We start from the raw sequence: 57,671 nt of genomic DNA, 5'->3' as shown, positions 1-57,671 counted from the left end.
TGTGATAAATTCCAACTGGTCCATTGAGCATGTCGAAAGAGAATTGACCCGTAAAAATACTCGCAATCATACTTAAAATCGCAGTAAATATCAATTTTCCTGCTTCTAACGAACGCTCTACGCCCGACACAATCGGTTTAAATAACGTGTGTTCAGTTGTTGCAGTATAACCTAATAAATATTTGGTTTCTGAATGTGTTTTGGTAAGTTTTTGTTCTACCTTTTTAGGTTTCACTTGTAATGTTTCTGTTTTACCATCACGTTCTACTTTTATTTGCGTATTGTTGTTTTTTATCTGTGATACTGCATTATCAATATCAGATTTACTATCGATAGAATGATGATCGATTTTTACAATCTTGTCTCCCGATTGCAAACCTGCTTGAGCTGCTGGCGTATCTTTGGCTACTTCGTCAACTGTATTCGTTGGCGTTCCTTGGTAATAAGCCAAGCCAATAAATAATACTAATGTAAGCAAGAAATTAAACAACGGACCCGCAAATAACGTCAAGAATTTTTGATAAGGTTTTTTGTGTGTAAATTGACGATTTCTTGGCGCAATTTGAATTAAGCTACCATTTTCTACAAAATAAGCTTTATTCGCTATATGGTAACGATGTCTTTCTTGATCATATGCCGTTACACCTTCAATAAATAAATCTTCTTTAAAATCACATTGTTTTACTTCAATTGCTTCGATTTGTTGAAATTTATGTTGGTCGTCTAGAATGATATGTGTAATCTCATCTTTATCATTTAGCTTTATTTTAACATGCATGCCCGGTTGAACGGGAGGTTCTTCCAATCCATCTCCTGCCATTCGTACGTAACCCCCAACAGGCAGCAAACGGATGGTATATAGCGTTTCATTTTTCCTGAAACTAAAAATTTTAGGCCCCATCCCAATTGCAAATTCTGGGCACATGATGCCAGCTCTTTTAGCAAAAAACATATGACCGTATTCATGAACTGTTACAAGAATACCGAAGACGATTATAAAAGAAATGATTGTCACTAGAAAACTCAAATTGATACACCTCATATTTTCCGAAAAATTGTTCCATTATTTGTAATTTATTATAATCTATAGAGCGATATATTACTTTTGATTATAAAATTATAACATAACAGTACTAACTGATACACATAACTTGAAACAGTATTAAGAAAATAATACTGCTTTTGTGACATAAATACTTTATATTATCTTTGTTTGTGAAAAGGAGTTAAAAAATCAAATCACTGATAATATAATCAGTATTTAATTTATTAACTCCTTGATTTTACGATTATACAATTTTAAAAGCACATCTTTTCTTGTAAAATCACTTAAATTAAGAAAATGTTTAAAAGTGGTAACACAAACATAAAACTATCGAAACGATCTAATATACCACCATGACCGGGTAAAATTCGGCCAGAATCTTTCACGCCAAAATGACGTTTAAAACCTGATTCTACTAAATCGCCTAACTGGCCAAACATGCTCAATACAACAGTACATAATAATAATAACCAAACCGTAATACCAAAATCCACAAAAATCATCATAATAAGTGGAACAATTAAACTACAAATAATGCCTCCTATAAAACCTTCAATGGTTTTATTAGGACTGATTACAGGCCATAATTTATGTTTGCCCATTAATCTACCGAAAATATAAGCACCAGTATCTGTAGACCAAACGATTAAGAAAGCTAATAGTATGTAATGTAATCCTTCAGATCTCGTTTCATAAAGATACATAAAGCCTATACCTACATAAGCGATAGACATAAGACAAAATGCGGCATCCATAAAGCTAAATCTATTCTTAGAAAGCACTGTATAACTTAATAAAATAAAACTCATTGCTATTAAAGATTTTAATTGAAAATCATTTACCCATGCTCCAGCTTCGTGTGGCAACATAATAATTAAAATACCTAATGCACTTATAATTCCTGGAATGGACAAAAACTTAATCATATTCATATTCAGCAATTCTTTAAGGCCAATAAACGCTAACAAATATGAAAACAACATTAAAATAAGGCCACCCTTTAACAATACAGGAAGAAAAACAATAAGTGCTATGATTGCTGTTAAAGTTCTAACTTTCATACTATTCTCCTAACCATTTATAATCCGCCAAAGCGTCTTTGCCGAGATTGATAAATTTTAATACAGTTTATTAATTCTTCTTTATCAAAATCTGGCCAAAATTTTTCATTGAAAATAAATTCACTGTAAGATACTTGCCAGATAAGAAAGTTACTAATTCGTTGTTCTCCTGAAGTTCTTATTAAAAGGTCTGGATCAGGATAACTATGTGTCATCAAATACTCGTTAATCATCTGTTCGGTTATTTGATCACTGGATGACCCCTCTGAAGATAATTTCTCATAAATTGATTTTACACTGTGAACAATTTCAGCACGTCCACCGTAATTAATTGCAAAAATTAATTTTAAACCAGTATTGGTTTTAGTCTTTTCTTTCGCTTTATCTATGGCCTCAAGCGTTGCTTTTGGCAATTCTTTTAAAAAACCAATTGTTTCAACTTTGACATTGTTTTCGATTAATTCTGGTAAAAACGTTTTTAAAAAGTTAACCGGTAAGTTCATGATATAATTGACTTCATTCTTAGGTCTCGTCCAATTTTCTGTTGAAAACGCGTAAAGTGTTAAGTACTTAATACCTAAATCACTAGCTTCTTTAGTTATTTTTTTAATTGTTTGCATACCTTGGTAATGGCCTTTGATTCTAGGCAATTTCCTTTGTTTAGCCCATCGACCATTACCATCCATAATGATAGCAACATGGTTAGGTACATTATGTAAATCTATTTCACTATTAGATTCTATAGGCTGGTTTTTTTTCTTCTTGTTTAACTTTTTAAACATGGTATTTCCTCCGAGCGTTATCATCTCTGCTTATTATTAATAGGTTTTAAATGCAATTATCTACCATTTTATCATACTAGATAAGCGCAATGAATAAACAAATAAAAAAACTGTACCAAAGTCTGATTTGATACAGTTCAGATAAATTTATAATATGCTTCTTTTCAAATCTCAAGTATTAAAAAGTTTATGCCTACTGTTGATTTGAAGTCATATCATCATTACCATGTTTATACTGACATAATATCTTGTTCTTTTTCTTCTAATAATTTATCAATGTCTTTTATAGAATCGTCAGTTATTTTTTGAACTTCATTAGTTTGAGTTCTTAAGTCATCTTCAGTGATGTCACCGTTTTTTTCTTGCTTTTTAAGCTCATCATTTGAATCACGGCGCACATTCCTAACTGCAACTTTAGAATCTTCACCAATTTTTTTAACTTCTTTTACAAGTTCTTTACGGCGTTCTTCTGTTAAGGCAGGTATACTTATACGAATAATTTCGCCATCGTTGGATGGGTTGACGCCTAAGTTTGCTGCATTAATTGCTTTTTCAATATTACCAACAGATGATTTGTCATATGGAGAAATGACTAAAAGACGTGCTTCTGGCACACTGATACTAGCAAGTTGTTGAACTGGCGTAGGTGCACCATAATAATCTACTGTAACGCCATTTAGCAAGTTTGAATTTGCTCTACCCGCACTGATATTTGCTAGTTCTCTAGATAAACTGTCAATCGATTTTTTCATTTTTGTTTTCGTGTCATTAATTATGTCACTCATTTTCATACACCTCTAAATTATTTTGTAATTAATGTTCCTATTTTTTCACCCATAACAGCACGTTTAATATTACCTTCTTCTGTTATAGAAAATACATTTAATGGAATATTGTTATCCATACAGAACGAAGATGCTGTCGAGTCCATGACTTGTAAACCTTCTTGAAGCATTTGAATATGCGTTAAGTGTTCATATTTTACTGCGTTTTCGTCTACTTTAGGGTCTGCAGAATAAACGCCATCAACATTATTTTTACCCATTAAGATAACATCTGCTTCCACTTCAGCAGCACGTAAAGCAGCAGTAGTGTCAGTAGAGAAATATGGATTCCCTATTCCAGCTGCAAAAATGACAACCCGTTTTTTCTCTAGGTGTCTGATTGCGCGTCGACGAATGTATGGTTCTGCAACTTGTTTCATTTCGATGGATGTTAAAACACGTGTATCACAATCTAATTGCTCTAGGCTATCTTGTAGCGCTAAAGCATTCATAACAGTAGCCAACATGCCCATATAATCTGCAGTACCACGGTCCATACCGAGGTCACTACCCGTTTTACCTCTCCAAATATTACCTCCACCAACAATAACTGCAATCTCACAATCCATTTTTGCAACTTCAGCTACTTGTTGAGCAACACTTTTAATAATAATCGGGTTAATTCCAAATCCATCATCGCCTGCGAGCGCTTCACCACTTAATTTTAAAACGACACGTTTATATTTAGAAGTTTGAGCCATTGTCTTATCCTCTCTATTGTAAAAATATGTATTTGATACAAGTAAAGAAGACACAGTAGGCCTTCCAATATAAAAGTAAATCTTTCATACGGCGCACAAAAGGTGTCTTCTTTCTTGTTCAAACTATGAAAAATTATTTCATTTGTCCTTTTACTTCGTCAGCAAAGTTTTCTTCACGTTTTTCCATACCTTCGCCTACTTCATAACGTACGAAGTCAACTAGTTTTCCACCTTTTGATTTCAAGAAAGCTTCAACTGTTTGGTCAGGATCTTTAACAAAGTTTTGGTCAACTGCACAAATTTCTTGTAAATATTTACGTAAACGGCCTTCAACCATTTTTTCAACAATTTTTTCTGGTTTACCTTCGTTTAATGCTTGTTGTTTTAAAACTTCTTTTTCATGAGCGATTTCATCTTCGTTAACTTGTTCTGATGAAACGTATTTAGGATTGATTGCAGCAATATGCATTGCAACATCTTTAGCAGCATCGCCATCCGTTGTACCTTCAACAACTGTTAACACACCGATACGGCCACCCATGTGTAAATAAGAACCAAATGCATCATTGTCAGATTTTGTTCTCACAGCAAAACGACGGATACTTAATTTTTCACCGATTGTAGAGATTGCTTCTTTCATACGTTGGTCAACACTTTTACCGTCAGCTAATTCTGTTTCCAATAAAGCATCTACAGTTTCAACTTTAGTATCTAAAATTTGAATAGCAATTTCTTTGACTAACTCTTGGAAACCTTCGTTACGTGCTACGAAGTCAGTTTCAGAATTAATTTCTACAATTGCTGCTTCATTACCTCTTTCTTCAACGTGTACTAAACCTTCTGCCGCAATACGGTCAGCTTTTTTAGCTGCTTTTGCAATACCTTTTTCACGTAGGAAATCAATTGCTTTATCGATGTCACCGTCAGTTTCTGTTAACGCTTTTTTACAGTCCATCATGCCAGCGCCAGTTTTTTCACGTAATTCTTTTACAAGTTTAGCTGAAATTGCCATTTCGTATTCCTCCATTATTTAATAAATTTTATTATATTTATTTTAAAAAAAGGTGATAAGCTTAAATATCTTATCACCCATTTTACATTATTCTTAGTTTGATTCAACAGAAGTGTTTTCTTCAGTTGTTTCTGCTTCAGTAGCTTCTTCTTTTGATTCATTCAAATCAATATTTTGTTCTGCAGCTACTTCTTCATTTGATACACCTTGTTGACCTTCTAAGATTGCATCTGCCATTTTACCAGTTAATAATTTAACGGCACGGATAGCATCATCGTTTGCAGGGATAACATAATCGATTTCATCTGGATCACAGTTAGTATCCACAATACCAACGATTGGGATGTGTAATTTACGTGCTTCAGCAATTGCGTTGCGCTCTTTACGAGGGTCAACTACAAATAATGCTTGAGGCATAGATTTCATATCACGAATTCCGCCTAAGAATTTAATTAAACGGTCATATTCTTTTCTAAGTTCTACAACTTCTTTTTTAGGTAATACTTCGAATAAGCCATCTTCTTCCATTTTTTCAATTTCAGAAATACGATTAATACGTTTTGAAATTGTTTTATAGTTAGTTAAAATTCCACCTAACCATCTTTGGTTAACGTAGAATTGACCTGCACGTTCTGCTTCAGCTTTAACTGATTCTTGTGCTTGTTTTTTCGTACCAACGAATAAAACTTTTCCGCCATCTTCTGAAATTTGTTTCATGAAGTTGTACGCTTCTTCAACTTTTTTCACTGTTTTTTGTAAGTCGATAATATAGATACCATTTCTTTCAGTGAAAATGTATCTTTTCATTTTTGGGTTCCAACGGCGTGTTTGGTGACCGAAGTGAACGCCTGCTTCTAGTAATTGTTTCATTGAAATTACTGCCATAATTAAAATCCTCCTACTGGTTTTTTACCTCCACAAAAAGCTCATATAAACACGATAATTTAATATCGCACCCTTTATACTTCTGCTTTTCGTGTGCGTATTGGCTTTATAGCCGTGAATAAATATATCATACCTATACGTATAAAGCAATAGTTCAGTTTACAATTTCTCATTAATAAGTGGCTGAGCGGTTAGTTTATGTCTCAGCCACTTATTATGTTATGAATGAATGTCAAATAGGCCTGATATGATGCTTACTCAACTCTTTGGGGGTAATTTTTAAAGACATCCTTTCTCGAAAAACTGACCCAAAAATGTCTCTTATACATAAACTTGGTTCATATCGCTTTTCAAGGAGCAAATTCAACATAAGCTTTGTCCCGAGCGCTCGCTTTGTGATGAATTATTTAATTCTTTCTAATTCATCTAAGAATTTTTCTTTTTTAACTTTAATGAATGTTCCTTTCATGCCTAATGAACGGGATTCAATAACGCCTGCACTTTCTAATTTACGCAAAGCATTTACAATAACAGAACGTGTAATCCCTACTCTGTCTGCTACTTTTGAAGCAATCAATAAACCTTCTTTACCGCCTAATTCTTCAAAAATGTGTTCAATTGCTTCGCTTTCTGAATAGGATAGTGAATTAATCGCCATATTTATTGCTGCTTTATCTCGCGCTTCTTGCTCAACTTCATTGTGTTTTTCACGTAATATTTCCATACCGATAACTGTAGCAGCGTATTCACCTAACACTAAGTCATTTTCAGAAAAATCATCTTGTACACGCCCAAGCACTAATGTCCCCAATCTTTCTCCACCACCTAATATTGGAAAGATTGTTGATTTACTATCTTTAAACACGTCTTTATTTTCAGGTGGGAATACTGATAAATCACTTTCTATGCCAATGTTAGATTGCGTTTCTTTTACATCCATCAATTTATCTGTATATTCAACAGGTATATGTCGGTTTTCTAACATTTGAATAATACGTTCATTTTTTAGAAGTTCATTTAAACTTGATCCTAAAATTTTCCCTTTTCTTGATACGATAAAAACATTCGTTACCGTTACGCTACTTATCGTTTGTGCTACGTCTTTAAAATCTACAGCAATACCTTTATGTTTTTGCAAAAGTGTATTTAATTCTCTAGTTTTCGATAATAAGCTCATATTCCTACTCCTTTTTATTTATATTATAAAATAAACGCACTTAAATCTTTGTTCGTTGAAATTGATTTCAACTTATCATCAACGTATTGAGGCGTGATATCAACTACTGCATGTGGCATACTTGGTGCTTCAAATGATAAATCTTCTAACATTTTTTCAAGTATTGTATGCAACCTACGTGCACCAATATTATCAGTATCTTGGTTAACTTGGAATGCAATTTCTGCTAAACGTTTAATTGCATCTTCTGTGAAATTAACCGTAACCTGTTCAGTTTGGAGCAATGCTTCATACTGTTTAACCAGTGATAGTTTAGGCTCTGTAAGGATTCTTACAAAGTCTTCTACAGAAAGACTTTCTAATTCAACACGAATTGGGAAACGGCCCTGTAATTCTGGAATTAAATCACTTGGTTTTGAGACATGGAAAGCCCCTGCACCAATGAATAGCATATGTTCAGTATTAACAGTACCATATTTAGTTTGGACCATGCTACCTTCAAGTATAGGTAAAATGTCTCTCTGTACACCTTGACGCGAAACATCTTGGCCTGAACTTTGATTATTAGTTGCGACTTTATCTATTTCGTCAATAAAGATAATTCCCATTTGTTCAGCTAATTCGATTGCTTCTTGGTTAGCAGTTTCTTGGTCGATAAGTTCATCCGCATATTCATCTGTCAATATATTACGTGCTGTTTTAACTGGAACTTCTCTTTCAACTTTTTTCTTAGGCATTAATTGGTTCATCATATCTTGCATTTGTTGATTTTGATTTGTTCCTAGCATACCTAAAGCGCCAGGGTCTTGTTCAACTTTTAATCTAACTTTCTCTTCTTCAAGCTCGCCATTTAATAATTGTTGTTTAATCTCAGAACGTTTTGTCTTGATTTCTTCAGTTGGAGTTTCTTCTTCTTCTTCATTATTTTGACCGAAATTGGGTATTGCTCCGCCAAAAAGAGATTCTAATGGATTACTACCATTGCTATTATTAGCCTTTTTCTTCATACTGGGAACTAAAAGTTTTACTAATTTTTCATTTGCTTTGGTTCTTGCTTCGTCTTTAACTAAAGCTTTTTTCTGATCTTTAACTAATCTGATAGCGATGTCAACTAAATCTCGAACCATGCTTTCCACATCACGGCCGACGTATCCTACTTCTGTAAACTTCGTGGCTTCAACTTTAATAAAAGGTGCGCCAACAACTTTAGCCATTCGTCTCGCAATCTCTGTTTTACCTACACCCGTTGGACCAATCATCAATATATTTTTAGGTGCAATTTCTTGTTTTGCTTCGTCTGACAATAAGCTTCGTCTATATCGATTTCTTAATGCTACTGCCACTTTGCGTTTTGCATCATCTTGACCGACAATGTATTCGTTAAGTTTTGAAACGATATCTTTTGGCGTTAATTTAATACCATTCGACTCCATAAGAAAAAAATACCTCCGTAACTATGAATTTCTCATTTTAAATTCCGTTATTTATTATACAATAATATTGTTGTTTACGCTCTTTTCTGCTTTATCACTTTTTACTTCAAAAATATTTTATTTAAAGTTCTTCCACGACAATTTGGTCATTAGTAAATACACATATGTCTGACGCAACTTTTAAACTTTCATAAGCCATTTCGCGTGCACTTAAATCAGTCGCGTGACGTTTTAATGCTCTACCAGCACTCAATGCGTAGTTACCGCCTGAACCAATTGCAATTAAATCATCATCTGGCGCAATAACTTCTCCAGTTCCACTAACAACAAGTATGGATTCTTTATCCATAACAATAAGCATCGCTTCTAGTTGTCTTAATTGCTTGTCGCCTCTCCATTCTTGTGCTAATTCAACTGCAGCTCTTTCTAAATTGCCGCTAAATTGTTGTAATTTTGTTTCGAATTTTTCAAATAATGTAAACGCGTCTGCAACACTACCTGCAAAGCCGGCTAATACTTTATCATTATATAAACGTCGCACTTTTCTAGCAGTTTGTTTCATAATTACTTGTTCTCCAAGTGTAACTTGACCATCACCAGCCATTGCTGAATGACCGTTATGTTGGACTGCAAAGATGGTCGTAGCATGAATAGATGTACTCATATACTAATTCTCCTTTTTTGCACGAGGATGTGCATTTAAATATACTTTTTTCAACTGTTCATTAGTAACATGTGTATAACGACCTGTAGTCGATAAATTAACATGACCTAATAATGATTGCACGGTACGTAAATCCGCGCCTTGATTGAGCATATGTGTTGCAAATGTGTGTCTTAATTTATGTGGATGTATATCAGTCACGCCTGCTGTCCGTTTCACTACATCGTTCAACACATAACGAACGCCACGCTCAGTAATTGGCGCACCGTTCATATTGACTAGCAAATAATCGTGCTCATTCCCTTTTTTCGGGCTAAATGATTCTAAATAATGTTCAATACTTTGCTTACAAAACTCTCCAAATGGGATAAAACGTTCTTTGCCACCTTTACCTAAAACCTTAACACCTGGCAAGTTCATATCCAAATCTTGTTCTTTTATATTAACTAACTCTGAAACTCTAATGCCAGTTGCATATAAAAGTTCCAAAATCACACGATCTCTCAAACCTTTTTTTAGGTCTTTTTCTACTGTATGAAATAATGCTTCCATTTCTTCTTCATAGAAAAAATGTGGTAAATATTGTTCTTTCTTAGGATGTACTAATTGTATAAATGGATTTATGACGTTTTCGTCTTGAACCATCCAGTATTCGTAAAAACTTCTCAGCGTAGAAATTTTACGAGAAACTGATGTTCTTTTCAAGTTTTTTGAATATAAATAACTCAAGTAGTTTCTGGCATCTTTATATTCAAATGTTTTTAAGCTTAAATATTCTTGGTTTAAAAAGTCATTAAATTGCTCTAAATCATCATAGTATGATTTCAAAGTATGCTCTGAAAATTGACGTTCTACTTTAAGCATGTATAGATATGCTTGCTGGATTTCTTCCAATAAAAACCCCTCCATCAACATAAATTGTAGCATATCGATAGAGGGAACTGCGAAACATAACTATTAAATTGAGGAAAACTTTCTTAATTTTCTGAAACAACATAGATTAGTTATAAATTCTACAATGTTTGTTTATAATTATCTAAATATGTTAATGCTCTGTGAGCAAGTTGTTCATAACGGGCTTTTTTATCTTTAATTTTTTCGTCTAAAGATGGTAATAAACCAAAATTAGCATTCATTGGCTGGAAGTTTTTTTCGTTTTTCGCATGTGAAATATAATAAGCCATGCTGCCTAGCATCGTTTCTCTAGGAAAAATAACTTTCCCTTTATTTTCGATTTTATGAGCGACATTGATACCAGCGATTAAACCACTTGCAGCACTTTCTACGTAGCCTTCTACGCCAGTCATTTGACCAGCGAAATGAAGTTTTTCTCTTCCTTTTAATTCATAAGTTTCAGTTAAAACGTCTGGAGAATTGATAAAAGTATTTCTATGCATGACACCATATCTAACAATTTCAACATTTTCTAAGCCTGGGATTAGTTTGAGCACTTCTTTTTGAGCACCCCACTTCAAATGCGTTTGGAAACCTACTAAGTTATACAATGTTCCTGCTGCATCATCTTGCCGTAACTGCACAATTGCATACGGAAGTTCTCCAGTTCTAGGATTTTCCAACCCTACTGGTTTCATAGGTCCGAATAACAATGTTTTGCGCCCACGTGCTACCATAACTTCAAAAGGCACACACCCTTCAAAATATTTTTCTTTTTCGAACTCATTTACTGGCGCTACTTCAGCTTCTAGCAATGCATCGTAGAATCGATTAAATTCATCTTCAGTCATTGGACAATTCAAATAAGCAGCTTCACCTTTATCATAACGAGATTTTAAATAAACTTTATCCATATCAATACTATCTTTTTCAACTATAGGCGCTGCTGCATCATAAAAGTATAATTGGTCTTTACCAGTAACTTCTACAATTTCAGTCGCTAGTTGGTTAGTTGTTAATGGTCCAGTTGCAATAATAGTATAACCCTCTGGTATACTGTTTATTTCTTCATTGATTACAGTTATGTTAGGATGCTTTTTTAATGTGTCAGTAATGTAACCAGCAAAATCGTGTCGATCAACAGCTAACGCACCACCGGCTGGAACACGTGCTTTATCAGCTGCAGTAATGATGAGTGAACCCATGCGCCTCATTTCTTCTTTCAATACACCAACAGCATTAGTCAATGCGTTACCACGTAATGAATTAGAGCAGACTAGTTCGGCAAATTTATCTGTATGATGTGCTGGCGTTTGCTTCACCGGTCTCATTTCAATTAAATTCACCTTTATACCTCTTTGAGCTAATTGGTATGCCGCTTCTGAACCAGCTAGACCAGCCCCTATAACATTGACAATTTGAGACATTTATTTTCCCCCTATACACAAAAATAGCAACTACGATTTTTTATTATAATATTAATAACATACATCTACGTTATAAAATATGAATCGTAAGTTGCTAATAACTATTAAAAAATGAAATTGTTACACTTTTCTAATAATCAATTTATATATAATTGTTATTTTTGCTCTTCTTCTTTGTAATCACAATTTGAGCAAATAACCTGACTTTTACGCCCTTGTTTTTTTTCAACTAAGTAATGCTTACATTTTGGACAGTCACGGCCGATTGGTTTATCCCAAGTTACAAAGTCACATTCTGGATATTTAGAGCATCCGTAAAAAATACGATTCTTTTTAGATTTTCGTTCAACAACGTCGCCTTCTTTACATTTTGGGCATGTTACTCCGATTGTTTTAACGATAGCTTTTGTATTTCTACAATCAGGGAAATTGGAACATGCCATAAATTTTCCATATCGACCCATTTTTATAACCATAGGTGCACCACAAACTTCACAATCTTCACCGGCAGGTTCATCTTTAATTTCAATTTTTTCCATTTCTTCTTCTGCACGCTCTACATCTTGCTTAAAGCTGCTATAAAAATCAGAAATAACTTTCTTCCAAGCAATTTCTCCTTCGGCCACTTTATCTAATAGCGTTTCCATATTAACTGTAAAGTCTACATCGATAATTTCAGGGAAATATTCTTTAACTTGCTCATGTACAATTTCACCTAACTCAGTTGGTACAAAGCGTTTGCTTTCATTCTTAACATAATTTCTTTTTTGAATTGTATCAATAGTTGGTGCATAAGTAGATGGGCGACCGATTTTCATTTCTTCTAACGTTTTTACGAGTCTTGCTTCCGTATAACGTGGTGGGGGTTGAGTAAAATGTTGTGAAGGTTCAATTTGAGTTGCAGTTACCATTTCACCTTCATCGATATTAGGTAATTTATTTTCTTTACCTTCATCACTGTCATCTTTTGTCTCAACGTATAAAGTCATAAATCCTTTGAATTTAATTGTTTGGCCATTTGCACGGAATTTTAAATCGTTCTGTGTTAAATCTAATGCTACTGTGTCTAAAATAGCTGGAGCCATTTGACTTGCAACGAATCGCTCCCAAATAAGTTTATATAGTCTATGTTGATCTCTAGTCAAGTAACTTTTCATTTCATTAGGTGTACGTAAAGTACTTGATGGTCTAATAGCTTCGTGAGCATCTTGATCTCCTTGACCTTTGGCCTTGCGATTCGAAGTATAATTATCACCATAAGTTTCTTTAATATAATCCTTTGCTTCATTCTTAGCTTGATCAGAAATTCTTGTAGAATCCGTACGCATATATGTGATTAAACCAACCGTACCTTGTTTCTTCAAGTCAATACCTTCATACAGTTGTTGTGCAAGCATCATTGTTTTACGCGCTTTAAAGTTTAATTTTCTCGCCGCTTCTTGTTGCAGCGTCGAGGTCGTAAAAGGATTAGCAGGATAACGCGTCTTTTCTTTTTTAGTTACTTTCGTTACTTCAAATTGATCTCCATCTAACTGGGACGTTATTGTTTCAACATCGTTTTTGTTTGTTAATTTGTATGGTTTATTTTTGTAATGAAGGAATTTAGCATTGAATTTTGATTTTTTGTATCTAAATTCGCCCTCAATTTTCCAATATTCTTCTGGTTTGAAATTTCTAATTTCATTTTCTCTATCTATCACTAATCTCAAAGCGACTGATTGTACGCGACCAGCAGAAAGACCTTTTTTTACTTTTTTCCATAAAACAGGAGAAATATTATATCCAACTAAACGGTCTAATATTCTTCTTGCTTGTTGAGCATCAACAAGTTCCATCTCAATGCCTCTTGGATGTTTAAAACTTTCTTTCACAGCATCCTTTGTTATTTCATTAAATACTACTCTATTTTCAGTTGAATCTTCTAAGTCTAATATGTTTGCCAAATGCCAAGCAATTGCCTCACCTTCACGGTCAGGGTCACTTGCTAAGAATATTTTTTTAGCTTTCTTAGCATGTTTTTTTAATTCTTTAACAACAGGACCTTTGCCGCGTATAGTAATATATTTGGGTTCATAGTCATTTTCTACATCTACGCCCATTTGGCTTCTCGGCAAATCTCTTACATGCCCCATAGATGCGATAACTTTATATTTTTTACCTAAATATTTTTCAATGGTTTTAGCTTTTGCAGGCGATTCAACTATGACTAAATTTTCTGCCAAAGTAGTTACCCCCTTGCATTTCTAATTACAAAGATAAATGATAAACGGTCTATTTTGTTTTTGTCAATGTTTTTAATTTTAAATTTATTTAATCACAGGAATAATTAGGTTTAAAATTAAGAAAAGTCATCGTTTATTCACATGTTATCACTGGCTGTAAATTTGAGCTTTAACGCATGCAAATAACCACAGAGAATTAATGATAATCTTCTATGATATCTTTTGCAGATATTACGATTTTGGCGCCTTCTTGCGCACTAATTAAATTACCCATTGTCATTTTATTAAATATTGACCCTGGTAAAACATACACTTCTCTATTTTGATCTAATGCACAATTTGTTGTTATAGATGTTCCACTATTGATTGTCGATTCTGTAATTAAAACACCTTTTGATAGACCACTAATAATTCTATTTCTTTCTGGAAAGTGATGTTTGAGTGGTTTTTGATATGGTAAGTATTCGCTAACGACTAATCCTTTTTGCTCCAGTTGCTTTCTGATAACGTATGTTGTCTTAGGATAATGGTTTAAGTGTCCAAATCCTAAAACTGCTATTGCAGGCATATGGTGCGCTAAAGCGTGTTGATGTGCTAATTTATCTGCGCCTTCTGCCAAGCCAGAAACAATTGTTAAATTTCTCTTTTTAAATGAAGGAAAAAGAATCCTTAAGGCCTCGTTTGTATAACTTGTAGCTTGCCTAGAACCAACAACCGCAAGACTTTGTGCATTTTGTGCCAATGATAGGTTTCCTTTATAAAAAAGTATAAGGGGAGGCTCAAATATTTCACGGAGTAAATTTGGATACGCAGTGTTTTTGATTCCGATGAATTTTACTTCCCACCTATCTAATTGTAATAAAATAGATTCGATATCATGCTTAATAAAATTATCATATATACTCATTTTTTTCGTTGATTTAATTTTAGTTAAATACGATTTCAACTTATACTGCTGTTCTCTCTTATTATAAGAGCCAAAATCACATTCATAATTAAATAATTGATGTATTTGTCTCGTTGTCATTCCTGCAAAGCGTAACTTTAAGTATAGATGATTAATGTCCATTTATCGCTCTCCTTTATAACCTTATTATAAAGTAAAACGGCATAAAAACGGGTTACAAATTAGATTCATTTAAACAAGAAATGTAATCTATTTTTAAGAAGTAATTTTATAATTAATCAAAACCATAACCCAAATGCCCAAATCAATCAATAAAATAGACCTATCCAAAATTAATTTCAGCTACAACGCATGCTGAATTATTTTTGGATAGGCCTATGTATTTTTCACACGTAAAAATAGGGTGAACAACCCCACTTGAAATAGCACAAACTCCAACATATGTTGGAATTTGTGCTGGTTTTAATTTGGTGCATTCATTATTACTGTTTGACAGTAAGTAACTGTTCATATATGCCTACTTCTTTAGCAGCTTCGATTAATGTTGTGCCAATTTCAGATGGTGTATCTGCAGTTTTCACGCCACAACTATTAAGCGTTTTGATTTTTTCTTCTGCAGTTCCTTTACCGCCTGAGACAATAGCACCTGCGTGGCCCATACGTTTTCCTGGAGGTGCAGTTTGACCACCTACGAAACCTACAACTGGTTTGTCCATATTATCTTTAATCCATTCAGCAGCTTCTTCTTCTGCTGTGCCACCAATTTCACCAATCATTACAACTGCTTTTGTTTCATCGTCTTCATTAAATTGCTTTAATACATCAATAAAATTCGTACCATTGACCGGGTCTCCGCCAATACCCACTGCTGTTGTTTGACCAATGCCTTCTTCTGTCAATTGGTGTACTGCTTCATAAGTCAATGTACCTGAGCGTGAAACTACGCCCACATGACCTTTTTTATGAATATAACCTGGCATGATACCAATTTTACATTCATCAGCAGTAATAACACCTGGACAGTTCGGCCCAATAACACGTGTTTTCTTACCTTCTGAATAACGTTTTACCTTAACCATATCAATTACTGGAATATGTTCAGTAATACAAATCGCTAAGTCTAATTCAGCTTCTATACATTCTAAAATAGCATCTGCTGCAAATGGCGCAGGTACATAGATTACCGAAACCGTTGCACCAGTTTCTTGTTTAGCTTCTTCAACTGTATTAAAAACAGGCACGCCTTCTACTACCTGTCCGCCTTTACCTGGAGTTACCCCTGCAACAATTTGTGTACCATATTCAAGCATTTGTTTTGTATGGAAAAGTGCAGTAGATCCTGTGATACCTTGTACAATTACTTTTGTATTTTTATCTATCATTACGCTCATCTTAGCGTTCCCATCCTTTCCTTACGCTTCTTTTACAAGTTTTACGATTTTTTGTGCGCCTTCTGCCATTGTTGCAGCTGGTTCAATTGCTAATCCAGATTCTTTAAGGATTTCTTTACCTCTTTCAACATTTGTACCTTCTAAACGTACAACAAGTGGTAGTGTAAGTTCTACTTCTTTAACTGCAGCAACAATGCCTTCTGCGATAATGTCACATTTCATTATGCCGCCGAAGATATTTACAAAGATACCTTTTACATTTTTATCTCCTAAGATGATTTTAAATGCTTCAGTAACTTTTTCTTTAGTTGCGCCGCCCCCTACGTCAAGGAAGTTCGCTGGGTTTCCACCAAAGTGGTTGATTGTATCCATCGTTGCCATTGCTAAACCAGCACCATTTACCATACAACCAATGTCACCATCTAAAGCAATGTATGATAAATCATACTTAGAAGCTTCAATTTCTTTTGGATCTTCTTCTTCTAAATCGCGTAATTCTTGGATATCTTTATGTTTGAATAATGCATTATCATCAAAATTAAGTTTTGCGTCTAACGCAAGTACTTGACCATCACCAGTTGTCACTAGTGGGTTAATTTCTACAATAGAACAATCTTTTTCTATAAATACATTATAAAGTGATACTAAAAATTTAGCTGCTTTATTGATGGATTCTTTAGGAATATTAATGTTGAAAGCAATTCTTCTTGCTTGATAAGGCGCTAAACCAACAACTGGATCAATCGTTTCTTTAAAGATTTTTTCAGGTGTCTCAGCAGCAACTTTTTCAATTTCAGTACCGCCTTCTTCTGAAGCCATCAATGTTACTCTGTCAGTTGCACGGTCAATTACAAATCCAACATAATATTCTTTTTGAATATCGCAGCCTTCTTCTATGTAAAGGCGTTTAATTTCTTTACCTTCTGGACCCGTTTGATGTGTCACTAAGGTTTTACCTAACAATTCCTTTGCATATGTTTCCACTTCAGAAAGTGATTTTGCAATTTTAACACCGCCTGCATTACCTCTACCCCCAGCGTGTATTTGTGCTTTTACAACATATACATTTGAATCTAATTCTTTTGCTTTTTCCACTGCTTCATCTGCAGTGAATGCTACGCGTCCTTCTGGGACAGCAACGCCCATTGAACGAAATATTGCTTTACCTTGATACTCGTGGATATTCATTCTCCATCCTCCTGTTTCTTAGGTTAAGTTCACCTTTAATTATAGGAAATGAAAGCGCTATTGTAAACTCATTTAAACTACTTATTTCAATTCTTTTAATTTTATGATTATTTATAAAGTGATTTAATTGGTTCAAAAGTTTTTCGGTGTTCATTTAAAATCCCATACTGCTTAATTCCATCTAAATGTTGTTGTGTTCCATATCCAACGTTTTTTTCAAAACCATATCCGGGGCTTTTTTGAGCAAGTTTAATCATGTAACGATCTCTATTCTCTTTAGCTAAAACACTTGCTGCAGCTATCGATACACTTTTAGCATCTCCTTTAATTAATGATGTCTGCGGTATATCAGTCTCTAATGTCATTGCATCAATAAGAAGATGCGTCGGTTTTACTGGTAGCCCGTCAATCGCCCGATTCATTGCTAATTTTGTAGCTTCATAAATATTAATTTGATCAATTTCTTCAACAGATGCATAACCAAAAGCATACGCGTACAAATCTTCTAGTAATTGACTTTCCAACATTTTACGTTTTTTTGATGAAAGTTGTTTTGAATCATTAAGACCGGTAAACTGATGACCGCTATTTAAAATAACGGCACATGCTACAACTGGCCCAGCAAGTGGTCCTCTACCAACTTCATCAATACCGCAAACAAAAGCATTGTTATCTTTTTCTAATATTTGTGTTTCATAATAAGACATTGCTTCATATTGCTTTACCAATTGTTGGGCTTTGTCTAATTGTTTAAGTCGAGTCGCTATCGCTTTTTGAACTCCTATACGTTTGTCCATAAAATATGCTTGTTGTTGAATTGCTTTAATAGACTGAAGTTGAGTTAAATGTGCTTTAATTTCTTTTATTGTCTGTTTCATATTCTAAGGTTACACATCCATTTCTTTAATTACATCAAATGTGTAAGTGCCAATTTTAGCGTTTCTAACTTCATGAATAATTAAATCAATTACCGCTTCGTAATCCACTTCGTTCCCACTACGTAATAATCCCCTACGACGTCCGATAGCATCGAACCATTCAATGTTTTCCGCTTCTATAGCAACATCAACTTTATAGTGGTTTTTAAGCCCTTCATAGTCGTGTTCCTTTAAGAATTCTAAACCATAGATGGCAACTTCATCTAAATGAACAATACTATCTTTAATTGCACCCGTAATACTTAATTTTTTTCCTACTAATTGGTCTTCAAATTTAGGCCATAAAATCCCCGGCGTATCTAACAACTGAAGTGAATTACCGATTTTAATCCATTGTTGTTGCTTTGTTACTCCAGGTGTATTACCTGTTTTAGCAATAGATTTATGCGCTAATTTATTAATTAATGTAGACTTGCCTACATTTGGGATGCCGACAATCATAGCTCTAATTGCACGTGGTTTTAAACCCTTTTTCTTTTCACGTTCAAATTTTTCTTGTGTCGCTTTAATAGCAGCTTGCTCTACTAATTTCAAACCTTTACCATGCTTAGCGTCGATTGCAACTGGGTAATACCCTTTACACTTGAAATATGATTCCCATTTTTCTAATTCTTTTAAATTTGCCATATCTTTTTTATTTAAGATCACAACTCTTGGTTTTTGCTGTATGACTTCATCAATCATTGGATTACGTGAACTATAAGGAATACGAGCATCTACAAGTTCAAATACAACATCTACTTTTTTTAATTGTTCAGCAACTTCGCGTTTTGCTTTTGCCATGTGGCCTGGATACCATTGGATTACCATTTGCTTCACCTTTCTTATACTGTATTTTCAATATTTTAAAATTTATTCCTCTATTATTTGACCTTAAAATGATAACATGTTGCTCGATTAAAGATAAATAAAAATTTTGCTTTACTTTACGATGATAATCACTATTTTACAGTATTTTTTTGTTGTAAGCTCTAATTAATTAAATCATTGTATCATTAGTACTGAATTTACATCTTCAACGCGTTGTAATGATTTAAATATATTTTTAAAATCACTATTATTTAATATAGATAAAATAATAGTAATTTTTATCAATCATTCAAAAAAATGGTTACAATAGAATTAAATTGACTTAAATTACAGGAGATTATTCATGAAAAGGATACTTATTTACATAATACTAAGCTTTATATTAGCAATCATTGGTCATGGATATGTTATTTACAGATTTATTAGTGATGGTATTTTATTTACTGGTCCTAATGATGGTATGGAGCAAATGGTACCTATTCAAATGTATTTATATGATAAATGGAGTCAAGGACAATGGTTTTACGCAACTGATTTCGGTTTAGGTGGAGATTTTTTCACTGACTTAAGTTATTATTTTTCAACAAATATCTTGTTTATATTAAACGTTTTATTTATCTTTGCGGTGGATTTATGCTTTCATTTAAATACACAAGATGTGATGTTTTGGATGACAAACGCAATTGTTATCTCAATCATTAAATCTAGTTTAGCTATGTTAGCAACATTTGGTTTTGTACGAAGAATAACTAATAATACAATTATTTCCTTACTGACTTCATACATTTTTGTCATATCACCTATTTATTTTAGGTTTACTGTATATTGGCCCTTTTTTAGTGATATTTTTATATTATTGCCTCTATTATTATGGTCTATTGAATTATATTTACAAAAAGGAAAAAAGGGTATATTTATTTTGATAGTAACCTTATCATTAATTAATAATTTTTATTTTGCTTATTATCAATTAGTAGTAGGTTTAATTTACTTTATAGCTAGATTGATTTTTAAACATAGACACGACATAATCCCTAGGTTCAAAGCCATATATACATTATCTACGGCTGCGCTATTGTCTCTTGGATGTAGCCTTTTCTTTTTTTATCATGGGATACAAGCTTATTTAAATAATAGACGTATACCTTTTGATGGAAACGTAGACGCCTTTGAACCATTTAATCAAAATACCAACTTGTTTTACGATAATTATTTAATTGTCATTTTATATATAGTGATACAAGCTTTGTTATCATTTAAGCTTTATAAACATTTTTATTTTAAACTTTTTGCTATTTTTATGATTATGTCCATAGGTGCTCATTTTTTACCATTTGTCGACCAGTTATTTAACGGGTTTTCTGCGCCTCAAAAAAGATGGCATTATTTAATTGCTTTTAATGCTGCAATGCTCATGGGGTTATACGCAAAATATTTTAGTACATTAACTATCAAAAACTACATATTTTCTTCAATAGTAAGTTTAGGTTTTGTTTTTGTCAGTGCATGGGTCTATGATACATATGTATCCTGGCTATGGTTTACACCGATTGTCAGTTTAGTTGGTTTATTAGTATTATGCGTCAAAGCGTCCATTTATCGTAATAAATTATCTTATTTTTACTATATTGCCATAATGATTCTTGCAACATTAGTAGCGGATGTTTTTATACGAAATCAAATTTATTTTGAAGATCACGTTGAACGTGCAAATAATGATTATGTTAATGCAAGTCTTTTTAATACGCCATTACAACATCAATTAGTATCTCAAATGAACTATTCTAAATCAGAAGACGAACGTATCGATTGGCGTGTTAATGAACAAGATAATACACCAATGTACCAATTTTTTAAAGGTACAAGTATATACTCAAGTATTTTTGACCATAACATTTTAGATTATTATTATGACGCGTTAAAAATCAATTTACAATCTGAATCTGTAAGCAGATATCAATCTACTAATGGTAGACAAAATATTAATAGTTTATTTTCAATTAAATATTTAATGTTAAAAGATTATCAAGATAACGTGCCTGCGTATTTTAAAAAAGTTGAAAGTAAAGGACAATACCAAATTTATGAAAATACTTTAAATTTACCTTCAGTCAAAGTAACCAACCATTTATATGATGCTCAAAAATTAAAGACGCCTATTGATAGAGAACATGCAATGTTAGATGGTGTCATTATCAATGATAAAGGGAAATCATACACTGATAATGCCAATAATCTTAAAAATAGTACTGATATATCATCCAAAAATATAGATTTTAGGGATAATAACCAGATTTATCTGCCTCAATCAAATGGCAGCATACAAATACACGTACCTAGTGATTTAAGAGAACGCTATACAGACTTTTATTTAACTTTGAAAATCAGACGCGGTCAACCCGATAGTAATTACACGATTAATATTAATAATTATGCCAATCAGCGTTTATATAATAATTCAACGTATAAAACTGGGGTCGAAACTCAATTATATAGGACGCAACCAGATGAAAATGGTAATATTAATATTACGCTTAGCCCAAATGGAAACTATCATTTTAAAATTCTAAGCCTTCATGGTGAAAACTATAATAAGCTTAAACGTGCGTTTAAGTTACAACAAAACAACCACTATAAAGATATTAAAAATGGCGTTAAGATGACATTAGCGCCGCATCAAAAAGGCATCGCGACGGTTAATATACCTTTTCGTGACAGTATGATAGCTTATGTAGATCATAAAAAGGTAAAACCTATAAAAGTCAATTATATGATGACAGGTATCCCTGTTTCAGAAAATGATAGCAACATAGTTATTAAATACCGCCCTAAATATTGGTTTACAATGATTACAATTTCAGCTATATGTATCGTAATAAGTGTTTTTTGGTGTTTAATCAAAAAATTTAAATTTAAATAAAGGAGTTTGTCTGAGATGAGGTATGACCATGTTTCATAGACTTTGGTCTCACAAATTAACAAGATTTTTATGTATTTTTTTAATGGGAATAGCAGTAGCATTATTAACTTTCACACCGCATATTTACCGCTATTTGACTCAGGGTATTGTCTTTAGCGGTAATGGCGATGGCTTTAGACAAATGATGCCTTTTCAAATGTATCTGTACGAACATGTTAGTCAATTCAAAAGTTTTTATGATCATTCTTTTGGTTTAGGTGGAGACTACATCAAAGATTTATCTTATTATTATGCGACCTCACCATTTGTGATGATAAACTTTTTATTTGTCTGGCTTACCGAGTCCGTATTTAACAGTAACCCTAGTAATATTACATATTGGGCAAGTAACCAATTAATTGTCGCTTTCTGTAAAGGCGTCGTTACTTTTATCCTAGCCTTTTATTTATTTAATTATATAAGACTTAAATATTACACATCTTTTTTAGGTGCAATGTTATACGCCGCATCAACAACCCTGGTTTATTTTAATTTTACTTGGTCGTATTATGGTGATTTATTTATATTTCTTCCACTATCCATATTAGCGATTGAAAGGTTCTATAAAGAAAAGAAAATAGGCTTGTTTATTTTTGCGATTGCCTTAACACTTTTTTCAAATTTTTACTTCAGTTATTATGAAGCTATCGTTATCTTTGCTTACTTTTTATATAGGTGTATATTCCCGCATGCTAAGGACATCGTTTCTAGAAAGCAACAACTATGGATGATTCCAACAGCCGTTTTATTGAGCACTTTAATTGGCATCTGGGGCTTTTATACAGGCGTTTCTTCTTTTTTAAATAATGATAGGGTGAGTAATCCTCATTTTGATTATGGCCTTATCACAGACTTTGCACGGCAAAAACATTTTTTTACAAATGGATTTTATATTACTGTTTCAATTATAGCAGTGGTTGCATTATTATCTTTTAAACTATACAAACATTACTATTATAGATTATTTGCGATTGCAACTTGGATCATGCTTCTGGGATCATTAACCCCGCTTTTCGATAGTATGTTCAACGGCTTTTCAACGCCAGAACGTCGTTGGGTTTATATTTTTGCACTTACCACAGCAGGCCTAATTGCATTATTTATTCAACATCTTTCAGAATTAACATTAAAATCATATATTTTAGCCTGTAGTCCTGTGTTGGTTATCATGTTGGTAATGCAATTCATCGTTAAAGAACAAGAAATGTCATGGATGCTGATATGTTTTATCCTAATGATACTTATTAGCGTTTTGCTTTATAAAAAATCTTTATTCAAATCAAAATGGCCGTATGTTGCCATTATATCGTTATTCATTATTCAACAAAGTTTTATTTTAGCAAATAATTATGTTAATAATATTCAAAAATACGAATCAACTATTTCTTCAATGCATGACTCAAAATATAAAAGCCCAGCGTTAGCAAAAAAAATAGAATCTATCAAAAAAGGTCATGATAATCCTCTCAGTAGAATTGATTATATGTCACAATATGGGTTGAATTCACCCATGCTTTATCATTTCAACGGTATCGTATTGTACTCTAGTATTTTTGATGGAGATATTTTAAATTATTATGATAAAACGTTACAAATCAATATGCATACAGATAAAAATAGTACATATCGCTTACTTTCCAATAGAGTGAACTTAATGGCACTTTGGGACGTAAATGACCGTATTCGTCGTCCAAAAGACATGAATATGCCTTATGGTTTCTCTAAACAAGATATTATCAAGCATTCTGATGAAGCATCATTTCTTCATTCAGTTAATAAAATCGACTATCCTAGTGCACATATAACTAAAAAAGTGTTTAACAAAAACGATCTCGACTCTCCTTTAGATAGAGAACAAGCTATGTTACAAGGTGTGGTATTTGAAAACAATAACAAAGCCACTATTAACCAAAATTTTACGCCAAACAAAAATTTATTAAACCAAGCTTCATCTAAATTGATTAACGCGCAGTATATCCAAAACAACAAACTAAATGTAACCAAAGACCAAGGTGGCATCAAATATCAACTACCCTCCTCTATAGCAAATCAATATAAGGATTTATATGTAGAAATGGATGTTGAATTGCTAACACCAGATAAAGCACATGATGTGGGCGTGAATGAGTACAATCAACAGCGAAACAAATTAACATATAAATACCGACGTTTCGTTACTCCCATTACAATGCGTGTTAAATCAACTGAGGATTTAAATATCAAATTATCTAAAGGTACTTATCGATTTAATATTAAAGGCATTTACGGTGAAAATTACAATACTTTAAACCAAGCACGTAAACAATTAAATTCTGTGAAAGTTTCACAAAACGCAAGCGGTTATAAGGTTGAAAAAAATAAAAATGACGAAGGTTATCTCGTATTACCAATGGCTTATAGAGATGGCATGAAGGCATATACAGATAATGGAAAAGATTTACCTGTTAAGCAAGGAAATGGAATTATGACTGTGATTCCAGTAGAACAGGGACATGAGACGATCAATCTTAAATATACGCCCCCTCATACATGGAAATTGATTATTATAAGTATTATTGGCATCATCTTAAGTTTCATATTTACAAAATGGCTTAACCCTCAAAAACAAAATAATTAATATAAAAAAGAAGCGATTCCTTTTAGGAATCGCTTCTTTTTTATAACTTTTATACTGATTAACGAATTTCTTTAATTCTAGCAGCTTTACCACGTAATTCACGTAAGTAGTATAATTTAGCACGACGTACTTTACCGCGACGTTTAACTTCGATTTTTTCAATTTTTGGAGTGTGTAATGGGAATGTACGTTCCACACCAACACCTGAAGAAATCTTACGTACTGTGAAAGTTTCTGAAATGCCTCCACCACGACGTTTGATAACTACACCTTCGAATACTTGGATACGTTCGCGTGTACCTTCAATAATACGTACGTGAACTCTTAAAGTGTCACCTGGACGGAATGAAGGTAAGTCTGTGCGTAATTGTGATTGTGTTACTGCTTCAATTAATTTGTGATTGCTCATTATTTTTTCTCTCCTTCAACCTATGTTCTTGCCTAGACAAATATATAGCAGCGGATCATAGTGATTTTCGTGTGTCGCACACTTAAATTATGTTAGCACATTGTCATTCATTTTTCAATTGCTTTTTATATCTTTCTATAATATCTTTATCTTTGTCTGTAAGTGGGTAATCTGCTAATAAATCTGGACGCTTTTCCCAAGTACGTATAATTTTTTGTTCATGACGCCATTGATCAATATTGGCGTGATTGCCTGATAATAATACTTCCGGAACATCCAAGTTTTTGTATAAACGCGGTCTTGTATATTGTGGAAATTCTAATAGGCCATCTTGAAACGAATCGTCTTCATGGGACTGTTGATTTCCTAAAACACCTGGTATTAATCTGACTATAGCGTCAGTCATTACCATTGCTGGTAGTTCCCCACCTGTTAATACATAATCTCCCATAGAAATTTCATCTGTCACAAGATGCTCACGTATACGCTCATCATACCCCTCATAATGTCCACAAATAAAAACTAAATGCTCTGCTTGACTCAGTTCTTGCGCAATTGCTTGGTTAAATGGCCGCCCTTGCGGACACATTAATATCACACGTGTGCTTTCTGTTTTTTCAATACTATTCATGGCATTAAAGATAGGTTCAGGTTTCAGTACCATGCCTTGACCACCGCCAAACGGATAGTCGTCTACTTGATTATGTTTATTTTCAGCAAAATTTCTAAAATCTACAGTATTAACTTGTAACATCTCTTTATCTTGCGCTCTTTTTAAAATTGAGTGATTTAATACGCCTTCAAACATTTGCGGAAACAATGTTAAATAATCAATTTTCATTATTCTAACAACCCTTCCATAGGCGTAATGTCGATGCGTCTACCTTCCACATCTATACGTTTAACAACATCTTCTATATAAGGAATAAGGTATTCTTTATCGCCTTTGACGACCCACACGTCGTTAGCACCTGTCTCAAAGATTTCTATTACTCTACCAATTGGCGTTTCTTTATCATCGAACACAGTACACCCGATGATATCTGAATAATAATACTCATGTTCGCCTAATTCGATTTCTTCATGGTCACGTTCTTGTAAAAGTGTTTCACCTTTTAAATATTCAATATCATTAATGTTGTTGATACCTTCAAAAGTAAGCATATGTAATCCTTTATGCATACGATAAGACGCGATTTTTAATTCTAATGCCGTTCCATTTTGACGTTCTATCATGACAGATTCACCAGGTTGAAAGCGTATATCAGTAAAATCTGAATGGGATTTCACTTTTACTTCGCCTTTTATACCATGTGTGTTAATAATTTTACCAATTTCAACTTTCATATATGTTCCTCCGATAATATCCGTGTATCAATTATTTTGATAATTGATTTCATCTTTACTATAACTTAAATTATTATAACATGAAATATTTGTATTATTATAAATCATTATAGTTGCTATGATATTAAAATATCGTTTCTACATCGTCAATATGCTTTTTAGACTATTTCAGTGTGAAAATGAAACAGAATAGCAATCCGATTTTTTCTAAAGTTTCATGATACTATCCTGGAAATTAACTAGAAGGCATCACTTGGGTTAGACAGATTACATGAACTAAAGCACATGGATAAGTAGTGCTTTATCAAATACTGCCAATATAATATTTAAGGCTGAGACACTTTTTCATGCCCCAGCCTTTACAAATTTTATATTTGTGAATAATAACGACTATTTTTGATCGTCAAATTTTTTCAAGATACCTTCTCTTGATAAAATGTTGTGTACAGTGTCTGTTGGTTTAGCACCGTTTTTTAACCATTTTAATGCTAATGCTTCATCAATTTTAACTTCTGGAGCATTCACATTATTTGGGTTATATGTTCCAATTTGTTCGATGTTACGACCATCACGTGGCGCACGAGCATCTGCTGCTACGATACGATAGAATGGATTTCTTTTTGAACCTAAACGTGTTAAACGTAATTTAACTGCCATTTATATTCTCTCCTTTAATTTTCATAGTTTTTATTTTCTACAAGAAATAATAATAACAGTAATTAACTACTTTGTAAAGCGTTTCTTCTTTACCAATATATATTTTTCTAATCATAGTATCCCTACACTTAAACTTTACCGGGTTGAAACAATATTGACATCAGGCTTGAAAAGATATACATTGAAAACAAATGAAATCATGCACGCACTAGGGGTGTTTTTTAAACTGAGATGAGATTTACTCAAACCCTTTGAACCTGATCTAGCCAAGACTAGCGAAGGAAAGTGTTAGAAAATAACGATGATATTTTAATATCTATAATCTTTCATCTATATCTTTTTAATACACAACTTCCCTAGTGAAGATTGTGTATTTTTTATTTAATATATTATTTTAGGAGTGAAATAATGCGTAAAACAATTCTAGTAACTGGTAGCAGTAGGGGGTTAGGCGCAACGATTGCAAAAACTTTAGCTGCTCAAGGCCACAATGTGATTATCAATTATGTTCAGAACAAAACTTTGGCAAAGCAATTGGTAAATGAAATCGGAAATGACCTTGCGCTTGCAATACAAGCAGATATCACTGACAGAGCACAAGTTGATCAGTTAATTGCGACAGCATCCACTCACTTTGGAAAAATAGATGCGGTTGTGAACAATGCACTAGTAGGGTTTAAGTTTGACCCTACCTCTCAAAAATCGTTTAAAGATTTATCTTGGACGGATTACCAACAACAAATTGATGGTACATTAAAAGGCGCTTTTAATGTCACGCAAAGTGTTATTCAACAATTTATCCAAAACAAATCAGGAACCATCCTATCAATTGGAACAAATTTATATCAAAACCCGGTCGTCCCCTATCATGAATACACGACAGCCAAGGCAGGCTTAATCGGTTTCACAAGAAATATCGCTGCCGAATTAGGTCAATATGGCATCAATGCTAATGTAGTTTCTGGCGGCTTATTAAAATCTACAGACGCCAGTGCAGTAACATCAGATGCAGTATTTGATTTAATTGCACAGACTACCCCATTACGTAAAGTTACATCTCCACAAGACGTTGCAAATATGGTTGCTTATTTAGTTACAGACCAGGCCAAAGGTATAACTGGTCAAAACTTTACCATTGACGGTGGCTTAACAATGAATTAAAAATAATTGAGGAATGGAGGTCGAAGTAATCAATGACACATACACGACATCTCAATATTGGTGTTTGAATTTATGGCTGTGGTCATCATCAAGCTGCTTGGCGTATGCCGGAATCTAGCATTGGACGCATTAGTGATATAACATATTATCAATCATTAGGCCAAATAGCAGAACAAGGAGTATTTGATGATGTGTTTTTTGCAGATAACCAATCTTTCCCAGCTCAATCTGATAGTGATATGCCAGCATTTTGGTTTGATCCTTTAATGAATTTAGCAGCAATACCACAAGTTACTTAAAATATCGGATTAGTTGCTACTATTTCGAGTACTTTTTCTAATCCGTTTACCGTCGCAAGACAATTATTAAGCCTTGATTATATGAGTCATGAACGCGCAGGTTGGAGTTTAGTCACATCTATGTCAGATTTAGAAGCGGCTAATCACGGTATGTCCAGACTACCTGACCATCATGAGCGTTATAAAAAAGCAGATGAATTTGCATTCGTAACAAACCAATTATTAGAATCTTGCCATGTTTCAGATTTTTTGGGTAACAAGGAAAAAATATTTTAGTAAATAGTGATGGTATTAACGCTATAAATTATGAAGGACACTATTTCAATGTACAATGCCCTTTAACTACGCCGAATAGCCCACAAGGTAAACCTGTCCCAATGCAAGCTCGCGTTTCAGATTCTGGCATTGCTTTAGCTACTAAATATGCAGATGCTGTTTACGCTGTAGCATGGAATGCGAAACAGGCTACGATTTCAGAAAGAAGTTAAATTGTAAATTAACACAAGAAGAAATAGATTTAATTGGTACTCATTTAGATAAAGAAATCGAAGATTTAAATCATTACATTGAACATGAAAAATCTACTCGGTTAAGAAAGCAAACACGTCAAAAGCGAACTGAAATCAAAAGATATAAAAAGAAATTCGCTGCTTAGTCAGAACGAAAGTATAAATATAAAACACAAAAAGCCATACTCCAAGATAGAAATAGTTATTCTAAGACAGACCATGATGCGACTTTCATGAGAATGAAAGAAAACCATATGAAAAATGGACAACTTAAGCCAGGATATCATTTACAAATAGCGACAAATTCTCAATTTGTTTTATCATATGAGGTGTATCAAAATCCGACAGACACAAGAACAATGATTCCTTTTTTAACTTTAATTAAAGGGACCTACGGTCATTTACCTGAATATATTGTAGCTGACGCTGGTTATGGTAGTGAACCTAATTATATGGCAATTATAAATGAATTTAATCGAACACCGCTCATAACTTATGGCATGTTTATTAAAGATAAAACTAACAAATATAAAAGTGACATTTTTAATACTCACAATTGGGAATATGATGAAATCAATGATGAATTTATTTGCCCGAATCATAAAAGGCTTGGTTTTAAAAGATATGCCTATCGCCATGATAAATATGGGTTTAGGAGAGATTTTAAATTATATGAATGCGATGATTGTTCAGAATGTCCACTGAAGAACCATTGTATGAAATCAAATTCAAAATCGAATAAAAAAATAATGAGAAATTATAACTGGGAATATTTCAAAGCCCAGATTAATCAAAAGCTTTCGGAACCAGAAACAAAAGAAATCTACAATCAAAGAAAAATGGAATGTAGAACCTGTTTTTGGGTTTATGAAGGCTATTTTGGGTTTCACTCGAATGTCGGTTAGAGGCACAAATAAAGTCAAAAGCGAACTTGGCTTTGTATTAATGGCACTTAATATAAGAAAAGTAGTAGCTCAACGAGCTAACTATAATCAAAACAATAATGAAAAAGGCAATTTCTATATTATTTCAATAGAAATTGCCTTTTCTCACTTGTCCAAGAACTTTATGTCCCGGCCTCTTTTTATTTATTATATTCTGCTTTTAAGTTTTGCCGTTCAATATCAGTCATCCATTGCTTAACCGTGGATAATGCTTCTTTCATTGCGTATGGTCTAGGTACGTGTCCCTCATCCATTTGATAAAATGTCTTAAAAAAAGTACCAATACGCTTTAATTGTTTTTCTAAATAATAAGCTTGATGGATACCAACTTGAACATCTTTTCCACCATGCACAATCAGTATAGGCGGACTATCCGCATGAATAGTTACAACCGCATCTCTTTCTTTGTATGCCATTTCATTTTTTCTAGGGTGACCTATCATTCTTTTTAACATCCCTCGTAAATCGACACGTTCTTCATACATTAGCTTAATATCGGAAACGCCGCCCCAAATAATATAACTCGACACAGGTAAATCTTGGTATGTGAGCAATCCTTGTAATCCCCCTCTAGAAAAACCGACCATATGAATATACGCCTTAGGATACATCATATTTAATATACGAATTGCAACTGCCACGTCATTTAGGTCTCTCCCATAAAATTCATCTTTACCTTCACTTCCATTATTACCTCTGTAATAAGGTCCGAATACAAGCGTGTTTAGGTCTGAAAACTGCATTAAACGAGCTGCTCTCACTTTCCCAACTTGGCCTTTGCCACCACGCAAATAAATAACGATTCTTTCAACACTTTTTTGAGGTGTCATCAATAAGCCCCTTACATTTATCCCATCTACTTTGTAAGTAACTTCTTCAAATACATGTTCAGGAACCTCTACTGGCATTCTTTTTTTATTGATAAAATCCAAGTTCAATCACCCTCTCTAAACATTGTAAGATAGCAGCATCTTTCAATAAATAACTTTTGTCTAGTTCAGGAATATCTGAAAGTCTATCAAAAAGGCGTGGACCTTCAGTTTCTAAATAATCTTCTTGTATCGGTAATTTGTCTACGTCAACCATGAATACATCTTTAGTAAATGGTTTACCATTTTGTCTTGCAACACGATATTGAGCAATATAATGTTTCTCTTTAGTTTTTATAAGCGCTCCTGTCTCTTCAAACAGTTCTCTTTCACAAGCTGCTTCGCTAGATTCCCCTTTTTCTCTTTTGCCTCCAGGAAATTCAACCCCTCTTATTTTATGTTTGGTAAAAAGCAATTGATTGTGATAAACCGGGATGACCAGAACGTGATCACCGTTTGGGACAGCATTATCATCTTTAAATGATAAAAAAACGTCGTCATTTTCTCTATCTTTAAACTTCACGCACATCAAACTCCCTTTAAATATGTTAAACTATCCATGCTATGTAAATTGTTGGAGGCAAAGATTTTATGAAAAAACTGTTTCTAGGACTCATCTATATATATCAACACTTGATTTCACCTATGACTCCGGCTACATGTCGCTTCTATCCTACGTGTTCAGAGTATACTAGAGAAGCAATACAAGTATATGGACCAATTAAAGGCACTTGGCTTGGTATAAAACGTATTTCCAAATGCCATCCACTCCATAAAGGTGGGTTTGATCCAGTACCTTTAAAAAAAGATAAAACCCATAAACATTAATCAATTTGATCTAATTCAAGCTTATTAACATGAGGAGGTTCAAAATAAATCGAACCTCTTTTTAATATGCCTGAACACGCTACAATATCATTTTCAAAATAAAAACCTTGAGGTGTAATATCGCTCGGGTACGTTGCATATTGAGCTAACAACGCAGTAAAATAACGACTCAGTCCATACTCATACATACCACCAATAACAAATTTCACATTTCTATCGCTTAATATATCAATAATTTGAATTACTTTATCAATACCACCAAGTCTAAATGGCTTTAATACCACAACGTCCACGTCATTATTTTTAACATAGTTCAAAATCTTTTCTAAAGAGGTTGCTTTTTCATCAATAGCGATTGGCGGTATTTCGTCATACTTAAAATTTTTTATTTTTTCAATATTTTTAAATGGTTCTTCAATATAAAGGATGTCATTTTCCGAAAGCAGTTTTAATTTCTTAGCTTCATCCTCTTGAATTGATTCATTTGCATCTACCACAATTTCAGTTTTAAAGGGTAACTGTTGCAACTGTTTCACATCTTTTAAAATAGTTTCAGACCATTTTACTTTAACTCGCTGTGGTTTCGTGTTAATTAAATTCCTAACATTTTCATCAGTTACACCACTCACAGTTGCACCATAAGGAACGTGAAACGCTTCTAATTTATAAAATGCTTGGTAACATGCCATAACAATCATACTACGTGTCGCTGGAAATTTTTCTAGGTTTTGTAATGCATGTTGTATCTCTTCGAAATGATAGAACTCATAATTTTTAAAAGACTCAAACCATTTAATTGCTTGTTCACGCGCAATTTCAATCGTTTCATCATCATACCAATCCGTTTCAAAAGCATTGCATTCTCCAAAATAACGCACCTGTCTATCTGTTATAAATTCAATAATAAGCGCTTTACGTTTTTCCAATTTCACCTTTGGTGTAACAATTAAATGCTTGAAATGATTATTACAAATATAAAGGTTCATTTCGCATATTTTCATATATTATTCACACCTATTTTTCTATATGTTTTCTTTGAAGTTTCCCTGTAGAAGTATATGGTAATTCAGTTACTTGTTCAAAGTATTTAGGAATCTTATATTTAGCTACATGTGCTTTGAAATGATTCATTAACGTTTCATACGATAATGAAGTGTTAGAAACATAGTATAAATAAGGGACTTCTCCCCATGTATTATCTTCAACACCAATACACATTGCATCTAAAATTGCTTCATGATCTTTGGCCACAGATTCTAATTGATACGGATATATATTCTCACCACCGCTAATGATTAAATCTTTACGTCTATCATAAATCATAACATAGCCATCTTTATCAATTTCAGCAATGTCTCCTGTTTTAAAATAACCATTCTCAAATGTGTCTAATAAATTTTCAGGGTATAAATAACCATCCATTACATTAGCGCCTCTAATTAATAATTCTCCATGTCCTTCAGCGTTAGGGTCTTTTATTTTGACAGCTACATTCGCACTTGGCTTCCCTACAGTATCATAGCGTTTGGATAACATTTCAGGTGATGCTGTTAAAAATTGAGAACATGTTTCAGTCATACCAAAAGAATTATAAATAGGTAGTTTTGAAGCTAATGCTGTTTCAATTAATGAACTTGATAGTTTTGCCCCGCCTAGCAATATTTTTTCAATATGGTAAGGTTGGTTTAACCCTTCATCCATCAACCATTTAAGCGTCTGTGGTACTAATGAAACATGCGTTGGCAGTTCTGTTTGTATAATATTTAACATTGTATGGGCATTAAATTTCGTATCTATACGAACAGTAAATCCTTCAATTAATGCTCTTAAAATAACACTTAATCCTGAAATATGATAAATCGGCAAAACAGATAACCATTTCGTTTCTTGGTCAAAACCAAGACTCTCTTTGCAGCCTATTGCACTTGCGTAATGGTTATCAAATGTTTGAGGGACTGCTTTTTGTGGACCAGTAGTCCCAGAAGTAAACATAATCGAAGCGATTTGGTTCATGTCAAATAAGCTTTCATATGTCATATCATTGCATCCTTGTTGCAATGTTGATATTTTAATTACGGATATAGCTTTTAAATTGATTTGGCTGGTAGCAACGACCGTATCTACTTCGATAGACGACAATTGGTTTTGCATCTCATCTTTAGTTAAACGTGTGTTTAACATTGCAATTTCAATTCCTGCTAACCACATTGCATTTATCAATGTAATTGATTCAATATTGTTTTCAATGTATAAACCTATACGTCTTCTATCTAATTTTTTCAACTGCTGTGCCAATCGTGAAGCATATTTATACATGGAGGCAAAAGTAACTTGAACTGTTCCGTCATCTATAAATACTTTATCTCCATTTTGTTTTGCTTGTGTTTTCAACCAAAATTCCACTTTGTCATTCCTCCATCTCATTAACTATTATAACGTTTTTAATCTGATTTAACAGTGACCAAGCATAAACCCTTATATGATTCAAAATTCGTTTTAACCCATAAAAAATGTTAATAGTTATAAAAGTTAAATATAGACTCGCAACAACTTACATTACTCCCTATTTATAGTTTAAATTAATATAGCTATGGGTACTCTATAATGTAAAACATATTAGGAGTGAGGTTTATGAAATTAAAAGTGATAGGTACTATGGCTTTATCTGGCCTTTTACTCGCTTCATGCGGGAATGACTCAAGTAATTCAGAAGATAACGGCTCAAAATCTGAAAGTTCAAATGATAAGCAAAGTAAAGAAAGTACAGAGCAAGTCATTGCGTTAGATAAAATTAAAACAAGTCCAGAAGACGCTGTTAAAAAAGCGCAAGAAGTCTATGATGGACAAGACTTAAAAGCTATTTCATATGAAAAGAGTAACGGTGATTGGTCATATAAAATTGAGCAGCAAACTGAAGGTAAAGAATCCGAAGTTATCATCGCAGATCAAGATAAGAAAGTAATTAACAAAGAAACTGAAAATGAAGATTCAATTAATCAAAACGAATCTTTCAAATATGATGACGCCATTGACTATAAAAAAGCCATTAAAAATGGACAAAAAGAATTTGACGGCGATATCAAAGAATGGTCATTGGCTAAAGATGAAGGTAAATTAGTCTATGATATGGATCTACAAAAAGATAATACGAAACATGAAATCACTGTAGATGCTAAAAAAGGCAAAGTGTTAAATAATGAACAAGATGATTAATTCAACTATTTATAAATTGAAAATTGTATAATAAGTAGGAAAAACTGCTAACATCATTAATTTTTTGATATTAGCAGTTTTTTTCTATATCATTTTCAAAATAGTAACCCCGATTATTTATTTTTAAAAACCATTTGCGCTAATTTAAGTTGTACGCCGCAGTTTTTGATGTTATGCTTATTTAAAGTTAAGATGTTTCATTTTTTACGAGAAATTGAATATTAAATATATCACTTTTTGAAATGAGTTTATATTTGATTCTATTACAGTATAGTGTGTGGGCCAAACCCCGCACTCTATGTTTGTTGAATAAGTGATTACTTAACCCTTATTCAACACCTAAAAATTAATAAAGGGGTATGTACAAATGAAATTTTTAAATTATGAAATTGAAAAAGGTCTTTACTACGACTTAATAACAGTATTCGCAAAAACAAATAAAGATACGCCGTTTCATTTCACATTTTCAGAGAGTCATACCTTAAAAGAAGTTAGAGACAAATTAGAATACATTGCAAATAAAATTGACGAAAAATAATATTTGATTCATGCGCTAATAAATAAAAACAAATCATAACACTCTCTTTATTCAATTAGTTTAGAATACTAAATAAAAATACTTTTCTAAAAAACAAAAATCATGTCGTTAATTCATAACTTACTGCTATTAAATCTTTAATTTGATTCATCGTATTCGTCTCTTTTAAGTTAATTGTTATCCAATTAGATTTATCCATATGGTAAGCAGGATAAATTCCTTCTTTTTTTCTTAAAGGGCCAATAAGTTCTTTTCTAACTTTTAAATTGATAACATCAATTGTTTCTGTTGATTGTAAAGCCAACTTGTCAGCACTCATATCCATAATTAAACCAGACCATTTAATTTAGATGGATATATATACAGGACTACCGTATTCTTAATTACAAACAATGCAGTTTTTAACGTAATACAGTGCTTTTATTTGAATAATAAGCTAGGTCATTACCCCATTGCACTTCATACATCATACACACTGTTCATGTAAATTTATGAAGGTATATCAATATATTATATTTCAAAACGTTTAGGGCATGCAGATATAACTACTCCCCTATCGACATCTCGTCATTTATTAAAAGACAGTTAAAAACAAGCAGAAATTAAAACACTAAAAGCCTTGCGCCGCATGTGATATAGAGATTTCATTTCAAAATTTTGATTTTGAAATGAGCGTAGTATTTATTATATTAAGTGATACAAAATAAAGACACCGAAATCCTATTGTATCAAGGATTTCGGTGTCTCAGGAAAGCTCAAATTATGTCATTAACGGAGAGTGAGGGATTCGAACCCTCGAGACGCTTGTGGCGCCTACACACTTTCCAGGCGTGCTCCTTCGGCCAACTCGGACAACTCTCCAATATGAAATTAAAAAAACAGAAGCGATATTTCACTTCTGTTTGTATGACCCCGACGGGACTCGAACCCGTGTTACCGCCGTGAAAGGGCGGTGTCTTAACCGCTTGACCACGGGGCCATGGCTCCACAGGTAGGACTCGAACCTACGACCGATCGGTTAACAGCCGATAGCTCTACCACTGAGCTACTGTGGATCAATTTAAATGGAGCGGGTGATGGGAATCGAACCCACAACATCAGCTTGGAAGGCTGAGGTTTTGCCATTAAACTACACCCGCTTATTAACGATTATGGGGCGGTTGATGGGAATCGAACCCACGAATGTCGGAACCACAATCCGATGCGTTAACCACTTCGCCACAACCGCCAAAGAAATAAAATGGTTCAGGACAGAGTCGAACTGCCGACACATGGAGCTTCAATCCATTGCTCTACCAACTGAGCTACTGAACCTTAATGCGAAATAATGGCGGTCTCGACGGGAATCGAACCCGCGATCTCCTGCGTGACAGGCAGGCGTGTTAACCGCTACACTACGAGACCAAAGTATGTAATTGCGGGAGGCGGATTCGAACCACCGACCTTCGGGTTATGAGCCCGACGAGCTACCGAACTGCTCCATCCCGCGTTAATATTATTAATGACGCCTACCTATTTAATATAACATAATACTATTAACAAAGTCAACATGTTTTTAAAATTAATTTACATTGTTTTAATTATATTTTTAAAATTATATGCCATAATGGGCGTTTGTGCATTGCTCATTTCTGAATACTTATATAGTATATTAAGTTTTAGTATTTTCGTCAATGCTTTCTATAAAGTATTTTGTGTAAAAATGGCATATAAATATAATATTTTAAGTTTAGTTTCTTAATGATACATTTTTCTTTTTTAAATGACGTTACCTTCTGTTCCTCTGCTCAATAATTGAGTCATTTAACTTTTATTTAATTGCATAAGTATTGAGAAAAAAGTTAAAAACATATATTGATTTTATCTTAATATGGAACTTTAATCCTAAGAGCGAGACACTATTGATGTCTCGCTCTCCCCTATCTTAAACATATAAATGCTTATATGATAAACTTGATTATTTACTCATAATACCCATCATTTTACTTTGTAAAATTGTAAATGTTGTGAAACCATCATCTTCTAGGAAATGCCCTCCAAAATCAGTAATCTTACATTTACCGTCTAATGCATCCATTAAACGTTTGGTTTCTTTATAAGAAACATGCTGATCGTCTTTTGCACACAAGCCATAGAATGCATTTACTTTTTCCTTAATTTTATCGTAATTAATTGTCTCATGCTGCATTTGTAATGGGACATCGATTTCTTGGGCATCTTCTTTAAACCCAGAAATACTAAATAAACCTTCTATTTTTTTAATTTCTAAACTTTCTATAAATTCGAGTGAAGCAATTGTTCCAAACCCATGTGTCACAAAATAAGTATCCTTTTTATCAATATATATCTGTTTTTTCATTTCACTTACCCATTTACTTATATCTCCATTTTTTTCTTGAGGTACATTAAAAAGCGTCACATCATAACCTTCTAATATTAAATTGTTTGCTAACCATTTATACCAATGGTTAGTTGAATCACCAAATTTTGAATGTACAATAATTATATCTGTCATAAATGACTCCCCCATTTTTCTAAAATTACGACATATCAGTATTAAAACCTATAACACTATGTCAACGTTAAAAATTAAGTATCTCATAAATTGAAACAGGATTGCATTGTCATATTTATAGAAAAAGGCCATTTCTACTAGAAGATTCGCCTATCTGTAGAAAGTGGCCCTTTTAATACTTAATTAAATTTCATTTAATATTTCTTCGACTGCATCTTTACCTTGTTGAATACAATCTGGTAAACCAACGGCTTCAAATGACGCACCGGTAATACGTAGTCTCGGATAATTATTTCTAATATGTGATTGTATTGATTTAATTTGTTCAATATGCCCTATATGAAATTGGGGCATGCTTTTTGGCAAGCGATTAACAATGCTAAAATCGGGTGAGCCTTTAAAAGTCATCATTTGACTTAAATCTTTTTTGACAATATTAACGATTTCTTCATCTGTATGATCATCAACGACTGTATCACCAGGCTTACCTACATATGCTCTAAGCAATACTTTACCTTTTGGTGTAGTAAATGGCCATTTCTTACTTGTCCAAGTACATGCGGTAATCTTGGTATCGCTTGTACGTGCGATTACGAAACCTGTACCATCATAATTATTAATAATGTTCGATTCATCAAACGCAAGCACAACTGTAGCCACCGTAGTAGAATCCATTTTTTTAAAATAATCAAACGCAGGGTCATTTCCAAACCATTCCAAGAATTTTTGGTGTGGTGTTGTAACAAGAACACTATCATAACTATGTGCTTCATTTTCAGTTTTTATTACATATTTCTTTTGTTCGATTGTAATATCTTGAACAGAAGTATTATATTTAATCGTCACACCTTGCTCGATAATATAATCTCTTAAATGTTCTATAAATGAACTTAAACCATGTCGAAATTGTTTGAATTGGCCTTTAGGTGCGCCTGGATATAACTGACGTTGTTTTTTTCGTTGTTCTTTTTCATATCTCATTCCCTTTATCAGACTGCCAAATTGTTCTTCTCTTTCTTTAAATTCAGGGAATGTAGTCATCAAGCTTAAATCATCGATATTGGTACCATAAATGCCACCCATTAATGGTTCTATTAAATTTTCTAAAATTTCATCACCTAAGCGTGCTCTAAAAAATGAGCCGACTGAAATGTCCCCATCTATTTGCAGAGGTTTTTTAAATAAATCAAAACTTGCTCTAACTTTACCTAAAGGCGAGATTAATTTTGTTTTTAAAAATGGTTTAATGTCAGTTGGTACGCCTAGGATTGAACCACCAGGGATGGGATAGAGTTTATTTTTAGCATATATATAAGATTGGCCTGTTTTATTTGTAACAAGTTGTTCTTCTAGACCAATATCTTTAGCAATATCAGTCATAATTTGTTTACGACCCAAATAAGATTCTGGACCTAATTCAATTGTATAGCCTTCTGTTCTATATGTTTGAATTTTTCCACCAACTCTATTAGATGCTTCATATATAGTAACCTCTATATCTGGACGTGCTTTTTTAATAAAATAGGCACTAGATAATCCTGTTACCCCTGCTCCAACGATTGCGATACGCTTAGTCAATATCAATCACACTTCCTTTAATAAACATTTTTGATTTCATCAACGATTGCGCCAATAAATAATGGATCTGTATTAGGCATTTTTGGACGGAAGTAATTGACACCTAATTCATCACAAACGATTTTACATTCATAATCGTTATCATAAAGCACTTCCAAATGTTCACACACAAAACCTACTGGCGTATAAATGAAATTTTTATAATTATAATCTTCATATAAAGCTCGTGTTAAATCTTGAACATCAGGTCCTAACCAAGGCGTGCCGGTGTTACCTTCTGACTGCCAACCTTCTGCAACATGGATGATGTTAGATTTAGCTTTTAATAATTCAGCAGTATCGTGTAATTCATTAGGGTAAGGGTCATTATTTTGCTCAATCAGGCCTTTAGGTAAACTATGTGCTGAAACAACTAATACTGTTTCATCATGTTCATTTTCTGGTATTTGTGCTAATGTTTCATTTATTTTTTCTGTCCAATATTGGATAAATTTGGGCTGTTGATAATAGTGTTCAACATGTGTTAATGCGATGCCATATTGATCAGCTTCTTCTTTAGCACGCTTGTTATAAGATCCGACTGAGAAACTTGAATAGTGTGGGGCTAATACTACAGTAACCGCTTCTTCAATACCATCTTCGTTCATAGCTTTAACAGCGTCTTCGATAAATGGATGGATATGTTTCAGACCAATATATAACTTAAATTCAACATCAGTATAACTATGATTAAGCGTCTCACATAAAGCTTCAGCTTGTCGATTGGTAGTACCTGCAAGTGGTGATAAACCACCAATAAATTTATATCTATCTTTTAAATCTTGTAATTCCGCTTCTGTCGGCTTTTTACCATGTCTAATATCAGTATAATAAGCTTCAATGTCACTTTCTTTATATGGTGTGCCATAAGCCATTACTAATAGGCCTACTGTTTTTGTCAATTTAAAATCATCCTTTTGTATAATAATTTTTAGATGTAGATGACATAATTAATTGTAAATCTTGTTCGCTATTCTTTATGTCTTACTATCTTTGTGTATAGTCATGAACAAATGTAGTGATTCTTTTTAATGTTTCTGGTTTTACTTGTGGGAAAACACCATGACCTAAATTGAAAATATGCTTGCCATGGTCCATACCTTGATCTAATATTGGTTTTAATCGTTTTTCTATAACATCCCAAGGTGCTAATAGCAAGGAAGGATCTAAATTACCTTGTAAAGTTTTAGTTATATTTAAATCTTCAGCCTCTTTAATAGATAATCTCCAATCTAAACCTAGTACATCTATAGGTAGCTCATTCCATTCGTTAACTAGGTGACTTGCACCTACACCAAACAAAATAACTGGTACATCGTATATTGCTTTAATACCCTTAATTAATTTTTCCATTGCAGGTTTTATATAATATCTATAATCTTGTACATTTAATGCGCCAACCCAAGAATCAAAAACTTGTATAATTTCAGCGCCCGCTTCAATTTGTGCAGTCGTATAAGTAATAGACATTTCAACCAAATGATCCATTAGTGCAAACCAAGTAGCTTCATCACTATACATCATCGCCTTTGTAAAATTATAATTCTTAGATGGTCCTCCTTCAATCATATAGCTCGCTAATGTAAAAGGTGCTCCTGTAAAACCAATTAGAGGGACGTTCAATTTTTCTTCAGTTAACAACTTGATTGTGTCTAACACATAGGGCACATCACGTTTAGGATCTATTGTTCCTAATTTTTCAACGTCTTGTACATTTTTAATTGTGTTATGAATCACTGGACCTATCCCCGATTTGATTTCTACATCTACACCTATTGGTTGCAGCGGTGTCATGATATCTTTATATAAAACAGCTGCGTCTGTATTATAATTATCTACTGGTAAATGTGTAACATACGCACATAACTCTGGTTGATGGGTAATCTCAAATAAAGAATACTTTTCTTTTAATTTTCTATATTCAGGCTGAGATCTACCAGCTTGACGCATAAACCACACTGGCGTGTGATTAACTTCCTTTCCCTTAATCATATCTAGGATAGTATTATTTTTATTATGCACCTTGTAATCCTCCTACATTATAATCATTCTTATTAATATTACCATATCGACTTATCTCTCGTATTTCAATGTATTGAAATGTCATAAAAAAGACAAACTGTGTTGTTTTGCCCACTTAATTATTTGACTATTGTTTTCTAACAGAAATCAATTATAATACTGTTAAAGTCTATTTTATATTTATTTGAAATATTAGAAGTATATATAGTAAATTATAATAGTTATTTAAAGTTTCTTAAACAATTCAAGGGGGAAAACTTATGAAAATCTACGCATCTTATGGTACGTTCGGTTATTTAAATCAGATTAGACTTAATAATCCTGATCATAATTTATTACAATTTTCTGCTTCTGATTCTTCAGTTATTATAGAAGAAACTGAAAGTGAAACTGTTTTAAAACATCCGTTAGAATATGACATCATTAAATCCGAAGGGAACTTAGATGAAAATTACTTCTATTCAGTCATATTTATACCTACATCTGAAGATCATGCTTATCAATTAGAAAAAAAGCTGGAATCTGTAACAACTGATTTCCATCAATTTGCTGGTTATAGAAGTTATCGTTTTTTAAAACCTACCCAAGGTTTAACTTACAAAATCTATTTTGGTTTCGAAAGTCGTACTGATTACGAAGATTTCAAAGCATCCACTACGTTTCAAAATAACTTTGATAAGCTCGCATTGAGCCAATTCTTTGGTTCAAGTGGCCAGCATTCAAGCTACTTTGAAAGATATTTATTCCCAATTGATGATTATTAATTAAAATAAAAACGCTACTCATCTTTTAGAATTAATCTAAAATACTGAGTAGCGTTTTTTTAATCTCTTAGTAATGATTCTTGATATTTTAATTTTTTAATTACGTTTCTAATCGTTAACCAACCTACTAAAAAGTAGATTGCTCCAAAATAACCATACTGTGGAAAAGCAATAGCAAATATGATTATAAATACGACGCCAATGAAACACATTAATCTCATTAAAAACTGTTCGTACCCTTTAATTACCATTTTATCTGAAACTGGCCATACTTGTGGCCATAAACCATAAGCTTGTTGTGTATAAAATTGAGCCATTTGTAATAGAATAATATACATGAATAAACTACCAATGATTAATACCACAATCACTTGGTGCAACCAGATCATTAGTATTAAAGCAATAATAACCAAGCGCAAGATGATGTTAAATGCATCTTTTCCTCTCGCAAAGCTCCGTGTAAATAAATACAAATACATAGAATTGTCATTAAACTTATTATTTTTCGGTGTCCGTAAAAATGGGTCTAAATAACTTCTTCTTACTGCTCTTTCTTCGATTTGCTTCACATCAGTAAACATATTAACAAATTTATAATAGTTCATATGGTGTTGTTGTTCAATGGCCACCATACGCTCCCAAGGGAATAAATTACTTTTATTTAAATATTTTATGAATAATATAAGTGCAATGAGTATAATGATTGATAGTATACTCGATATATTTTTAGCATCTAGCGTAATATAAAACCCTGATGTAAATATAATAAACAGCACAGTAAACAAGGACCAACGTTCAAGTCGGAATTTATACCACTGCCATTTTAATAACAAACCTAAAAATGGAAAAATGATTGCAAGGATTGCAAATGTGATATAAAATCCAAACGTTTGATTATTAAGTACATAAAATAAAGGGAAAAATATAATAATTATCAATACTTGTAATGGCAAACGTGAAAAATAGCTATATATTAAACTGCTTTTCATGTATTCAGACATATGCTTTTCAAATGGTAACAAGAATAGTTTATCAGCATCTTTTAATAAGGTTCTAATAGGAAATATAGACGTAATGGCTACAATTATACTTGCAATCAAAGCATAATTTATACGTTTGGGAATTGACTTTAACCAATCGCCATAACCTAGAATAAACGCACCTAATAATATAACAAGAAAAACAGAAAAATGACCGTTAAATATAAACTTATTATAATAGCTTTTTTCTTTTGCAATTTCTTTTTTTCTTAGGTTAAATAATTGTTTAGCTCCCTGTTTCATGAATGCTGGCCGCCTTGAGTAACATGTATATATATTTCATCTAAAGTTTTCCCACTTAAACCAGTTTGGTCTCTTAATTCGTCTATATCCCCAAATGCAACGATTTGGCCTTTATCCATAATTAAAAATCTGTCACAATATTTTTCTGCAGTTGCTAATATATGTGTACTCATTAACACAGTTCTTTCTTCTTCTTTTTTCTCCACCATTAAATCAAGCATAGATTGGATCCCCAAAGGGTCTAAACCTAAAAATGGTTCATCAATAATATACAAATCTGGGTCCACAATAAAAGCGCAAATAATCATCACTTTCTGTTTCATCCCTTTAGAAAAATGACTTGGAAATATATCTAATTCATTTTCTAATCTAAATATTTTTAACAATGGGCGCGCTCTTTTCATAGCTTCTTCTTTATTAATATTGTATGCCATTGCTGTCATATTAATGTGTTCTTGTAATGTTAATTCATCGTAAATCACTGGCGACTCAGGGATATACGAAAGTTTTCTTCGATAGGATTCTACATCTTGTTTTATATCAATACCAGAAATGGTCAACTGCCCTTCCATCGGCGTTAACAGACCTAGCATATGTTTAATTGTAGTGCTTTTTCCAGCACCATTTAAACCTATGAGTCCTACAATTTCTCCTTTTCGTAATTCAAAATTTATATCTTTAATCACAGGCCTTTTCCCATAACCGCCTGTCAAATGTTCTACTTTTACTGTCATAAGGCACCTCCACAAATATTATTGTATCAAAAATCAATCGTTGTTCATAAAGTTACTGTGAAAAATGACGGAAATAATATAGTAATGCTATAATAGTTATTAACAATCTTACAAGGAGTGAAGATTTATGTCTGAAACAATTTTTAGCAAAATTATCGATGGTGAAATCCCAAGTTATAAAGTATACGAAGATGAGTTTGTATATGCATTTTTAGACCTTTCTCAAGTAACAAAAGGTCATACGCTACTCGTTCCTAAAAAAATATCTGCTAATATCTTTGAAACAGATAGTGAAACAATGCAACATATCGGTACAGCTTTACCAAAAGTAGCAAATGCTATCAAAAAAGCATTTAATCCGGACGGTTTAAATATCATTCAAAATAATGGTGAATTTGCTGATCAATCCGTGTTCCATTTACACTTCCATTTATTACCAAGATATGAAAATGATATTGATGGTTTTGGATATAAATGGGAAACACATGAAGAAAATATTGACGATGACCAAAAAGTCAAAATCGCTCAAGAAATAGCAGCACAATTTAATTAATTATGCTTATCTGCAATCATAAAGGGTATAATAAAATTAATAATGGCTAAGAAATTTTAGAAATAAGGAGAATTTTTATGAAAACAGCTCAATTATTATTAGGACTTGGTGCTGGTGTTGCAACAGGACTCGGTGTTGCATTAATGAATCGTGAGAAAAAAAATTCAAACCACTCTATAACTCAAGGACCAAAACCTACAGGTGCCGAATCTGAATTCGATAGAGAAATCAATACAATTAAACAAAGCGTTAATGATATCGTAAATTATATCGCTCAAGTCAAATCAGAAAGTACAGAGTTTGGCAGTACGATTGGCGATGAAGTAAAAACAATGATTGGTGACTTTAAGTCTGATATTAATCCTAATATTGAAAAATTACAATCTCATATTGAAAATTTACAAAACCGTGGCGAAGAAATTACAAACGGTTTTGAAAAAGATAAATCATAACTTAAATATATGAGCTACAACCCATTTAAACAATCGGTTTGTAGCTTTTTTATTTAATCGTTGACATGGCTCGTTTACAACTTAGCACCGCCAATTAGCACTCTAAATTTTAACTTTGCTACCCATGTATAAAAATGTAGAACTTATATTTCTAAATATAAAATAATCGATATATATGCACAAGTCTTTCTATATTTAATAACCTAAATTGATATTTTTATAATGTCACTAGCCCTTTAAATATAGATTTAAAATAGCCTTGACGCGTAAACTATTACGTTAGATAATACTGAAGTATATTCAAGTTATTTAAAAAGGAGTATGATTGCGTAATGTATTTATGTACACGCCAAATAGATATCAATGCCCGTTTTGGCATTCCTAGAATTGCTTTTCTTAGTTTTGTTACTACAATTATTACGTTTTTAATTGCGTATGAGATTTTATACTTCTTTTCAGACACAAAATTAACTGATAAACATTTTTTAATATTTTTAATGTTAGTTGTACTTTTATACCCATTACACAAAATAATACATTTATTATTTTTATACCCCTACCGCAAGTCTTTTAAAAAATATAAATTAGTGAAACATAAATCTATACCTTTTTATAATGTTTATATAAACACACCAGTCAACAAATATTATTTTTGTTTTGGCCTCATCACACCTGCCTTATTTATTACAACTTTATGCGCTTATTTTAGTATGTTAATTCCACAATATGGGCACTACTTGATGTTTTTAATTGCCCTAAATTTAGGATATTCCGTTTTGGATTTTCTTTATTTGAAAATCATACTATTTTCAAATGAAGGGGCTTACGTAGAAGAACATCAAACAGGTATCAACATCTTAAATAAAGTTACACCGCAATATAATAATCGTCTTAAACGAGGTTGAGGTACGTACCACTAACGCCCAACCTCGTGTTTTGATATGAGCGCCAAATATTAAAATTAAATATGATACTTGTATCAATTACTCACTCTTAACAATTTCAATTTAGATAAAGCATAGTCCTATTTAAATCATTTATATTTGTATTTTTAACCTTTTCTTCTATACAAATAATGTAAAGCCTCATTTGGTTACAACTAAAGTCCCATATATTAGGTTTCTAATTGGTGAAAACAATATTATATGTTATATTTACGTTGTTATTCTTACAAAAGGAGTTCCCAATAATGAAAACATTCAAAAAAGTTATAATTCCTGTTACAGCTAGTGCGTTATTATTAGGTGCTTGTGGTAATAGTGCTACAGATTCAAAAGAAGATACAATCATCTCATCAAAGGCTGGTGACGTGAAAGTTGAAGATGTCATGAATAAGATGGGTGACGAACAAATAGCTAATTCATCTTTTTCTATATTACTTAATAAATTGTTAGCAGATAAGTATAAAGATAAAGTCGATACAAAAGACATTGATAAAGAAGTCGAAAAAGAACAAAAACAATATGGTGGCAAAGACCAATTTGAAAGTATGTTAAAACAACAAAAAATGTCTCTAAGTGACTATAAAGAACAAAAAAAATTACAAGCTTACCAAAAAGCTTTATTAAATGATAAAGTGAATATTTCTGATAAAGAGATCAAAGAAGATACTAAAAAAGGATCTCATATTTTAATTAAAGTCAAAGAAAATAAAGACGATAAAGAAGGGTTATCAGACAAAGATGCTAAAGCAAAAGCTGAAAAACTTCAAAAACAAGTATCCGAAAATCCTGATAAATTTGGAGAAATCGCTAAAAAAGAATCTATGGACAAATCTTCTGCTAAAAAAGATGGTAGTTTAGGATATGTAATCAAAGGACAAATGGAAGAAAAATTTGAAAAAGCGCTCTTTAAACTTAAAGAAGGCGACGTTTCTAAAGTAGTGAAAACAGATTACGGTTATCATGTTATCAAAGCAGATAAAGAAGACGATTTTGATGAAGAAAAAGGTAAACTCAAATCACAATTAATTCAACAAAAAGTACAAAAAGACCCTAAACTTTTAACAGATGCTTATAAAGAATTATTAGATGAATATAAAGTAGACTATAAAGATAGAGATATTAAAAAAGCAATTGAAGATTCAATTCTAGATCCAGAAAAAATTAAGCAACAGCAACAACAACAGCAGCAACAACAAGCTATGCAACAAGGTGGCGCTGGCATGTCCGTTGGACAATAAAATATACAAACAAGGCGTTGATGCTATCAGTGTCTACGCTCAACATAAAAATGCACTTTCATTTCAAAAATGAAAGTGCATTTTTATATTTAAACTTCTTAATTTTAAACGTGCATGCTTGTCTAGAAGTATATGGTCTAGTCTTATAGATCCTCTCATACTAACTTCTTAAACATTTGTATATTGAAGCCATAAGTTCAATTTCTTTAAGAAATGACTTCACAACTTATTGAGATAGTAATGCTTATATCTGGTGTTAGTTTGTCATTCAAATTGACACTAGAAGCCATTTTATATGATTCTACCCAATCGCTATTTTCTAATAGAAAAATGTATGGTTTTACTTTGTTTACATAAAACCATACGTTTTATAAAATATCTGAGACACTTATTTCACAAACACTTATATACTGTATTAAGTTTCTTGTGTTCTAATCCAAAGAAGTTGGATTGTAAAATTGTCTACCTTCTAGCCCAAAGATACGCTCAGTGAATTGCCCTTTAGGTGTTTTCTTATAAGCTTTTTCAAACATATTCATTTTAGCATCAATGTTATCAATAAAGAATAATATTTCAGCTTCTTTCATATGAGGTAGCTTCGGTGATCCAAATTCCATTTTACCATGATGAGCTAATATCATATGTCGCAGTAACAATACTTCTTCGCCGTTTATATCTAACTCTCTAGCTGCGTCTGCTACTTCATCACTAGCAATTGATATATGACCAAGTAAATTACCTTCTACTGTATATGTTGTCGCTACTGGCCCACTCAATTCTTTAACTTTACCCAAATCATGTAAAATAATTGAACTATATAATAAGCTACGATTTAGAAGAGGATATATGTCACAAATAGATTTTGCAACACGCAACATAGTTAATACATGGTAGCTTAAACCACTTGAAAAGTTATGGTGATGTGAACTTGCTGCTGGAAATGTGAAGAATTCACTTTGGTATTTACGTAACAAATGACGCGTTATACGTTGTAAATTAGCATTTTCAATTTCTAACATATAATGCGATATTTCTTCTTTAATCTCATCTGGCGTTAATGGCGCACCATCAACAAAATCGTGTATTTTTAAGTCCTCTTCTTCTGAAGCTAACTTAATTTTATTTATTTTCATTTGTTTGCGTCCACGATAATTTATGACATCACCAATAACATGCACAATTTTTTCTGGTTCTAAAACACGCATATCTTCTTTAGTTGCTGTCCATAATTTTGCTTCAATATCCCCACTTTTATCTTGTAAATATATGGTCATATAATCTTTTCCTTGGGCTGTCACGCCTTGTGTCGCCTTATGAATCAAGAAATAGTGATCAACTGAATCTCCAGGGTTTAATTTTTCTACATTTCTCATTATTTACCGCCTTCCTCGAGTTTATTCAATGTAATAATTTGTTTTGAAGGCACACTTGTATCTTTCACACATGTAAAGAATAAAATTTGATAACTTTTTGGCATTTGTCTTAAATAGTTCATCATTGTTTCTTTTCTAGATTTGTCAAAATGTACAAAGGCATCATCTATAATTATTGGGAATGGATAATAAGGTTTTAAGGTTTTAATTAAACTTAAACGCAATGCGATATATAGTATTTCTTTAGTAGATTGACTTAATTCGATTGGTTCATACATTTGGCCGTTTACCTGTTTTACCATTAAATTTTCATTCGCATATGTGACTTGTACATAATTTCTATTTGTTAAATGTGCAAAGATCTCTGTCGCTTCATTTATTACTTGTGGTAAACGTTTATCTTTAATTTGTTTAATGTGACCATTCACTAAAGATTGTAAGTAGCTAAGACTTGCCCAATCTTTCGCTTCATCATTCACTTTATTTTTAAGAATATAGAACTTATGACGTAAATCCGCTAATGTTTTATCTGTTTCCATATCCGTAATTTTAGCATTTAAATCACTAACTTCCGCCTGCATTTCTAAATATTGGTCATTATAATCATTGACTTGAGTTTCTAATACTTCGTCTTCATCAGATAATTGAGCAAATGTTTTTTGGCTCAATCTAGAACTTACATCGTAATTGTAATTTTGGTTTTCTAGATATTTCGTCAAATCATTAAAACGATTTAATCGTTGATGATATGCTTGATATTGAGCATGATGATTATAATAAGATTCTTCATCATATGCATTTACAAAATCAAATAATTGTGTGATAACCTTATTATTTTCATTTAAGCGATGATTCAGCTGAGTTAATTCGCTCTCTAGTAAATCAATTTGCTCTTTATTTCTATTCCATTTCTCTAAATTATTAGTTTCTTCTTTCAACCATTGATTTATATCATGGAATAAAGATAATTCATTAAAATAAGTAAATTGATTTTGAGTCACTTCTTTTGCATGCGCATAAAATGCATCTAAATCTTGTTGTAATTGGTATTTTTGTTCAATAAGTTCCGCAATATGATTGGCGTAATCTTTTATTTTATTCATCGTTGCAATACTATCAATGATAAGTTCATCTGAGATTTTATCCGAGAGGTATAAATCAGATTTAACCTGATTGATTGCATTTTGTGCGTTTGAATATTGTTTTTGTGCTTGTTCTAAAGTAGCAGTTAAATAGTCCGATTTTTTGGCTAAAGCCTCTTTCGTTTTAATTGAACTATGAAATTGTTCACGTATTCTATGTTGATCATCTAGGTCAAAATCCAAATCATACTTTGCTTCTAAATCATTAATTTGATGTTGTAAATCTTCGATTTCATTTGAGAACGTTTCACTGTGCCCTATTTCTTTAGATTTAACCAGGAATATACCAATAATAAACACAACGGATAATACTGCAAACACAATACCAAAAATGAGATTAGCTGAAATAAATGAAAATATGGTTAATCCAATACCAATAACTGTCAACATAATTAATGCCAAACGGAACATATTTTGTTTCTGTTCATTTTCTTGTTGTTCTTTATCAAATGCTTCTTTCATTTTTTGATAAAGATTATTTTTCTCCTGTAATTCGAAAACACGGTTATTATATTGCTTTTTCTTTTCATAATTTTCATCAGAAACTATATCTGTTTCTAAAGCATCCATCTCTGCTTGGTTTGTTTCTTTATCGATTTTATTTTCTTCAATATTACGCTCTAATTGTTGAATGAATGCTGTTTGTTCTTGTTTATGCTTAATTTGGTTACTAACATGACTTTTCATCGCTTCTGAACTATCTACTTCATGATGCACCTCTTGCCAACCAATATTAGATTTCAAACCTGTTTGTTCGCGTTCTTTATCTTGAATTTCTTTTTTAATAGATTTCAATTCATATTCTTTTTGCTTAATTTCATTTTCTTGCTGATATATATGATTAAAGGCATCCAAATCATTTTGTTTAGGCACATTAATTTTTTCATTTTCGTCTTTTAAATGTGTTAACCTTTCTTCTCTTAAACCGATATCTCTTTTTAAATTTTGTGTTTGAATTTTAGCAGATTCATATCGATCAATACCTTGTTCAGGAAACACAATTGGTTCAATATTCAACTGTTTCTCTAGTGCCTTCCACTCTTGTGTTTGCTCGTGTAAGGCTAATTCCTTTTGTTTGCGGTCATGCATCTTTGATAATTGGTTTAAATTTTGTTTTATATTTTCTAAGCGTCTATCAGCTTTATCTTTATCATCTACGAGACGTTTATATGTTGATAATTTTTCTTCTTCTTCACGAATTTGACGCTCCAAAGATTTCAATTCTTCTAATTGTTGATTAATAATCGGATTACGACCATTTTTCTTATACAACAATTCTTTTTTATCGCTCAAAATTTCACGCATACTGGTAAATTCTGTAGACCCTAAAGCACCAGCTTGTAATAAGTAATTTTGTAATTGTTTTTCATCCATATTTTTATGGATATCTTGAAGGCCTAATACATCAAATGAAAATATACCTTGGTATGTACGTTTAGAAATAAAATTCAATGCTTTTTTCAACCAGTGTTCATCTTTGATAGCGCCATTTGGCAGATAAACTTTTACATCCCCAGTCGCTGTACCTTTTACACGTTCAACCTCAACTAATGAACCATCCTCTTGAATTAACGTAAGCTTGCCACCATATTGATTACCTAAGCGCGGCTCTAATCTCGGTTCATTTTCTTTTTTTGTTGGAAAACCAAACAGGATGGAATGTATAAATGCTTGAATAGTAGATTTACCTGATTCATTTTCTCCATAAATTTCAGTAAAATACTCATCAAATTCAATGGTTCTTTGAATAAATCTACCATAACCATAAATCTCTAATGATTTAATCTTCACATTATTCACCCCTCATATCTGACTTTAATAACAGTTCAGCGCGCGATATTAATTCACGGCGATCAAAGTTATCATAATTTTCTAGGTATTTTGAAGCTTTTGGATTGAGATACAAATCATTCATAGCCGCTTCATAAACAGCATGGTCATCAATTAAATCAGGTGAAAATTCCTTTACAAGCGTTGTTTTATTATCATCTTTATTTTTTATCTTTAAATCTTCTATAAATACAAAATGGTGTTCGTTTTCTTCGTAATCACTAATCATTTCTTGTACTTGTAATTTATCTTGATCTGAAATAATTTCATCTGAATTCACATTTACCACTAATTGATAAATCGCTTTGCCTTTTGTTCTAACTTGTGATTTAAAATCTTGTATGGCATCAAACAAACCTTGCTTCGTAGTCATATCAGTATCTATTTCAGCTTTTTCAAAACGAATAAATTGTGTTGATACAAATTGAGCATTGAGATTTAAATCGTCTCCCTCCACTAAAAGACAACCTTTTTCTCCAGTTTCTTTAAAATGACGGCCTTGTATATTACCAGGATAATGGATTGGAGGCATATCACTTAATTGCTGGCGTTCATGTATATGGCCGAGTGCCCAATAGTGATAGAGTTTATTGTTTAAATCTTCTAATCTAAATTCAGTATAACGATTATTTGTATTCGTTTTACTATATGTGCCATGTAATATTCCAATATGAATACCTTTTTGACCTTGACTTGAAGGGTAAGCATCTAATTTATTTTCATAACTAGCTTCATTTTGATAGCTAAACCCATGTAAATAAATTTCTTCGCCATTTTTAGTAATCGTTTGATAAGTTTCCACATTTTCGGAAAATATCGAAACATTCTCCGGCCATTCAGTACCTATGGATGAGGAAAGTGGATCATGATTACCATGACATACATAAACAAAGATTTGCTCTTTAGCTAACCGGTTAAATTGTTCTTTCAGGAATACTTCTGCACGTAGCGTTCTGTTATGGTGATCAAACAAATCACCAGCAATAACTATAAAATCTACTTCTTCGTTTAATGCTAAATCCACTATTTTTTTAAAACTTTCGTAAGCACTTTTTTGCATATCTTCAAATATTGATTGACTTAAATAGCTTCTTGATTTAAATGGACTATCTAAATGTAAATCTGCACAATGAATAAATTTAACCATACATTAAAGTTCTCCTTTATTTAAAGGTTTTATTATAAAATGCATGTAAGACTATGTATTAATTTTGAGATAACAAACTCATGATTAAAAATCTATGCATGCCAATATCTTGTATCTTTATATTTTACCACAGAGTCTATTGCACAGTCGATAAAACGAAAGAGGCTGAGGCACAAATATATGCCTCAGCCTTGAATATATTATTGGCAAAAGTTAGTTGAATTGAAATCACACTTAATCAAGCTTGTTTCAATGCTTATCTATCGTTAATGCCAGAAGCAGAACAACAAAATCTATAAAATATGAGTATTTCTGTCCCACGCCCAAATTAATTTTCTGATTAAAAAATATTAATCAGCGTAGATTTCATCTAAAGGTTTAACAATAATTTGGTTGATTTCTTGGAATACTTGGCTCATATTTTGCTCAGCGGCCATTAATTCTGAAATATTAGAATCGTTTTCGATTTTTTGAGCCTGTTCTTGTGCTTTTTGTAGCTCTTCTTCACCGATTTCTTCACCTTGCATTTGTTTTTGTTGGAAATTTAATTGTGTTTCACGGAACTCATCAAATAAATCCTTTGATTCTTGATTTTCTTTAACTTTTGCGTAAGCATTTTGGATAGCTTGGTATTCATCACTTTCTCTTAATGCTTGCTCTAATTGGTTTGCATGATCGTATAAATTTACTGCCACTGTGCTTCACTCCTTTATTTGTATATGTGTTATAACCACATCGATATTACAATAACATAATTTAATATGTTATACAAAAATTGCAATTACCCCTTGAAGTAAACCGATAATACCACCTAATAAAAATCCTAATAGCATAATTAATTTTAATTCTTTGTTAGCGATATCAATAATTAACCTTTCGATGTAAGCTAAATCAAATGAATTGATTTGTTCTTCTACCATTTGTCTAAGATTAATTTTTTTCATAATTGGAGAAATATATTTAGAACCTTTTTCAATAATAAGGTCTGTAAGCGTTTGTGAAACTTTTTTCTCTAAAAATACAATAAAATCAGGCATTAAATGATGAAGGGGTTGGTTCACTTTACTATTTATGTTTGCATAACTAATCACTAAGTCAACGACTGTTGACTTAAATGAATTAAATTGTTCTTCATTTACTATTTCAGTTAACTTTTTTGTTTTAAAAGTTTCATATTCATTGTCAATAATCTGCTTTGCAATTGCTTTTGCTTTAGGATGATTTGTGAGCCTAATCAACTCGTGTTGTATACGATCTGCGATGCTTTCTTTCGTCATAAACATTTGTAATAATCCAACAATTTTTCCCTTTTCATTAAAAAAAGTATCTAGCATTGATGATATATCTGAAGCACCTTTTTCAGATTTTAAGTAAATGCGTGCACGTTCAAATAGTAAATCGGGTACAAGTTCTATTTTTTGGTCCATGTTTAATTCGATATCATCGGGAATTATTTGTTTAATTGGTGTTTCCTTATGGTCATTATAGTATTGATTTAATTGATTAGATATAACTGTGTCCATCTGGCTATTCGTTAATTGAGCTGCATCAATATCAAAATGCTTAGCTAATGATTGGATTGTTACGCCATCATATTTTAATTTGTGTATTTGTTTTAAAAATAATTCTTCGATAGCTTCTCTTGATTTCGGTGCGTTTAATTTTGACTTAATTAATGTTTCAGTTAATAAATGTTCTTCAATAACTTGACCTATTTTATCAGCTATTTCTCCCCTTCTCTTGGGTATTAACCCAGGCGTAAAAGGTACACGTTTATTAAATATATAATACGTTTTAAATGGATGGAATAGCATCCTTACCGCAATCATATTGGTAACTCCACCTATCAATGCGCCAATAATCATCATAAATATAATTATTAAAAAAGCGTGCATAGTTCATTCTCCTTCATATACAATTAGTTTAAAAACTGAAGGTAATTATATATCAGTCATTTTTATATTGTATAACATAAATAGTACATATGTGTAGCATATGCGTTAATTTCTCAAATGAAATTTTATTGTCCATAACCATTTATTTCATTAAAACACTAAGTTATAGTTCCATTTTGTTTATATTAAATTTAAAAATAAAAAAGAGCGATTTAGAAATCAAAAATTTTATTGATCCCAATTTATCGCTCTGGCGTTGCTGTATATTTTTTAAACTTGGTACGAAGCAATTTAGTGAACAGTTGTTGATTTCCCGAGTGGGACAAAGCACCACTTTGAAAATTTTTTATTTCATCTCATTATGAATGACTATAAAAAGGATATAAACGTTAAAACGCTTGTATAAGCACTATATCAGCCTTTATAAACGAAGACATCGTTTATAAAAACTTAAAATAAGTGGGTAATATCTCTAGTTCCCTACTGTAAATATAATAAATAATTCTAAAATCAATTGATGTACCAGTTTTTATCAATTTTAGTGACTAAACCATTCATATACAATTAAACCATGTTACATAATTATATAAATAATGATTCTCCTATCACAAAATAGATTCACTTATACGTGCATTAATTCTTCTTTAGATACTCTACCGAAATATGTCTCCGCTTCTCTTAATTTAGAAGTTCCAAATATAGGTTGAGTTTCTTGGTTTAGCACACGGTAGATATCACTTACTTTATTACTTTGTAAAATATATCCGTTACGAGTATCAACTGTACTCCAGTAAATATCACTCGTTGTAGAATGGTTAGGGTATGCACAATGATTACGGGAAATTGTTTGAACCATTTCTAATGGATCGCATCCAAAAGTACTATTTAGTACATCTGAATCTCTAAACAATGCACAAATTGACACGCATGTTGTCCAGTTTGGCAATACTCTCTCTTTTTCAATTTGTACTAATGTCTTTTTTGAAAGACCGATTGTCTGTGCCATTGTATCTTGCGTGTAACCCGCTTCAATACGCACCATTTTAAATTTTGTTTGAATTAAATCTGTAAAACTTTGTCTATCCATTACTTTAATCTACCTTTCATAAAAGAATATTTTATCCGGACACAAGAAATTGCAATAATACACGCTTCTTGAAACACAAATTACATCTTAATACAATTCTCAAAAAAATAAAAGAGTGAAATGATATTTTCATTGTTTTTTGTTATTTGCGCAATTATCAAAATAATCAATCTTATATCCTATAATAAATTTAAACACTTATATCACTTTAGTTGTAAGCGCATAATAAGTAGGAAATGTGATTATATTTTTTACTTATTACCCTTTTGATATAAAAACACTATTTACAATTATATCTTATTTTTCTCTTTTTAGCATATACTTTGTCTTGAAAATTTTCTTTAACAAAATTCATTTACATTATTCAGAATTTTCATTATAATCTGGGTTACTTAAAAAATCGAGGTGCTTAAAGATGACAGATAAATATATACTACTCGCAACCTGTTCAGATAAAGTGGGCATTACTGCATTAATTACAGATGTAATTGCTCAACACCAATCTAATATTTTGCATTTAGATCACTTTACAGAATATGATGATTCACAGAATGCTGAAGGTCAATTATATTTGAGATTAGAATTTGAAAAAATAGAATCATTAAAAGATGATTTAGAAAACACTTTAACTAAACATCAAATAAATTATAATTTATTTGATAACCAACATAAAACAAAAATTGGCCTTTTCGTTTCAAAGGAAGATCATGCCTTTAATGAAATACTATTGAGGGTCAATAGGAATGAGCTACCAGCAGAAATTGTTTGTGTGGTTAGTAATCACGAAAATAACAGACAATTTGCAGAGACATTAAATATACCTTTTTATTACGTACCAAACACTGAAGACAAAGAGGTTGTAGAAAATAAGATATTAAAAATTTGTTCTGAAAATCATGTAGAACTTATTGTATTAGCAAAATATATGCAGATTCTATCCGATCATTTTGTCAATCATTATCCAAATCAGATTATTAATATACACCATTCTTTCTTGCCTTCATTTATAGGCGCAAATCCTTATAAACAAGCATGGCATCGCGGTGTTAAACTTGTAGGCGCAACAAGTCATTATGTCACTTCTGATTTAGATGAAGGCCCTATTATTGACCAAGATGTAATACGTATTAATCATCGCTATAACGTACAAGATTTAAGAAAAATTGGCCGTCATGTTGAATCTAGCGTATTAGCACAAGCTGTAGAATATCATGTATTACACAAGGTCATCGTAACAGCAAATCATAAGACGGTTGTTTTCACTTAATCATTTAACGCTGTTAGATATAAATCAATGCCTTTCATAATCAAGAAAGAGATGCTGAATTGATGGATCCCAAAAATGGCTCTATACTAAACAGGAC

General features: G+C 32.3%; 51 protein-coding genes, 8 tRNA genes, 2 pseudogenes and 1 riboswitch (1 of these 62 running past the window's edge). Of the genes and pseudogenes, 14 read left to right on the top strand and 47 right to left on the bottom strand.

The annotated features are described in order from the left end of the window. The 18 genes from rseP to ylqF all read right to left on the bottom strand — a co-directional run. Positions 1 to 1,027, bottom strand: partial view of an RIP metalloprotease RseP gene (gene rseP, locus KA894_RS11745; RefSeq protein WP_115342205.1) — the 5' portion only. 260 nt of this gene lie to the left of the window's left edge; 1,027 of the gene's 1,287 nt are visible here — the first part of the coding sequence; the start codon lies at positions 1,025 to 1,027; its stop codon lies off the left edge, out of view. 302 nt (positions 1,028 to 1,329) lie between these two features. After that, on the bottom strand, positions 1,330 to 2,106 hold the full coding sequence (locus KA894_RS11740; RefSeq protein WP_096810073.1) for a phosphatidate cytidylyltransferase: 777 nt from the start codon (positions 2,104 to 2,106) through the stop codon (positions 1,330 to 1,332). A 17-nt stretch (positions 2,107 to 2,123) separates the two neighbouring features. Continuing rightward, positions 2,124 to 2,888: an isoprenyl transferase gene (locus KA894_RS11735; protein WP_096810076.1), complete on the bottom strand. Its 765-nt coding sequence runs from the start codon at positions 2,886 to 2,888 to the stop codon at positions 2,124 to 2,126. 230 nt (positions 2,889 to 3,118) lie between these two features. Next, a complete protein-coding gene (gene frr / locus KA894_RS11730; RefSeq protein WP_096810078.1) occupies positions 3,119 to 3,673 on the bottom strand; it encodes a ribosome recycling factor in 555 nt (184 codons plus the stop codon). Between the two features lie 17 nt (positions 3,674 to 3,690). Further along, the gene (gene pyrH, locus KA894_RS11725; protein WP_096810080.1) at positions 3,691 to 4,413 is read right to left on the bottom strand and encodes a UMP kinase; all 723 of its coding nucleotides are present in this window, start codon (positions 4,411 to 4,413) and stop codon (positions 3,691 to 3,693) included. A gap of 133 nt (positions 4,414 to 4,546) precedes the next feature. After that, positions 4,547 to 5,425 carry a translation elongation factor Ts gene (tsf, locus tag KA894_RS11720; protein ID WP_096810082.1) on the bottom strand — a complete coding sequence of 293 codons (879 nt, stop codon included), beginning with the start codon at positions 5,423 to 5,425 and terminating at the stop codon, positions 4,547 to 4,549. A 93-nt stretch (positions 5,426 to 5,518) separates the two neighbouring features. Further along, positions 5,519 to 6,310, bottom strand: coding sequence for a 30S ribosomal protein S2 (rpsB, locus tag KA894_RS11715; RefSeq protein ID WP_096810084.1), 792 nt, complete (start codon positions 6,308 to 6,310; stop codon positions 5,519 to 5,521). A gap of 403 nt (positions 6,311 to 6,713) precedes the next feature. Continuing rightward, on the bottom strand, positions 6,714 to 7,487 hold the full coding sequence (gene codY, locus KA894_RS11710) for a GTP-sensing pleiotropic transcriptional regulator CodY (RefSeq protein WP_096810087.1): 774 nt from the start codon (positions 7,485 to 7,487) through the stop codon (positions 6,714 to 6,716). 23 nt (positions 7,488 to 7,510) lie between these two features. Then, positions 7,511 to 8,920 carry an ATP-dependent protease ATPase subunit HslU gene (hslU, locus tag KA894_RS11705; RefSeq protein WP_096810089.1) on the bottom strand — a complete coding sequence of 470 codons (1,410 nt, stop codon included), beginning with the start codon at positions 8,918 to 8,920 and terminating at the stop codon, positions 7,511 to 7,513. 121 nt (positions 8,921 to 9,041) lie between these two features. Further along, on the bottom strand, positions 9,042 to 9,584 hold the full coding sequence (gene hslV / locus KA894_RS11700) for an ATP-dependent protease subunit HslV (RefSeq protein ID WP_096810090.1): 543 nt from the start codon (positions 9,582 to 9,584) through the stop codon (positions 9,042 to 9,044). 3 nt (positions 9,585 to 9,587) lie between these two features. Beyond that, the gene (gene xerC, locus KA894_RS11695; RefSeq protein WP_096810092.1) at positions 9,588 to 10,478 is read right to left on the bottom strand and encodes a tyrosine recombinase XerC; all 891 of its coding nucleotides are present in this window, start codon (positions 10,476 to 10,478) and stop codon (positions 9,588 to 9,590) included. A 119-nt stretch (positions 10,479 to 10,597) separates the two neighbouring features. Further along, the gene (gene trmFO / locus KA894_RS11690; protein ID WP_210133982.1) at positions 10,598 to 11,905 is read right to left on the bottom strand and encodes an FADH(2)-oxidizing methylenetetrahydrofolate--tRNA-(uracil(54)-C(5))-methyltransferase TrmFO; all 1,308 of its coding nucleotides are present in this window, start codon (positions 11,903 to 11,905) and stop codon (positions 10,598 to 10,600) included. A 155-nt stretch (positions 11,906 to 12,060) separates the two neighbouring features. Further along, on the bottom strand, positions 12,061 to 14,127 hold the full coding sequence (topA, locus tag KA894_RS11685) for a type I DNA topoisomerase (RefSeq protein WP_115342207.1): 2,067 nt from the start codon (positions 14,125 to 14,127) through the stop codon (positions 12,061 to 12,063). A gap of 196 nt (positions 14,128 to 14,323) precedes the next feature. Continuing rightward, on the bottom strand, positions 14,324 to 15,196 hold the full coding sequence (gene dprA / locus KA894_RS11680) for a DNA-processing protein DprA (RefSeq protein ID WP_119487906.1): 873 nt from the start codon (positions 15,194 to 15,196) through the stop codon (positions 14,324 to 14,326). A gap of 320 nt (positions 15,197 to 15,516) precedes the next feature. After that, positions 15,517 to 16,425, bottom strand: a complete 909-nt coding sequence (gene sucD / locus KA894_RS11675; protein ID WP_096810099.1) for a succinate--CoA ligase subunit alpha — start codon at positions 16,423 to 16,425, stop codon at positions 15,517 to 15,519. Between the two features lie 21 nt (positions 16,426 to 16,446). After that, on the bottom strand, positions 16,447 to 17,613 hold the full coding sequence (gene sucC / locus KA894_RS11670; RefSeq protein ID WP_096810101.1) for an ADP-forming succinate--CoA ligase subunit beta: 1,167 nt from the start codon (positions 17,611 to 17,613) through the stop codon (positions 16,447 to 16,449). 107 nt (positions 17,614 to 17,720) lie between these two features. Next, on the bottom strand, positions 17,721 to 18,491 hold the full coding sequence (locus KA894_RS11665) for a ribonuclease HII (RefSeq protein ID WP_096810103.1): 771 nt from the start codon (positions 18,489 to 18,491) through the stop codon (positions 17,721 to 17,723). A 9-nt stretch (positions 18,492 to 18,500) separates the two neighbouring features. Continuing rightward, entirely contained in the window at positions 18,501 to 19,361 is an 861-nt protein-coding gene (gene ylqF, locus KA894_RS11660; RefSeq protein ID WP_096810105.1) for a ribosome biogenesis GTPase YlqF, read from the bottom strand. A 343-nt stretch (positions 19,362 to 19,704) separates the two neighbouring features. Here ylqF and KA894_RS11655 point away from each other — a divergent pair, with 343 nt between their 5' ends. Together KA894_RS11655 and KA894_RS11650 are read left to right on the top strand one after the other, a co-directional pair. Beyond that, a complete protein-coding gene (locus KA894_RS11655; protein ID WP_115342210.1) occupies positions 19,705 to 22,281 on the top strand; it encodes a YfhO family protein in 2,577 nt (858 codons plus the stop codon). A gap of 28 nt (positions 22,282 to 22,309) precedes the next feature. Further along, entirely contained in the window at positions 22,310 to 24,937 is a 2,628-nt protein-coding gene (locus tag KA894_RS11650; protein ID WP_210133980.1) for a YfhO family protein, read from the top strand. A gap of 58 nt (positions 24,938 to 24,995) precedes the next feature. On the opposite strand, the gene rplS is transcribed toward KA894_RS11650, so the two are convergent. The 4 genes from rplS to rpsP form a co-directional block, all read right to left on the bottom strand. Then, positions 24,996 to 25,346, bottom strand: coding sequence for a 50S ribosomal protein L19 (gene rplS, locus KA894_RS11645; protein ID WP_019468465.1), 351 nt, complete (start codon positions 25,344 to 25,346; stop codon positions 24,996 to 24,998). A 103-nt stretch (positions 25,347 to 25,449) separates the two neighbouring features. Next, positions 25,450 to 26,187 (bottom strand): tRNA (guanosine(37)-N1)-methyltransferase TrmD, encoded by a 738-nt coding sequence (gene trmD / locus KA894_RS11640; protein ID WP_096810110.1) that lies wholly within the window; start codon positions 26,185 to 26,187, stop codon positions 25,450 to 25,452. Further along, a complete protein-coding gene (gene rimM, locus KA894_RS11635) occupies positions 26,187 to 26,693 on the bottom strand; it encodes a ribosome maturation factor RimM (RefSeq protein WP_096810112.1) in 507 nt (168 codons plus the stop codon). The genes trmD and rimM overlap by 1 nt, the downstream gene beginning before the upstream one ends. A gap of 390 nt (positions 26,694 to 27,083) precedes the next feature. After that, positions 27,084 to 27,350, bottom strand: coding sequence for a 30S ribosomal protein S16 (rpsP, locus tag KA894_RS11630; protein WP_096810115.1), 267 nt, complete (start codon positions 27,348 to 27,350; stop codon positions 27,084 to 27,086). A 200-nt stretch (positions 27,351 to 27,550) separates the two neighbouring features. After that, a riboswitch (TPP riboswitch) is annotated at positions 27,551 to 27,651 on the top strand. A 107-nt stretch (positions 27,652 to 27,758) separates the two neighbouring features. On the opposite strand from rpsP, the gene KA894_RS11625 reads away from it, so the two are divergent. The 3 genes and pseudogenes from KA894_RS11625 to KA894_RS11615 all read left to right on the top strand — a co-directional run. Continuing rightward, the gene (locus KA894_RS11625; protein ID WP_119488205.1) at positions 27,759 to 28,511 is read left to right on the top strand and encodes a 3-oxoacyl-ACP reductase; all 753 of its coding nucleotides are present in this window, start codon (positions 27,759 to 27,761) and stop codon (positions 28,509 to 28,511) included. 68 nt (positions 28,512 to 28,579) lie between these two features. Next, positions 28,580 to 29,309 (top strand): annotated as a pseudogene (locus KA894_RS11620) (LLM class flavin-dependent oxidoreductase); the annotation flags it as partial. Beyond that, positions 29,307 to 30,368 (top strand): annotated as a pseudogene (locus KA894_RS11615) (transposase); the annotation flags it as partial. The pseudogenes KA894_RS11620 and KA894_RS11615, both read left to right, overlap by 3 nt. Positions 30,369 to 30,403: 35 nt before the next feature. Here the strand turns inward: KA894_RS11615 and KA894_RS11610 are convergent. After that, a complete protein-coding gene (locus KA894_RS11610) occupies positions 30,404 to 31,195 on the bottom strand; it encodes an alpha/beta hydrolase family protein (protein WP_174221767.1) in 792 nt (263 codons plus the stop codon). Beyond that, positions 31,179 to 31,661 carry an RNA deprotection pyrophosphohydrolase gene (ytkD, locus tag KA894_RS11605; RefSeq protein ID WP_096809051.1) on the bottom strand — a complete coding sequence of 161 codons (483 nt, stop codon included), beginning with the start codon at positions 31,659 to 31,661 and terminating at the stop codon, positions 31,179 to 31,181. Before ytkD ends, KA894_RS11610 begins: the two co-directional genes overlap by 17 nt. Positions 31,662 to 31,723: 62 nt before the next feature. Between ytkD and yidD the strand changes: the two genes are divergently transcribed. Continuing rightward, entirely contained in the window at positions 31,724 to 31,960 is a 237-nt protein-coding gene (gene yidD, locus KA894_RS11600; protein WP_103373748.1) for a membrane protein insertion efficiency factor YidD, read from the top strand. On the opposite strand, the gene menC is transcribed toward yidD, so the two are convergent. Continuing rightward, on the bottom strand, positions 31,957 to 32,961 hold the full coding sequence (gene menC / locus KA894_RS11595) for an o-succinylbenzoate synthase (RefSeq protein ID WP_107644038.1): 1,005 nt from the start codon (positions 32,959 to 32,961) through the stop codon (positions 31,957 to 31,959). The two genes, yidD and menC, sit on opposite strands and share 4 nt — an antisense overlap. A 13-nt stretch (positions 32,962 to 32,974) precedes the next feature. After that, positions 32,975 to 34,363, bottom strand: a complete 1,389-nt coding sequence (gene menE, locus KA894_RS11590; protein WP_107644037.1) for an o-succinylbenzoate--CoA ligase — start codon at positions 34,361 to 34,363, stop codon at positions 32,975 to 32,977. A 228-nt stretch (positions 34,364 to 34,591) separates the two neighbouring features. On the opposite strand from menE, the gene KA894_RS11585 reads away from it, so the two are divergent. Both KA894_RS11585 and KA894_RS11580 read left to right on the top strand, forming a co-directional pair. Beyond that, a complete protein-coding gene (locus KA894_RS11585) occupies positions 34,592 to 35,173 on the top strand; it encodes a PepSY domain-containing protein (protein WP_119488216.1) in 582 nt (193 codons plus the stop codon). A gap of 367 nt (positions 35,174 to 35,540) precedes the next feature. Beyond that, positions 35,541 to 35,711, top strand: coding sequence for a hypothetical protein (locus tag KA894_RS11580; RefSeq protein ID WP_170006926.1), 171 nt, complete (start codon positions 35,541 to 35,543; stop codon positions 35,709 to 35,711). A gap of 100 nt (positions 35,712 to 35,811) precedes the next feature. On the opposite strand, the gene KA894_RS11575 is transcribed toward KA894_RS11580, so the two are convergent. From KA894_RS11575 to hemE, 13 genes are all read right to left on the bottom strand, one after another. After that, complete coding sequence (locus tag KA894_RS11575) at positions 35,812 to 36,015, bottom strand: MmcQ/YjbR family DNA-binding protein (protein ID WP_229719003.1); 204 nt, start codon at positions 36,013 to 36,015, stop codon at positions 35,812 to 35,814. 468 nt (positions 36,016 to 36,483) lie between these two features. Next, positions 36,484 to 36,572: transfer RNA gene (locus tag KA894_RS11570), tRNA-Ser, on the bottom strand. 46 nt (positions 36,573 to 36,618) lie between these two features. Beyond that, positions 36,619 to 36,690: transfer RNA gene (locus KA894_RS11565), tRNA-Glu, on the bottom strand. A gap of 1 nt (position 36,691) precedes the next feature. After that, positions 36,692 to 36,766: transfer RNA gene (locus tag KA894_RS11560), tRNA-Asn, on the bottom strand. 10 nt (positions 36,767 to 36,776) lie between these two features. Continuing rightward, positions 36,777 to 36,850, bottom strand: a tRNA-Gly gene (locus tag KA894_RS11555). Positions 36,851 to 36,863: 13 nt separating this feature from the next. Next, positions 36,864 to 36,939: transfer RNA gene (locus KA894_RS11550), tRNA-His, on the bottom strand. Positions 36,940 to 36,952: 13 nt separating this feature from the next. Continuing rightward, positions 36,953 to 37,025: transfer RNA gene (locus KA894_RS11545), tRNA-Phe, on the bottom strand. A 14-nt stretch (positions 37,026 to 37,039) separates the two neighbouring features. Then, a tRNA-Asp gene (locus KA894_RS11540) sits at positions 37,040 to 37,115 on the bottom strand. An 11-nt stretch (positions 37,116 to 37,126) separates the two neighbouring features. Further along, positions 37,127 to 37,200, bottom strand: a tRNA-Met gene (locus KA894_RS11535). A gap of 468 nt (positions 37,201 to 37,668) precedes the next feature. Next, entirely contained in the window at positions 37,669 to 38,226 is a 558-nt protein-coding gene (locus tag KA894_RS11530; protein WP_103373477.1) for an alpha/beta hydrolase, read from the bottom strand. Positions 38,227 to 38,409: 183 nt separating this feature from the next. Beyond that, entirely contained in the window at positions 38,410 to 39,804 is a 1,395-nt protein-coding gene (gene hemY / locus KA894_RS11525; RefSeq protein WP_119488142.1) for a protoporphyrinogen oxidase, read from the bottom strand. A 17-nt stretch (positions 39,805 to 39,821) separates the two neighbouring features. Next, on the bottom strand, positions 39,822 to 40,745 hold the full coding sequence (gene hemH / locus KA894_RS11520; RefSeq protein ID WP_115342089.1) for a ferrochelatase: 924 nt from the start codon (positions 40,743 to 40,745) through the stop codon (positions 39,822 to 39,824). A gap of 85 nt (positions 40,746 to 40,830) precedes the next feature. Further along, positions 40,831 to 41,865, bottom strand: coding sequence for a uroporphyrinogen decarboxylase (gene hemE, locus KA894_RS11515; protein WP_096809032.1), 1,035 nt, complete (start codon positions 41,863 to 41,865; stop codon positions 40,831 to 40,833). 260 nt (positions 41,866 to 42,125) lie between these two features. Between hemE and KA894_RS11510 the strand changes: the two genes are divergently transcribed. Beyond that, on the top strand, positions 42,126 to 42,629 hold the full coding sequence (locus tag KA894_RS11510; RefSeq protein ID WP_096809030.1) for a signal transduction protein TRAP: 504 nt from the start codon (positions 42,126 to 42,128) through the stop codon (positions 42,627 to 42,629). Positions 42,630 to 42,688: 59 nt separating this feature from the next. Here the strand turns inward: KA894_RS11510 and ecsB are convergent, their stop codons facing one another. Both ecsB and ecsA read right to left on the bottom strand, forming a co-directional pair. Next, complete coding sequence (gene ecsB / locus KA894_RS11505; RefSeq protein ID WP_119488141.1) at positions 42,689 to 43,912, bottom strand: ABC transporter permease EcsB; 1,224 nt, start codon at positions 43,910 to 43,912, stop codon at positions 42,689 to 42,691. Next, the gene (gene ecsA / locus KA894_RS11500; RefSeq protein WP_096809026.1) at positions 43,909 to 44,646 is read right to left on the bottom strand and encodes an ABC transporter ATP-binding protein EcsA; all 738 of its coding nucleotides are present in this window, start codon (positions 44,644 to 44,646) and stop codon (positions 43,909 to 43,911) included. The genes ecsB and ecsA overlap by 4 nt, the downstream gene beginning before the upstream one ends. A gap of 127 nt (positions 44,647 to 44,773) precedes the next feature. Between ecsA and KA894_RS11495 the strand changes: the two genes are divergently transcribed. From KA894_RS11495 to prsA, 4 genes are all read left to right on the top strand, one after another. Continuing rightward, positions 44,774 to 45,199 carry an HIT family protein gene (locus tag KA894_RS11495; RefSeq protein ID WP_115342087.1) on the top strand — a complete coding sequence of 142 codons (426 nt, stop codon included), beginning with the start codon at positions 44,774 to 44,776 and terminating at the stop codon, positions 45,197 to 45,199. A gap of 77 nt (positions 45,200 to 45,276) precedes the next feature. Beyond that, positions 45,277 to 45,651 (top strand): YtxH domain-containing protein, encoded by a 375-nt coding sequence (locus KA894_RS11490; RefSeq protein WP_096809022.1) that lies wholly within the window; start codon positions 45,277 to 45,279, stop codon positions 45,649 to 45,651. A 332-nt stretch (positions 45,652 to 45,983) separates the two neighbouring features. Then, positions 45,984 to 46,556: a DUF3267 domain-containing protein gene (locus KA894_RS11485; RefSeq protein WP_096823778.1), complete on the top strand. Its 573-nt coding sequence runs from the start codon at positions 45,984 to 45,986 to the stop codon at positions 46,554 to 46,556. 284 nt (positions 46,557 to 46,840) lie between these two features. Next, a complete protein-coding gene (gene prsA / locus KA894_RS11480; RefSeq protein ID WP_096809018.1) occupies positions 46,841 to 47,833 on the top strand; it encodes a peptidylprolyl isomerase PrsA in 993 nt (330 codons plus the stop codon). A gap of 431 nt (positions 47,834 to 48,264) precedes the next feature. Here the strand turns inward: prsA and yhaM are convergent, their stop codons facing one another. From yhaM to xdrA, 6 genes are all read right to left on the bottom strand, one after another. After that, positions 48,265 to 49,206, bottom strand: coding sequence for a 3'-5' exoribonuclease YhaM (yhaM, locus tag KA894_RS11475; RefSeq protein WP_096809016.1), 942 nt, complete (start codon positions 49,204 to 49,206; stop codon positions 48,265 to 48,267). Continuing rightward, positions 49,206 to 52,139 (bottom strand): ATP-binding protein, encoded by a 2,934-nt coding sequence (locus tag KA894_RS11470; RefSeq protein WP_107644487.1) that lies wholly within the window; start codon positions 52,137 to 52,139, stop codon positions 49,206 to 49,208. Before KA894_RS11470 ends, yhaM begins: the two co-directional genes overlap by 1 nt. Position 52,140: 1 nt before the next feature. Beyond that, positions 52,141 to 53,325 (bottom strand): metallophosphoesterase family protein, encoded by a 1,185-nt coding sequence (locus KA894_RS11465; RefSeq protein WP_207606657.1) that lies wholly within the window; start codon positions 53,323 to 53,325, stop codon positions 52,141 to 52,143. A gap of 350 nt (positions 53,326 to 53,675) precedes the next feature. Continuing rightward, positions 53,676 to 54,020 (bottom strand): YlbF/YmcA family competence regulator, encoded by a 345-nt coding sequence (locus KA894_RS11460; RefSeq protein WP_017723169.1) that lies wholly within the window; start codon positions 54,018 to 54,020, stop codon positions 53,676 to 53,678. 69 nt (positions 54,021 to 54,089) lie between these two features. Beyond that, positions 54,090 to 55,220, bottom strand: a complete 1,131-nt coding sequence (locus KA894_RS11455; protein ID WP_119488222.1) for a DUF445 domain-containing protein — start codon at positions 55,218 to 55,220, stop codon at positions 54,090 to 54,092. Between the two features lie 622 nt (positions 55,221 to 55,842). Continuing rightward, positions 55,843 to 56,307: an XRE family transcriptional regulator XdrA gene (xdrA, locus tag KA894_RS11450; protein ID WP_096809009.1), complete on the bottom strand. Its 465-nt coding sequence runs from the start codon at positions 56,305 to 56,307 to the stop codon at positions 55,843 to 55,845. 415 nt (positions 56,308 to 56,722) lie between these two features. Here xdrA and purU point away from each other — a divergent pair, with 415 nt between their 5' ends. Next, a complete protein-coding gene (gene purU / locus KA894_RS11445) occupies positions 56,723 to 57,574 on the top strand; it encodes a formyltetrahydrofolate deformylase (protein WP_096809007.1) in 852 nt (283 codons plus the stop codon). Positions 57,575 to 57,671 lie beyond the last annotated feature (97 nt).

The organism is Staphylococcus sp. GDY8P131P, from assembly GCF_017891975.1.
GTDB lineage: Bacteria > Bacillota > Bacilli > Staphylococcales > Staphylococcaceae > Staphylococcus > Staphylococcus nepalensis.
This window is presented reverse-complemented; position numbering and strand designations above follow the sequence as displayed.

Coding starts and splice junctions, on each gene's coding strand:
- KA894_RS11740 (WP_096810073.1), bottom strand. CDS start 2,106: ATGAAAGTTAGAACTTTAACAGCAATCATAGCACTTATTGTTTTTCTT.
- KA894_RS11735 (WP_096810076.1), bottom strand. CDS start 2,888: ATGTTTAAAAAGTTAAACAAGAAGAAAAAAAACCAGCCTATAGAATCT.
- frr (WP_096810078.1), bottom strand. CDS start 3,673: ATGAGTGACATAATTAATGACACGAAAACAAAAATGAAAAAATCGATT.
- pyrH (WP_096810080.1), bottom strand. CDS start 4,413: ATGGCTCAAACTTCTAAATATAAACGTGTCGTTTTAAAATTAAGTGGT.
- tsf (WP_096810082.1), bottom strand. CDS start 5,425: ATGGCAATTTCAGCTAAACTTGTAAAAGAATTACGTGAAAAAACTGGC.
- rpsB (WP_096810084.1), bottom strand. CDS start 6,310: ATGGCAGTAATTTCAATGAAACAATTACTAGAAGCAGGCGTTCACTTC.
- codY (WP_096810087.1), bottom strand. CDS start 7,487: ATGAGCTTATTATCGAAAACTAGAGAATTAAATACACTTTTGCAAAAA.
- hslU (WP_096810089.1), bottom strand. CDS start 8,920: ATGGAGTCGAATGGTATTAAATTAACGCCAAAAGATATCGTTTCAAAA.
- hslV (WP_096810090.1), bottom strand. CDS start 9,584: ATGAGTACATCTATTCATGCTACGACCATCTTTGCAGTCCAACATAAC.
- trmFO (WP_210133982.1), bottom strand. CDS start 11,905: ATGTCTCAAATTGTCAATGTTATAGGGGCTGGTCTAGCTGGTTCAGAA.
- dprA (WP_119487906.1), bottom strand. CDS start 15,196: ATGGACATTAATCATCTATACTTAAAGTTACGCTTTGCAGGAATGACA.
- sucD (WP_096810099.1), bottom strand. CDS start 16,425: ATGAGCGTAATGATAGATAAAAATACAAAAGTAATTGTACAAGGTATC.
- sucC (WP_096810101.1), bottom strand. CDS start 17,613: ATGAATATCCACGAGTATCAAGGTAAAGCAATATTTCGTTCAATGGGC.
- KA894_RS11665 (WP_096810103.1), bottom strand. CDS start 18,491: ATGAAACAGACAATAAAAGAAATTAAAGCACATTTAACTCAACTTCAG.
- ylqF (WP_096810105.1), bottom strand. CDS start 19,361: ATGGTAATCCAATGGTATCCAGGCCACATGGCAAAAGCAAAACGCGAA.
- KA894_RS11655 (WP_115342210.1), top strand. CDS start 19,705: ATGAAAAGGATACTTATTTACATAATACTAAGCTTTATATTAGCAATC.
- KA894_RS11650 (WP_210133980.1), top strand. CDS start 22,310: ATGTTTCATAGACTTTGGTCTCACAAATTAACAAGATTTTTATGTATT.
- rplS (WP_019468465.1), bottom strand. CDS start 25,346: ATGAGCAATCACAAATTAATTGAAGCAGTAACACAATCACAATTACGC.
- trmD (WP_096810110.1), bottom strand. CDS start 26,187: ATGAAAATTGATTATTTAACATTGTTTCCGCAAATGTTTGAAGGCGTA.
- rimM (WP_096810112.1), bottom strand. CDS start 26,693: ATGAAAGTTGAAATTGGTAAAATTATTAACACACATGGTATAAAAGGC.
- rpsP (WP_096810115.1), bottom strand. CDS start 27,350: ATGGCAGTTAAATTACGTTTAACACGTTTAGGTTCAAAAAGAAATCCA.
- KA894_RS11625 (WP_119488205.1), top strand. CDS start 27,759: ATGCGTAAAACAATTCTAGTAACTGGTAGCAGTAGGGGGTTAGGCGCA.
- ytkD (WP_096809051.1), bottom strand. CDS start 31,661: ATGTGCGTGAAGTTTAAAGATAGAGAAAATGACGACGTTTTTTTATCA.
- yidD (WP_103373748.1), top strand. CDS start 31,724: ATGAAAAAACTGTTTCTAGGACTCATCTATATATATCAACACTTGATT.
- menC (WP_107644038.1), bottom strand. CDS start 32,961: ATGAAAATATGCGAAATGAACCTTTATATTTGTAATAATCATTTCAAG.
- KA894_RS11585 (WP_119488216.1), top strand. CDS start 34,592: ATGAAATTAAAAGTGATAGGTACTATGGCTTTATCTGGCCTTTTACTC.
- KA894_RS11580 (WP_170006926.1), top strand. CDS start 35,541: ATGAAATTTTTAAATTATGAAATTGAAAAAGGTCTTTACTACGACTTA.
- KA894_RS11530 (WP_103373477.1), bottom strand. CDS start 38,226: ATGACAGATATAATTATTGTACATTCAAAATTTGGTGATTCAACTAAC.
- KA894_RS11510 (WP_096809030.1), top strand. CDS start 42,126: ATGAAAATCTACGCATCTTATGGTACGTTCGGTTATTTAAATCAGATT.
- ecsB (WP_119488141.1), bottom strand. CDS start 43,912: ATGAAACAGGGAGCTAAACAATTATTTAACCTAAGAAAAAAAGAAATT.
- ecsA (WP_096809026.1), bottom strand. CDS start 44,646: ATGACAGTAAAAGTAGAACATTTGACAGGCGGTTATGGGAAAAGGCCT.
- KA894_RS11495 (WP_115342087.1), top strand. CDS start 44,774: ATGTCTGAAACAATTTTTAGCAAAATTATCGATGGTGAAATCCCAAGT.
- KA894_RS11490 (WP_096809022.1), top strand. CDS start 45,277: ATGAAAACAGCTCAATTATTATTAGGACTTGGTGCTGGTGTTGCAACA.
- KA894_RS11485 (WP_096823778.1), top strand. CDS start 45,984: ATGTATTTATGTACACGCCAAATAGATATCAATGCCCGTTTTGGCATT.
- prsA (WP_096809018.1), top strand. CDS start 46,841: ATGAAAACATTCAAAAAAGTTATAATTCCTGTTACAGCTAGTGCGTTA.
- yhaM (WP_096809016.1), bottom strand. CDS start 49,206: ATGAGAAATGTAGAAAAATTAAACCCTGGAGATTCAGTTGATCACTAT.
- KA894_RS11465 (WP_207606657.1), bottom strand. CDS start 53,325: ATGGTTAAATTTATTCATTGTGCAGATTTACATTTAGATAGTCCATTT.
- KA894_RS11455 (WP_119488222.1), bottom strand. CDS start 55,220: ATGCACGCTTTTTTAATAATTATATTTATGATGATTATTGGCGCATTG.
- xdrA (WP_096809009.1), bottom strand. CDS start 56,307: ATGGATAGACAAAGTTTTACAGATTTAATTCAAACAAAATTTAAAATG.
- purU (WP_096809007.1), top strand. CDS start 56,723: ATGACAGATAAATATATACTACTCGCAACCTGTTCAGATAAAGTGGGC.